This window comes from Filibacter tadaridae (genome assembly GCF_900609045.1).
In the GTDB taxonomy this organism is placed as follows: Bacteria; Bacillota; Bacilli; order Bacillales_A; family Planococcaceae; genus Sporosarcina; species Sporosarcina tadaridae.
In genome coordinates, this window is sequence record NZ_UXAV01000037.1 from 1 (window position 1) to 57,671 (window position 57,671).

The 57,671-nt window shown below is 41.7% G+C and carries 52 protein-coding genes; 8 read left to right on the forward strand and 44 right to left on the reverse strand.

Going from position 1 to position 57,671, the window contains the following annotated elements; translation table 11 throughout:
• On the forward strand, positions 1 to 1,177 hold a 1,177-nt coding region (locus tag FILTAD_RS07315; RefSeq protein ID WP_124069829.1), incomplete at its 5' end, for a transposase.
• 177 nt (positions 1,178 to 1,354) lie between these two features.
• On the opposite strand, the gene FILTAD_RS07320 is transcribed toward FILTAD_RS07315, so the two are convergent.
• From FILTAD_RS07320 to trhO, 7 genes are all read right to left on the reverse strand, one after another.
• The gene (locus FILTAD_RS07320) at positions 1,355 to 1,771 is read right to left on the reverse strand and encodes a hemerythrin domain-containing protein (RefSeq protein ID WP_124069935.1); all 417 of its coding nucleotides are present in this window, start codon (positions 1,769 to 1,771) and stop codon (positions 1,355 to 1,357) included.
• A gap of 76 nt (positions 1,772 to 1,847) precedes the next feature.
• On the reverse strand, positions 1,848 to 2,873 hold the full coding sequence (locus FILTAD_RS07325; protein ID WP_345788889.1) for a S66 family peptidase: 1,026 nt from the start codon (positions 2,871 to 2,873) through the stop codon (positions 1,848 to 1,850).
• Between the two features lie 204 nt (positions 2,874 to 3,077).
• Complete coding sequence (locus FILTAD_RS07330; RefSeq protein WP_124069830.1) at positions 3,078 to 4,490, reverse strand: SpoVR family protein; 1,413 nt, start codon at positions 4,488 to 4,490, stop codon at positions 3,078 to 3,080.
• On the reverse strand, positions 4,487 to 5,653 hold the full coding sequence (gene yhbH / locus FILTAD_RS07335) for a sporulation protein YhbH (protein ID WP_124069831.1): 1,167 nt from the start codon (positions 5,651 to 5,653) through the stop codon (positions 4,487 to 4,489). Before yhbH ends, FILTAD_RS07330 begins: the two co-directional genes overlap by 4 nt.
• A gap of 124 nt (positions 5,654 to 5,777) precedes the next feature.
• Entirely contained in the window at positions 5,778 to 7,673 is a 1,896-nt protein-coding gene (locus FILTAD_RS07340) for a PrkA family serine protein kinase (protein ID WP_124069832.1), read from the reverse strand.
• A gap of 155 nt (positions 7,674 to 7,828) precedes the next feature.
• The gene (locus FILTAD_RS07345) at positions 7,829 to 8,650 is read right to left on the reverse strand and encodes a DUF368 domain-containing protein (RefSeq protein WP_124069833.1); all 822 of its coding nucleotides are present in this window, start codon (positions 8,648 to 8,650) and stop codon (positions 7,829 to 7,831) included.
• Positions 8,651 to 8,826: 176 nt separating this feature from the next.
• The gene (gene trhO / locus FILTAD_RS07350) at positions 8,827 to 9,801 is read right to left on the reverse strand and encodes an oxygen-dependent tRNA uridine(34) hydroxylase TrhO (protein WP_124069834.1); all 975 of its coding nucleotides are present in this window, start codon (positions 9,799 to 9,801) and stop codon (positions 8,827 to 8,829) included.
• Between the two features lie 466 nt (positions 9,802 to 10,267).
• Between trhO and FILTAD_RS07355 the strand changes: the two genes are divergently transcribed.
• The 3 genes from FILTAD_RS07355 (at position 10,268) to FILTAD_RS07365 (ending at position 13,382) form a co-directional block, all read left to right on the forward strand.
• Positions 10,268 to 11,779: a polysaccharide deacetylase family protein gene (locus FILTAD_RS07355; protein WP_124069835.1), complete on the forward strand. Its 1,512-nt coding sequence runs from the start codon at positions 10,268 to 10,270 to the stop codon at positions 11,777 to 11,779.
• Between the two features lie 109 nt (positions 11,780 to 11,888).
• Positions 11,889 to 12,272 carry a GntR family transcriptional regulator gene (locus tag FILTAD_RS07360; RefSeq protein WP_124069836.1) on the forward strand — a complete coding sequence of 128 codons (384 nt, stop codon included), beginning with the start codon at positions 11,889 to 11,891 and terminating at the stop codon, positions 12,270 to 12,272.
• Positions 12,273 to 12,275: 3 nt separating this feature from the next.
• The gene (locus FILTAD_RS07365) at positions 12,276 to 13,382 is read left to right on the forward strand and encodes a DUF1648 domain-containing protein (protein ID WP_124069837.1); all 1,107 of its coding nucleotides are present in this window, start codon (positions 12,276 to 12,278) and stop codon (positions 13,380 to 13,382) included.
• A 149-nt stretch (positions 13,383 to 13,531) separates the two neighbouring features.
• Here the strand turns inward: FILTAD_RS07365 and FILTAD_RS07370 are convergent, their stop codons facing one another.
• The 3 genes from FILTAD_RS07370 to FILTAD_RS07380 form a co-directional block, all read right to left on the reverse strand.
• Positions 13,532 to 14,971 (reverse strand): carbon starvation CstA family protein, encoded by a 1,440-nt coding sequence (locus tag FILTAD_RS07370; RefSeq protein ID WP_124069838.1) that lies wholly within the window; start codon positions 14,969 to 14,971, stop codon positions 13,532 to 13,534.
• Positions 14,972 to 15,264: 293 nt separating this feature from the next.
• Entirely contained in the window at positions 15,265 to 16,248 is a 984-nt protein-coding gene (locus FILTAD_RS07375; RefSeq protein ID WP_124069839.1) for an NAD(P)/FAD-dependent oxidoreductase, read from the reverse strand.
• Positions 16,249 to 16,521: 273 nt separating this feature from the next.
• Positions 16,522 to 16,809, reverse strand: a complete 288-nt coding sequence (locus FILTAD_RS07380; RefSeq protein ID WP_124069840.1) for a DUF6509 family protein — start codon at positions 16,807 to 16,809, stop codon at positions 16,522 to 16,524.
• Between the two features lie 247 nt (positions 16,810 to 17,056).
• Between FILTAD_RS07380 and FILTAD_RS07385 the strand changes: the two genes are divergently transcribed.
• A complete protein-coding gene (locus FILTAD_RS07385; protein WP_124069841.1) occupies positions 17,057 to 18,754 on the forward strand; it encodes a M3 family oligoendopeptidase in 1,698 nt (565 codons plus the stop codon).
• Between the two features lie 187 nt (positions 18,755 to 18,941).
• On the opposite strand, the gene FILTAD_RS07390 is transcribed toward FILTAD_RS07385, so the two are convergent.
• The 4 genes from FILTAD_RS07390 to FILTAD_RS07405 form a co-directional block, all read right to left on the reverse strand.
• The gene (locus FILTAD_RS07390) at positions 18,942 to 19,925 is read right to left on the reverse strand and encodes a zinc-binding dehydrogenase (protein ID WP_124069937.1); all 984 of its coding nucleotides are present in this window, start codon (positions 19,923 to 19,925) and stop codon (positions 18,942 to 18,944) included.
• Positions 19,926 to 20,059: 134 nt separating this feature from the next.
• Positions 20,060 to 20,896 carry a metallophosphoesterase gene (locus FILTAD_RS07395; protein WP_124069842.1) on the reverse strand — a complete coding sequence of 279 codons (837 nt, stop codon included), beginning with the start codon at positions 20,894 to 20,896 and terminating at the stop codon, positions 20,060 to 20,062.
• A gap of 57 nt (positions 20,897 to 20,953) precedes the next feature.
• Positions 20,954 to 21,439 (reverse strand): helix-turn-helix domain-containing protein, encoded by a 486-nt coding sequence (locus FILTAD_RS07400; protein ID WP_160117583.1) that lies wholly within the window; start codon positions 21,437 to 21,439, stop codon positions 20,954 to 20,956.
• Positions 21,440 to 21,534: 95 nt separating this feature from the next.
• A complete protein-coding gene (locus FILTAD_RS07405; protein WP_124069844.1) occupies positions 21,535 to 22,020 on the reverse strand; it encodes a dUTP diphosphatase in 486 nt (161 codons plus the stop codon).
• A 93-nt stretch (positions 22,021 to 22,113) separates the two neighbouring features.
• Between FILTAD_RS07405 and FILTAD_RS07410 the strand changes: the two genes are divergently transcribed.
• Positions 22,114 to 22,494 (forward strand): sigma-w pathway protein ysdB, encoded by a 381-nt coding sequence (locus FILTAD_RS07410; protein WP_124069845.1) that lies wholly within the window; start codon positions 22,114 to 22,116, stop codon positions 22,492 to 22,494.
• A 50-nt stretch (positions 22,495 to 22,544) separates the two neighbouring features.
• Here FILTAD_RS07410 and FILTAD_RS07415 read toward each other — a convergent pair whose 3' ends face one another.
• The 20 genes from FILTAD_RS07415 to citZ form a co-directional block, all read right to left on the reverse strand.
• Entirely contained in the window at positions 22,545 to 22,835 is a 291-nt protein-coding gene (locus FILTAD_RS07415; RefSeq protein ID WP_124069846.1) for a DUF1294 domain-containing protein, read from the reverse strand.
• 119 nt (positions 22,836 to 22,954) lie between these two features.
• A complete protein-coding gene (gene rplT / locus FILTAD_RS07420; RefSeq protein ID WP_124069847.1) occupies positions 22,955 to 23,314 on the reverse strand; it encodes a 50S ribosomal protein L20 in 360 nt (119 codons plus the stop codon).
• Between the two features lie 41 nt (positions 23,315 to 23,355).
• A complete protein-coding gene (gene rpmI, locus FILTAD_RS07425; RefSeq protein WP_124069848.1) occupies positions 23,356 to 23,556 on the reverse strand; it encodes a 50S ribosomal protein L35 in 201 nt (66 codons plus the stop codon).
• A gap of 27 nt (positions 23,557 to 23,583) precedes the next feature.
• Positions 23,584 to 24,102 (reverse strand): translation initiation factor IF-3, encoded by a 519-nt coding sequence (gene infC / locus FILTAD_RS07430; RefSeq protein WP_238988184.1) that lies wholly within the window; start codon positions 24,100 to 24,102, stop codon positions 23,584 to 23,586.
• 508 nt (positions 24,103 to 24,610) lie between these two features.
• The gene (gene thrS / locus FILTAD_RS07435) at positions 24,611 to 26,542 is read right to left on the reverse strand and encodes a threonine--tRNA ligase (protein WP_124069850.1); all 1,932 of its coding nucleotides are present in this window, start codon (positions 26,540 to 26,542) and stop codon (positions 24,611 to 24,613) included.
• Between the two features lie 390 nt (positions 26,543 to 26,932).
• Positions 26,933 to 27,883 (reverse strand): primosomal protein DnaI, encoded by a 951-nt coding sequence (gene dnaI / locus FILTAD_RS07440; protein WP_124069938.1) that lies wholly within the window; start codon positions 27,881 to 27,883, stop codon positions 26,933 to 26,935.
• A 1-nt stretch (position 27,884) separates the two neighbouring features.
• Entirely contained in the window at positions 27,885 to 29,243 is a 1,359-nt protein-coding gene (locus FILTAD_RS07445) for a replication initiation and membrane attachment family protein (RefSeq protein ID WP_124069851.1), read from the reverse strand.
• Between the two features lie 34 nt (positions 29,244 to 29,277).
• Positions 29,278 to 29,742 (reverse strand): transcriptional regulator NrdR, encoded by a 465-nt coding sequence (gene nrdR / locus FILTAD_RS07450; protein ID WP_124069852.1) that lies wholly within the window; start codon positions 29,740 to 29,742, stop codon positions 29,278 to 29,280.
• Between the two features lie 150 nt (positions 29,743 to 29,892).
• Complete coding sequence (locus FILTAD_RS07455; protein WP_124069853.1) at positions 29,893 to 30,915, reverse strand: glyceraldehyde-3-phosphate dehydrogenase; 1,023 nt, start codon at positions 30,913 to 30,915, stop codon at positions 29,893 to 29,895.
• Positions 30,916 to 31,039: 124 nt separating this feature from the next.
• Complete coding sequence (gene coaE, locus FILTAD_RS07460) at positions 31,040 to 31,636, reverse strand: dephospho-CoA kinase (RefSeq protein WP_124069854.1); 597 nt, start codon at positions 31,634 to 31,636, stop codon at positions 31,040 to 31,042.
• Positions 31,637 to 31,662: 26 nt separating this feature from the next.
• The gene (gene mutM, locus FILTAD_RS07465; RefSeq protein ID WP_124069855.1) at positions 31,663 to 32,535 is read right to left on the reverse strand and encodes a bifunctional DNA-formamidopyrimidine glycosylase/DNA-(apurinic or apyrimidinic site) lyase; all 873 of its coding nucleotides are present in this window, start codon (positions 32,533 to 32,535) and stop codon (positions 31,663 to 31,665) included.
• A 9-nt stretch (positions 32,536 to 32,544) separates the two neighbouring features.
• Positions 32,545 to 35,169 carry a DNA polymerase I gene (gene polA, locus FILTAD_RS07470; protein WP_124069856.1) on the reverse strand — a complete coding sequence of 875 codons (2,625 nt, stop codon included), beginning with the start codon at positions 35,167 to 35,169 and terminating at the stop codon, positions 32,545 to 32,547.
• Between the two features lie 105 nt (positions 35,170 to 35,274).
• Complete coding sequence (gene hflC / locus FILTAD_RS07475) at positions 35,275 to 36,285, reverse strand: protease modulator HflC (RefSeq protein WP_124069857.1); 1,011 nt, start codon at positions 36,283 to 36,285, stop codon at positions 35,275 to 35,277.
• Positions 36,285 to 37,253 carry an FtsH protease activity modulator HflK gene (gene hflK, locus FILTAD_RS07480; protein WP_124069858.1) on the reverse strand — a complete coding sequence of 323 codons (969 nt, stop codon included), beginning with the start codon at positions 37,251 to 37,253 and terminating at the stop codon, positions 36,285 to 36,287. The genes hflC and hflK overlap by 1 nt, the downstream gene beginning before the upstream one ends.
• Positions 37,254 to 37,408: 155 nt before the next feature.
• Complete coding sequence (gene pnpS / locus FILTAD_RS07485; RefSeq protein WP_124069859.1) at positions 37,409 to 38,827, reverse strand: two-component system histidine kinase PnpS; 1,419 nt, start codon at positions 38,825 to 38,827, stop codon at positions 37,409 to 37,411.
• Entirely contained in the window at positions 38,824 to 39,537 is a 714-nt protein-coding gene (locus tag FILTAD_RS07490) for a response regulator transcription factor (RefSeq protein ID WP_124069860.1), read from the reverse strand. The genes pnpS and FILTAD_RS07490 overlap by 4 nt, the downstream gene beginning before the upstream one ends.
• 16 nt (positions 39,538 to 39,553) lie before the next feature.
• Positions 39,554 to 40,030: a MaoC family dehydratase gene (locus FILTAD_RS07495; protein WP_124069861.1), complete on the reverse strand. Its 477-nt coding sequence runs from the start codon at positions 40,028 to 40,030 to the stop codon at positions 39,554 to 39,556.
• An 88-nt stretch (positions 40,031 to 40,118) separates the two neighbouring features.
• A complete protein-coding gene (gene mdh, locus FILTAD_RS07500) occupies positions 40,119 to 41,057 on the reverse strand; it encodes a malate dehydrogenase (protein ID WP_124069862.1) in 939 nt (312 codons plus the stop codon).
• A 116-nt stretch (positions 41,058 to 41,173) separates the two neighbouring features.
• Positions 41,174 to 42,433, reverse strand: coding sequence for an NADP-dependent isocitrate dehydrogenase (gene icd / locus FILTAD_RS07505; RefSeq protein WP_124069863.1), 1,260 nt, complete (start codon positions 42,431 to 42,433; stop codon positions 41,174 to 41,176).
• 70 nt (positions 42,434 to 42,503) lie between these two features.
• Positions 42,504 to 43,619, reverse strand: a complete 1,116-nt coding sequence (gene citZ, locus FILTAD_RS07510; protein ID WP_124069939.1) for a citrate synthase — start codon at positions 43,617 to 43,619, stop codon at positions 42,504 to 42,506.
• 369 nt (positions 43,620 to 43,988) lie between these two features.
• On the opposite strand from citZ, the gene FILTAD_RS07515 reads away from it, so the two are divergent.
• A complete protein-coding gene (locus FILTAD_RS07515; protein ID WP_124069864.1) occupies positions 43,989 to 44,963 on the forward strand; it encodes an AI-2E family transporter in 975 nt (324 codons plus the stop codon).
• Here the strand turns inward: FILTAD_RS07515 and FILTAD_RS07520 are convergent.
• The 8 genes from FILTAD_RS07520 to FILTAD_RS07555 form a co-directional block, all read right to left on the reverse strand.
• A complete protein-coding gene (locus FILTAD_RS07520; protein ID WP_124069865.1) occupies positions 44,953 to 45,336 on the reverse strand; it encodes an FxsA family protein in 384 nt (127 codons plus the stop codon). The two genes, FILTAD_RS07515 and FILTAD_RS07520, sit on opposite strands and share 11 nt — an antisense overlap.
• A 69-nt stretch (positions 45,337 to 45,405) precedes the next feature.
• Positions 45,406 to 47,166 carry a pyruvate kinase gene (gene pyk, locus FILTAD_RS07525; RefSeq protein WP_124069866.1) on the reverse strand — a complete coding sequence of 587 codons (1,761 nt, stop codon included), beginning with the start codon at positions 47,164 to 47,166 and terminating at the stop codon, positions 45,406 to 45,408.
• Between the two features lie 26 nt (positions 47,167 to 47,192).
• Entirely contained in the window at positions 47,193 to 48,149 is a 957-nt protein-coding gene (pfkA, locus tag FILTAD_RS07530) for a 6-phosphofructokinase (RefSeq protein WP_124069867.1), read from the reverse strand.
• Positions 48,150 to 48,213: 64 nt separating this feature from the next.
• Positions 48,214 to 49,167 carry an acetyl-CoA carboxylase carboxyltransferase subunit alpha gene (locus FILTAD_RS07535; protein WP_124069868.1) on the reverse strand — a complete coding sequence of 318 codons (954 nt, stop codon included), beginning with the start codon at positions 49,165 to 49,167 and terminating at the stop codon, positions 48,214 to 48,216.
• A 1-nt stretch (position 49,168) separates the two neighbouring features.
• Positions 49,169 to 50,029 (reverse strand): acetyl-CoA carboxylase, carboxyltransferase subunit beta, encoded by an 861-nt coding sequence (accD, locus tag FILTAD_RS07540; RefSeq protein WP_124069869.1) that lies wholly within the window; start codon positions 50,027 to 50,029, stop codon positions 49,169 to 49,171.
• Positions 50,026 to 50,685: a FadR/GntR family transcriptional regulator gene (locus FILTAD_RS07545; protein ID WP_124069870.1), complete on the reverse strand. Its 660-nt coding sequence runs from the start codon at positions 50,683 to 50,685 to the stop codon at positions 50,026 to 50,028. Before FILTAD_RS07545 ends, accD begins: the two co-directional genes overlap by 4 nt.
• A gap of 166 nt (positions 50,686 to 50,851) precedes the next feature.
• Positions 50,852 to 53,911, reverse strand: a complete 3,060-nt coding sequence (locus FILTAD_RS07550) for a DNA polymerase III subunit alpha (RefSeq protein WP_124069940.1) — start codon at positions 53,909 to 53,911, stop codon at positions 50,852 to 50,854.
• 25 nt (positions 53,912 to 53,936) lie between these two features.
• Complete coding sequence (locus tag FILTAD_RS07555; protein ID WP_124069871.1) at positions 53,937 to 54,878, reverse strand: DHH family phosphoesterase; 942 nt, start codon at positions 54,876 to 54,878, stop codon at positions 53,937 to 53,939.
• A gap of 93 nt (positions 54,879 to 54,971) precedes the next feature.
• Here FILTAD_RS07555 and FILTAD_RS07560 point away from each other — a divergent pair, with 93 nt between their 5' ends.
• Positions 54,972 to 55,292: a YtpI family protein gene (locus tag FILTAD_RS07560; protein WP_124069872.1), complete on the forward strand. Its 321-nt coding sequence runs from the start codon at positions 54,972 to 54,974 to the stop codon at positions 55,290 to 55,292.
• A 42-nt stretch (positions 55,293 to 55,334) separates the two neighbouring features.
• On the opposite strand, the gene FILTAD_RS07565 is transcribed toward FILTAD_RS07560, so the two are convergent.
• Positions 55,335 to 56,642 (reverse strand): DRTGG domain-containing protein, encoded by a 1,308-nt coding sequence (locus tag FILTAD_RS07565; RefSeq protein WP_124069873.1) that lies wholly within the window; start codon positions 56,640 to 56,642, stop codon positions 55,335 to 55,337.
• Between the two features lie 258 nt (positions 56,643 to 56,900).
• Positions 56,901 to 57,581, reverse strand: a complete 681-nt coding sequence (locus tag FILTAD_RS07570) for a metal-dependent hydrolase (RefSeq protein WP_124069874.1) — start codon at positions 57,579 to 57,581, stop codon at positions 56,901 to 56,903.
• Between the last annotated feature and the right edge of the window lie 90 nt (positions 57,582 to 57,671).

The window sequence follows — 57,671 nt, forward strand, 5'->3', positions numbered from 1 at the left end:
AGAAGATGAAGTAATCAATCCAAGTTCTTTGACGAAATTCCGAAAGCTTCGCCTACAGGATATTAATCTATTGGATCTGTTAATTGAAAAAACAATCGGAATCGCATTGGATCATGGCCTCATCGAAGGTGCATCCATCATTGTGGATGCTACACACACCAAGGCTAGGTATAATCAAAAATCACCGAAAATGTTCCTGATGGAAAAATCGAAACTGTTGCGTAAAGCTGTATACAAAGTGGATGAAAAGATGAAAGAAAAGTTCCCACAAAAACCTACAAATGATGAATTGGCCGACGAATTGGAATATACCCGAAAAGTCATTCAAGCCGTAGAAAATGAAGAGGCTCTCTGCCAATACCCAAAAGTAAAAGAGAAACTCAACTACCTAAAAGAAGTGGTCGAAGACCACGAGGAACGTCTTTCATACTCGGACGACCCCGATGCACGGGTGGGACATAAAACGGCAGATTCCTCTTTTTTCGGATACAAAACACATATGGCGATGAATGAGGAGCGGCTAATCACAGCGGCAGTCATGACCACAGGAGAAAAAACCGACGGAAAATATCTACAGTCCCTAATCAAAAAAAGTAGGAAAACGGGAATGACCATCGATACAGTCATCGGCGACAAAGCTTATTCAGAAAAAGAGAACATCCAATACGCCAATAAAAATGACCTTAAACTGGTCGCGAGTTTAAATGGAACAGTCACACAAGGATTCAGAAAAAAAGAAAACGAGTTCGAATTTAACAAGGATGCCGGCATGTATGTCTGTAAAGCTGGCCACATCGCCTTCAAAAAAATCATAATCGGCAAAAATAGACATGGAAAGAATCCTCGTGATACCTATTTCTTTGACGTGGAAAAATGTAAAGTGTGCCCACTTAGAGAGGGGTGTTACAAAGACGGTGCCAAAAGCAAATCCTATTCCACCACGATTAAGTCGACGGAACATACAGAGCAGGAGGCTTTCCAAGAAAGCGACTATTTCAAAATGAAAATGAAAGAGCGCTACAAAATCGAAGCCAAAAATAGTGAATTAAAGCACAGACACGGGTTTGAAACAGCATCTTCCCCGGGTCTATTCGGCCTGCAAATACAAGGGGCCACCGCCATATTCGCTGTAAATATGAAGCGAATCCAAACCCTACTCAAGGAAAAAGTGAGCTAAAAGGAAGTAGGAAAGGTGACTAATTTCCAAAATGGATGGAAATTAGTCGCTTTTTTTTGTCTAACAACCGAACTGTTCCCTGAAAGGTTAGTTTTTCAGTGGCCTCGAAGTTCACTGTCAGTCTTATTGCTTCGGCTACCCCTTTAAGGGGCTTTCGCTGGTTTGTAGAAATAGAATTCAGTCTTCAAAAAGCAATCGTTCTTCGTCACGACTATGTATTTCATTGACGACAATCAGTGCGTGGAACTTGTGAAGGACTGCTGGACTTAAATTCTTGGTTTTACGAAGTTCCTCAATGTCTTTTACAATAATGCGGAGCAAATCATGATCGCGTGTGAGTTGAACGATGGCATCATTCAATTCAGGCTTCAGTTCTTTGATTTCCTTATAAAAACCTTCTTCTTCTGAATCCGCATGACTGATGACACGTGATTTCCAGAATTCGATTAGATCATCCGCGGCTTTGTTGGCGACTTCTAATTCGCCTTGCTTTAAAAGATCCATCATACCTGCCGTTTTTTGTATCGCACCTGAAAGTCCGCCCTCATGTATCGCGTGATGAGAAAATAATTGCTTCAATGCTGGTCCTGACATTTCAATCATCCTTTCAACGAGCTTTTCTTTAGGATACCAGAATTCCGACGGTTTTGGAATGAAACTCATTCACATTTCAAATGAATTTTGTAGTAACTACTGCTTTACCGCTTGCTACTTCGACTTCTACGAAGGCTCCGTTAACAAACGTCATCTGCGGTGGCATATGGCCGATATCTGCATCATAGACAATAGGCACGCCTGTAAGCTCAGCAAGCCTTTCCATCGCATCGATATCTGTAAAACCATCTACTGCGATACCTGCCGCCGTTCTGCCGAATATAATTCCTGAGGTATGCGTAAACCAACCCGCGTTATAAAGCTGAAGAATTGATCGATAGAAATCGGGTGCATTCATTTCACAGTTTTCAATTACCCATACGATTTTTTCGTTTGGAATAAAGTTGTCCCTGAATGCTTGGACATTTCCAAATGGCGTGCCGATAAGATGACGAATTGTGTCAATACAGCCTGACAAGATGCGGCCTTCGAAACGGACAGGCATATCGTCGACCGTCTTCCATGATGTATCTGTATCCAAGTTGAAAACGTACGGCTCAGAGGATACGGTATGTTGCCATTCAGACTGGAACTTTTCGGACGACTGTTGGATTACCGTATCTCCGACAGATGCAGTTAGCATTTCCATAAACTTGGACGTCACTTCATCCCACTTATCGCTTCTTAAGTCGACGAAGTTTGTACCATGGGCTGTGGCAATCCCTGTCAATAAGGTGAGAGGCAAAAGAAGTGTACTCGTGTCTGAGTAGCCAATTAGCCATTTTGGATCCAACTTGCCAAAATCGATGGCCGGTAAAATTTCAAGTAAAAGCTCCCCGCCCCACGGTGGAATGATAACTTGGATGTCTTCGTCGCCCATCATCGCCATAAATTCTGAAATGCGAAGTTCTCCTGGGGCAGATGTCAATTTTTCAGAAGTCCATGCCGTTTCCCCAAGTTTCACTGCGTATCCTCTTTGTTCAAATTGATGGGCAGCTTTGCGCAATAGATGATGCAGTTCACTCTTTACGCCTGACGATAGTGCAGTGACACCAACTGTACCGCCTTGTTGCAACGGCTTAGGATAACGGATCATTGTCATTGTCGATCTCCCTCTTTCTTCTTTAATTCTGATAATCGGATAATGTAATCATCCATGTTTTTTTCTAATCGGTCAACCTGCCAAGACCAGAAGGCACTTCCACAAATTGACTCTTACCTACATGCTTTGGATTCCTACATTCCCTGGCAATTAAAATAACCTCCGATTGAAAAAAATCAATCGGGGGTTATTGCAGTCTTCGATTTACGCGTAGCGACGATATACCTTGTTCCTATCGTACGAATAGACAATTTGTTTACCATCAACGGTTGTTTCTAGATGCACAATCCGTCCCCATAATTGATAAATATAAGGGAGTACGTTTTCTAAATAGTGCACATCCAGTTCTGATTCTTCAAATCTATGCACTAGATATAATTCTCCGTTTCGCAAGTAATCTCCATTTTCAACTACAATATATGGAAAACCACCATTCACACGCATAGCGACTAGCTGATCTCTTACGTTTTCATAGTCTTTCGTGGTGACAAGGTAATTATCACCTTTCTTTTCAAATAAATATAAATCTTCTTGTTGAATCAGCTCTTTTGTTAAATAGTTTCGAATGAAGGAGGCGTCTGATTCTATTTCCCTTACCTCAAAAATCTTTTCTCTGCCTTTATTCGGTTCAATCCCGAGTTTTTTCATTTGCTCGGTTGGGTGATTGTACCTTTTTTCAATATCCTCATACATTTTTACGCCAAGATAATAAGGATTAATAGTTGTTTTTGAAGGCTGAACGACATTCGCGTTCAACTTGGCGAATTCTATCGTTTCAGCCGTCGTTAAGTTCATTTCTCGTAGGATTCGTTGATGCCAAAAGGAAGCCCAGCCTTCATTCATAATTTTCGTTTCAAGCTGTGGCCAAAAATAAAGCATTTCCTCTCTCATCATCGTTAAAATATCACGTTGCCATTCTTCCAGTTCACTGCTGTTCTCCAAAATGAAATATAATAAGTCTTTTTCAGGTTTAGGGGGTGTTTTACGCGGCTTTTGTATTGTTGGTTTCTCGTCTCCGGATTCTTTGCGATCTAAGTTCCATAAATCGTCATAAGGTGTACCTTTTACGGACCTATTTTCATTTGTAGTTTGCCGATATTTAGCATCCCGTCTTTCATCCCTGAAGAGTGAAGGATCAATATGTTCTTGTATAGCCAATACAGCGTTTAAAAAGTTTTCAACTTCCACTTTCCCATATATCGTTTCATAATTTGCAATACGTTCAGCTGTTGCTGTCATACTTTCCACCATGTCCCGTCTTGTATTGGAAAAACGGACATTTTTCTTGAAAAAGTCACTATGGGCAAGAACGTGGGCAATAATAAGCTTATTCTGGATTAAACTGTTCGAATCGAGCAAAAATGCATAGCAGGGATTCGAATTGATGACAAGTTCGTATATTTGACTTAGCCCAAGGTCATATTGCAGCTTCATTTTATGAAATTGCTTTCCGAAGCTCCAATGCGTAAACCGTGTTGGCATGCCGTAAGCACCGATTGTATAGATAACGTCAGCGGGACATACTTCATAACGCATCGGAAAAAAGTCAAGGCCGAAACCAGTCGCAATTTCCGTAATCTCGTCAATCGCACGATGAAGATTCTTTAACTCTGTCAATCGAACCCCTCCGTATTTTTTTGGAAAAAGCTGTTCAATGCATAAAAGACATCTCGCTTCCCTTTCAATATATAATGACGGAACTTCGGATCATCAATTTTTTTAAAGGCGGACATCATTGTGGAGAATCGATTATAAGCATTCACTTCTCCGTAACCGAACATACTGGAAACCTCCATAAGCTCATGAACGAGTTGTATACATTTAGCGTTGTCAGATGACATATTTTCACCATCTGAAAAGTGAAAAGGATATATATTATAACGCGCCGGATTGTATTTTTCTCCAATAAGCTCCAATGCTTTCTCATAGGCGGATGAACAGATTGTGCCGCCACTTTCCCCTTTTGAAAAGAAATCTTTTTCCGTAACGACTTTCGCTTCAGTATGATGAGCGATGAATTCAATTTCTACAGATGCGTATTTTGAATGTAAAAACTTCGTCATCCAGAAAAAGAAACTTCTGGCGATGTACTTTTCCGTCGCACCCATTGATGCACTTGTATCCATCATGGCAAGGACAACCGCTTTTGACTCAGGTTTATGAACTTCATTCCACGTTTTAAATCGCAAATCATCGTTATGGATCGGCATGATTTCCGCTTTTCCTTTTATTGCATTTCGTTTTATAGCTGACAAAATCGTTTGTTTTTTATCGATATTGCCAGTCAGACCTATTTTTCTTACATCATTGAATTCGATTTTATCAGCTGTTATTTCTGCTTGCTCTTTTTGCTGCAAATTCGGTAACTCCAGGTTTTCAAATAGGACATCTTCCAACTCGGCGATGGAGACCTCTGCTTCATAGAAATCTTGCCCAGGCTGATCTCCAGCTTCTTTTCCCCCACCTGCACCGCTTTTCTCCTGCCCTTTGCCACTTGCGACTACATCGCCTACTTTACTATCCCCATCCCCTTGTCCTACATGTTTGGATTTGTCGTGATTGTAGCGGATTTTGTACTCATCCAGGGATCGTATGGGTATTTTAATCACTTCGCGGCCATTTGACATGACAATACTTTCCTCGCTAATCAGATCCGGCAAATTATTATGAATGGCTTCTTTCACTTTATCCATATGACGTTTTTGATCTTGGTGACCTTTACGATGGAGTGACCAGTTTTCCTGTGAGACGATAAAATGACCCTTTTGTTTTTCGTTCATTTTCATCCACACCCATCTTTATCTGTATATTTTATTCATCACCTTCAACTAACTTTTACCTGCATAATTTTAGAAAAAAACAAGACCAATGCATCATCAGTCTTGTTTTTTCTGCTACCCATGGTTATCGATTCAACAGGCTACCGACATAACGCAGCAAGTCATTGGCTGAATTGGCATTATAGCCATGCTCGTCTATAAGCCTTGCAACTACTTCGTTCACCTTTTTAAGATGCGCCTCATCCGGTGTTGTAGATGAAGTGGTTATTTTAACAACATCTTTTAAATCCGTGAACAACTTCTTTTGAATAGCTTCCCGTAAACGATCATGGGAATTATAGTCAAAATTCTTACCGTTTCTCGCAAATGCTGAAATCCGAATGAGAATTTCTTCACGAAACGCTTTTTTCGCATTTTCTGAGATTCCAATCTGTTCTTCGATGGAGCGCATGAGTTTTTCGTCCGGTTTCATTTCCTCACCCGTCAGCACATCTCTCAGTCGATTTCTGTTGCAAAAAGCTTCTACATTATCAAGATAATTGTTCATCAAGTTTTTCGCAGATTCTTCATAGGAATAAACGAATGCTTTCTGAACTTCTTTTTTGGCGATTTCATCATACTCTTTTCTCGCAATCGAAATATAGTTCATATACGCTTCCCGGTCTTCTTCTGAAATGGAGGCATGTTGGTCTAGCCCCTCTTTCAATGAACGCAGCACATCAAGTGCATTAATCGAAGGAATTTCCTTCCGAATGATAGCTGAAGAAATCCGATTGATGACATAACGTGGATCAATACCTTTCATGCCTTCATTCGGGAACTCATTCTTCAATTCCTCTACATCCACTTGGTTAAGGCCTTCCACACTTTCTCCATCATATAGCCGCATTTTCTTAACTATGTCGACCCCTTGCTTTTTAGCGTCTTCCAGTCTTGTCAATATCGAGAAAATCGAGGCAACTTTTAAGGCGTGCGGTGCAATATGAACATGTGCGATATCACTTTCATTGATCATCTTTTCATATATACGTTCTTCCTGACTTACCTTAAGATTATAAGGAATTGGCATCACGATAATTCTTGAGTGCAGGGCTTCATTCTTTTTATTGGCAATAAAAGAGCGATACTCCGTTTCGTTCGTGTGCGCAACAATCAGCTCATCGGCACTTATTAACGCAAACCTGCCCGCTTTGAAATTCCCTTCCTGTGTCAGCGATAACAAATGCCATAGGAACTTCTCATCTAGCTTCAATATTTCTTGGAATTCCATTAGGCCCCTGTTCGCTTTGTTCAACTCACCGTCAAACCGATAGGCACGCGGATCCGATTCCGATCCAAATTCGGCAATCGTTGAAAAGTCAATACTTCCTGTCAAATCGGCAATATCCTGGGATTTCGGGTCAGAAGGGGTAAATGTTCCGATTCCGACTCGCTTATCCTCTGAGAAAAAAATACGTTCTACGCGTACGTCTTCAATGCGGTTATCATATTCTTTTTCAAGGTACATCGTGTTCAGTGGCGATAAACTGCCTTCAATACGAATGCCATATTCTTCGAAAAAGTCTTTACGTAAATGATTGGGAATCAAGTGAAGCGGGTCTTCATACATCGGGCAGCCTTTAATAGCGTATACGGCTCCCTCGTCTGTTTTGGAGTAGCTTTCAAGACCGCGTTTCAGCAATGTTACGATTGTGGATTTCCCGCCACTCACAGGTCCCATTAATAATAGAATACGTTTACGAACATCGAGTCTTTTGGCTGCGGGGTGGAAATATTCTTCAACGAGTCTTTCGACGGCATCTTCAAGCCCAAAAATCTCTTCTCCGAAAAAGTGATACATATTTTTCCCATTTCTCTCGGTTAAACCCGAACTTTTAATCATATTGTAAACACGCGCATGTGCAGTTTGTGCTACTTCTTTTCTTTCTTTTACGATATCCAAGTATTCCGCGAATGTGCCTTCCCATTTCAGCTTGTTTTCTTCTTCTCTGAAGCTTTTCACTCTGTTTAAAATATCCATCCTTTTCCCTCCATTCAGGGCATGGTTTTCTCCATAGTATGCATCCTGAAAGATAATGATGACGGATAACCAGAAATGGAAAAGACAAAAGACACGGACCTAAAAGGTCGCGTGTCTTTTGTTAACTGTCTATTTTCACATACCCGGTGCCGGTTTCAACCAATCGAAGTCTTGTTTGGGGAGCTGAACAGTTTTGCGACGATGAATCCGGCTACGAAGGTTACGATGCTGATTATGATGGATGCTCCACCTGTCGGTATCCCTGGAAAGATAACGACGATTGAACCGATGATCAGACCGATGATTGCGGCAAATGTAACATATGTGAAGTTGCTCAACAAAAAGCTGATCACTTTACTGCTTACGATAAAACCAACAATCACGCCCGCCCCGATAACGGCGATGATGGGCAAGTTCAAATTCGATAATGCGCCGATGGCTGTTGAATAGACACCCAACAGAAGTAGAACGAATGAACCGCTGATTCCCGGTAGAAGCATAGCCATACTTCCTGCCCAACCTGCAAAGAAAAGACCAATTGCATTTGAGCTCGTCAATTCCGTGATGGGTGTTGAATCCAGCGGTTTGATGAAGGCTGTTGATGCGAGCAGTACGCCTATGACAACAATAAGTAAAATATGCCCTGCTTTAAAGTTTTTCTTCGCATCTGCTTGCTTCGCAATAAACGGAATCACACCAATAATGAGTCCAAGGAAAAAGAATTGTGTGGGTACATGATGGTTTTCAAGCAAATACTCAATCACCCTACTTAGCGAGAGCAGTGCCACTACAATTCCTATGCCTAGGGGCAAAAGAAAACCGATTTGTTTTTTCCAATTGCGGCTGAAAAAACCGCTGATCGATGCTAAAAGTTCATCGTAAATCCCTAATATAAATGCGATGGTTCCCCCACTTACTCCAGGAATCAGGTCACTAATCCCCATAAAAAATCCACGATATAAATTTCTCCACTGCATACCTGTTGTTCCTCCATTTTCGGTTGAATACTACTAGTATATCATCATTAACCTATTACTAGAATCAGGAATTTAATTGGCATTTAAATGTAAACCTTTTTATCGTTCATATCGAAACCAATATTAAAACTAAAAGGACCCGGGCAGATCTGAAGTCTGCTCGGGTCTTTCCGCTTTTAACCAATATGTGTTTTATTACGATGTTGTTCAATAGCTTCCATGCGAGCGTCGTACTCTTCCACTGTCATGTCATGTTCGATGAAGTAACGGTTGCGTGGATGTGTCCGGCATTCATCGGAACAACTGCGCATATATAAATGCTCATTTTCTTCTGAAGAAATGATTTTTGCGTTACATACTGGATTTGCACAGTTTACATAGCGCTCACATGCAGTGCCGTCAAAGTGATCACGTCCAACGACTACATGCTCCACTTGATTGACAGGAACTGTAATACGTTCGTCAAATACATAACACTGTCCATCCCAAAGCTGGCCTTTAGCGACTTCATCTTTGCCGTATGTGACAATCCCGCCGTGCAACTGACCGACATCTTCGAAACCTTCACGGACAAGCCATCCTGAAAATTTCTCACAACGAATTCCGCCCGTACAATACGTTAGGATTTTCTTGCCCTCGAATTGCTCTTTGTTGTCACGGATCCATTCGGGCAGATCCCGGAAGTTTTCAATATCGGGACGAACTGCACCACGGAAATGTCCGATATCAAATTCATAATCGTTACGTGCGTCAATTACAACCGTATCTTCTTCTTGCATCTTTTTGAAAAACTCTTCAGGACTCAAATAGTTACCTGTAAGTTCATTCGGGTTGATGTCGTCTTCAAGACTTAAGTTGACGATTTCTTTTTTTGCCCGTACATGCATTTTTTTAAACGCATGTCCTTCCGCTTCGTCGATTTTAAAAACAACATCGGCAAAACGTTCATCGCTTCTTAATAACTCCACATACGCATCGGTCTGTTCGACAGTTCCCGAACATGTACCATTGATGCCTTCAGTACTGATTAAAATACGACCTTTCAGACCGATTTCTTTACAACCCGCCAAATGTTCAGCCGCAAACGTTTCAGGATCTTCCACTGGTACGTATTTGTAATAGAGAAGAACTCTATACGTGTTTTTTTCCATACTTTCCAACCACCTTGTCTTTTATAATTGCATGTTATAGTCAACAACCGGATCGGATCATTCACAATTAAATGTAAACATACAAAAGCAAACCCCGCATTTGCAAGATCCGGGACGCAAATAGTATATCACATTCATCAATTTTGAAAAAGGGCTTTTCGTTCAAATTAGGACTTCCCCTTACGCCGGCAGGATGCAGGTGTGCAGCCTTCCGTTTATGAAATTGTAGCAGTACCCGGCATCGGATTCTGCTATACAGTTTGTTCTACAGGTAGTCTCCCCTATTACAAATTAGTAATTGAAAAGAATATTTTCCGAAACTTGTAATAGGCTGTTGGTTATGAAATTCATTTCTTGTATACTTGTACTATTATGATTGGTTTTTCGACATTTTATACTCATTCTTCGAAACTATTTGTAGAATGAGCCCGTCTAATCTTTTATAACAAGTAAAGGAGACCTCCCTATGAAAAGATCGTCTTGGAAACACCGCTCAACCTGGATAGATATCACTTTTTCAATTGCACTTGTCGCACTTACCATTGCTGCCATCTATCTTGTCACTTTATCCACAAAGGAAGATTCAGCTTCTGCAACTGAAAACAAAAAAAGTGCTGCAGAACCAACACCTATTATCGTTAAAACAATAAACTCCAATTACCCAGGCATCAAAATCATCACAGAGACATCAAATGATCCATTCTCTCCTTTTGCCATTCAATATCCACAAAGTTTACATAGCTCATTTAACAAAGAAGTTTCCGCTTACATAACGAAAGCGAAGCGGGAGTACATAGCTGCAATGAAAAAAACTAAAGAACAAGGTAGAAAGCTTACCGGTGAATTGAATATTTCGTTTGAAACGCTTTTACATCCTTCAGGAAATTATTCTTTTGTCGTTGTCACAAACACTTTAACAGGGAGGGCGAATGGCAAGACTGCAATTCTGTCTTTCCATCTCAATCCTGAAACTGGAAAAAGCATTACACTTGCAGATGTTTTAGGACATGATCTGCTACACCTTGAAAAACTATCCGAATTAGTACGCAATGCAATCGTTGATGATCCAGGTTTAAAAGAGAAATTAGTACCCAAGAACGTCCAAAACCATACAAAGCCACTATGGAAAAACTTCAGTAACTTTACGATTACCGATGAATCACTCATCTTTTATTTCAAAGAGAATGGAATTGCGGCAAAATCAGCGGGACCGCCAATCATCGCGATTCCGATTGACAAAGTAAGTGATTTGCTTGCGGATGAATTTAAAGTAAAAGTAGAATCGGTTCCAGAAAAAACGGTGACTGAAAAAACGGTGACTGAAAAACAAGATGTTAAGGAAGAAATCACTACGCCTCCTGCAAAAACTGAACCACCTGTCGAAAAAACGGACGATAGTACTGATACAGTAGTTCCTCCAGAAACGCATGTAAAAAAAATTGCGCTCACATTCGACGACGGACCCGACCCAAAAGTGACGATGCAAATTCTAGCAACACTGAATAAGTATAATGCCAAAGCAACATTTTTCATGCTTGGAAGTCGGGTGGAATACTACCCTGAAATAGCGAAAAAAGTTCAAGAAGCCGGTCATGAATTGGGGAATCACACATGGAACCATCCCGATTTAACAAAAGTCGGGTTGGAAAAAGTGCGTAGTGAAATTACGAGCACTTCTACCATTATCGAAAAAGTGACTGGTCAAAAAGTATCTGTGTTTAGACCACCCTACGGTGCCGTGAATAAGTCCGTGCGTGCTCAAACGGACTTGCCCGTCACGTTATGGGATGTCGATACGTTGGATTGGAAACACCGTGATTCTGTTAAACTACTAGCTAATATAAAAAGCGCAAAAAAAGACGGCAGTATCGTCTTAATGCATGATATTCATCAGTCAACTGCTGACGGACTCGATTCAGTGCTTGCTTATTTACAAAGCGAGGGATATGAATTCGTAACTGTTACAGAATTGAAATAAGCAAAATCCCTGAGACCATATCGTACTGTTCTCGGGGATTTTTGTTATACACATTATAGAACAGGTCTGTTATACTTTAAATATAACAAGTGAAGGAGGTTGCCCTGCATTGTTTATCAAAATTGAGCCGGGTCTGGATTTACCGATTTACAGCCAACTTGTTAATCAGCTAGTGGATGCAGTTGCACGAAAAAAGTTGACTGGAGGCGATACCCTACCTTCTGTCCGATCACTTGCGGCAGACCTCGGTATGAATATGCATACAGTCAATAAGGCTTACCACGAGCTCGAGAAGAAAGGTATCATCCGTATTGTCCCTAAGTCGGGAGCCATTATTAACGATCTTACGCAACTGGAAATAAGTGAAATCCAACTCGAAAGAATCTCGCTCGAAATTCGTCCACTACTAACTGAGGCCATCGTTCTCGGTATGGAGCCTGCGGATATCATCAATTTAACATCAGCCATTATTTCTGATATCAAAGGAGGTTAAAAAATGCCACTTACTATTTTTCTCATTATCATCGGTTTCATTACCGTTTTGCAATCTGCTACTCCGTTTCTATTGAAGCGGACAATTGCGTTCGGCGTCACTATTCCAGAGGGTCATACAGACAATCGGACAATCGCCTCCTATAAAAAAACGTATACAATGACCGTCCTAGTAACCGGGATCTTTTCTCTTGCAGGCTATTATGTATGGGCAACAACTGATTCCCTCGCAGAAGAACAAGTCGTTTTGACCGGGCTTGTAATCCAGTTCGGCATTCTTTTTCTCAGCATGGGTCTGTATCTTTTATTCCACGCCAAAACGACTCGATTAAAGCAATCACAAAACTGGGGCTCAGACTTAAAACAAGTCCGAATTGCTGATTTGGCAATACGATCAAAAGATGAAATGCTTCCTTCGTCTATATATGCGCTACCGATGATTATCACGGTCGGCCTTATCGCATATACAGCAACACAATATTCATCTATACCGGACCTTATCCCTACACATTGGGGTCCCTCTGGTAAACCCGATGCATTTAGTCAAAAGACGCCTTTTTCAGTCATCGCACTCTTGCTTATCCTGCTTGTTATGCAAGGGATGATGCTTGTTATTAATGTGTTCACGAAGCGGTCAGGTATTAAGCTGAATGCAGCAAAAAGCAAAACCTCTAAAGTACAACAGCTGTCTTTCAGAAAATACACGAGTTGGTTTTTATTTATCACAAGTGTTCTTGTCACTGTTCTTTTCGGATTTCTTCAACTGACAACAATCCATGAAGGACTCGGAAATACAGCACTTATGCTTGCCATGCCCCTCGGTTTCCTATTGCTTATCTTACTTGGAACCGCAGTTTATGCCTTCAAAGTTGGTCAAAGTGGTTCACGGATTGATGTTTCCTTTGATGATACCTCTACTGCCGGAATTACGGACGTAGATGACGATAAATACTGGAAAGCAGGTGTCTTCTATGTGAACAAAAATGACCCTTCCATCTTTGTTGAAAAAAGATTCGGTGTGGGTTGGACAATCAATTTCGCAAAACCTGCCGGCTATTTCATCCTATTCGTTCCTGTGGTAATCATTTTGCTTATCGCGTTCTTACTATGAACCCTTTAGAAACGCCCATATTTAAATGGGCGTTTCTATCTGTTTTTGATTGTCTGTCCCAGTTTTTGATATCACCACAAAAATAGCTTGTAGAGAGATGGATATCGTCTCTCTACAAGCTATTTTAGTACAAACCTACGTTCTTTCGTTTACGGCATTTCATCGACCACAATATCCGGTTCAATCTTATTCACTTTATTATTTTTCGCTTTCACAAAGAACATCACTGATAAAATGACAGTCAAAATAATTCCAAGTATAAATGAAAGTTTCAAATCCAAGTTAAATCCGATTTTCTGATTTAAGATATAAACAAATACCATATAGGTTATAAATAGCGCGGGTATTAAGGACACAAAGTAGTTTTTCCCTTTAATGAATAGATACATGGTTGCAATCCATAATGCGATCGCCGCGGTCGCTTGGTTGGCCCAAGAGAAGTATCTCCATAATATGTTAAAATCAATTTGCGTTAGCAAAGCAGATACTGCAAATAACGGCAGTGCAATCATCAAACGTTTCACTACTTTTTTCTGATCAATTTTCAAATAGTCTGCAATGATTGAACGTGCAGCACGGAACGCCGTATCTCCTGAAGTAATCGGTAATACGATAGCTCCCAATACCGCAATCGTTCCACCAATCGCACCAAGTAATGTCATCGATACTTCATTGACAACTGATGAAGGTGTACCTGTTTTGATGAATTCACTTAATGTTTGGCCATCCAGCAGACTCATTGCCGCTGCAGCCCAGATCATCGCAATTACAGCTTCTGTAATCATCATGCCATAAAATACATAACGCCCTTGTGATTCTTTCTCGACTGTTCGGGAGATAATTGGTGATTGTGTCGCATGAAAACCAGATAGAGCGCCACAAGTAATTGTAAAGAACAGGATTGGGAAAATCGGAACATTATCTGGATGCAAGTTCGCAAATGTCAATTCCGGAATCTTGTAATCCGAAAATAGTAGAGCTCCCCCAACGCCGATTGTACCAATTAATAGTACCGCACCGAAATAGGGATACAGTCTACCGATAACCTTGTCTATTGGCAGAATGGTAGATAGGAAGTAATAAGCAAAAATAACAGTAATCAATATCCATATTGCTACCTTGCCATTCATTAATATCGCTAATAAAGATGCCGGCGTCGTAACAAATACTGTTCCGACTAACAAAAGAAGCAGAAGTGCGAAAATATTTACAATATGCTTCGAAACGCTCCCTAGGAATTTCCCTGCCAGTTCTGGAATATGAGCGCCTTTATTGCGAATGGAAATCATGCCTGTTAAATAGTCATGCACACCTCCGGCGAAAATCGCACCAAAAACAATCCATAAAAAAGCGACAGGACCAAATAACGCCCCCATAATCGGACCAAAAATCGGACCTGTACCAGCTATGTTCAATAGTTGGATTAGCGCGTTTTTCTGTTTGTTCATCGGCACATAGTCTATACCATCTGCATTGACATAGGCGGGCGTTTTCCTCGCATCATTGGGATTAAAAATCTTTTCAATGAATTTTCCATACACAAAATAGCCAATCACTAAAAGTACAATTGCGCTTATAAATGTAACCATCCGAACTCCCCTTTCAAAATTGTATACCACATGAATAGTATACATAAAATTTTCTGAAAAGGTAGTCATCAAATGAAATATGGTAGCTTAAAAGAATAGCGTACCAATACCTTTCCCTCTGATTTGGTGACATCGCCGGAATTCGCCTTTATAATTTTCCGCATTAGGAACGAGTCCTAACTTTATTGTCCTAGCGTTCAATATACTTGACGGGGCGATTTTTATTTGTATTAATCTTCCCAAAAAAAGAAAAAAGCTGCACATGGCAACTTTTCTACTTTCAAAACTTTTATTCAGCTAAAAACGCTTGTACTATGAAGTGGTTGTACTCTTGCTTTAGGATCAATATGTGATTTAGCATGGTTCACTGCAATAGGTGCTTCACCTAATCCAACTGCTATCAATTTCACTTTTCCATCATAATTGGTGATATCCCCTGCTGCATAAATGCCTTCGATGTTCGTTTCCATACGCGTATTCACTTTTATGGAGTTACGATCCATTTCAAAGCCCCATTCTTTCAAAGAACCAAGGGAAGAGATGTTACCGTAGTTGACGATTAGATGCTCAACAGGTAACCGTTCTTCCGTTCCCTCTTTGTCAGCAAGAATGACACCGCGGACAATACCGTCATTGCCTTCAATGACTTTAATAGCACGGGAAGTCAGTACATTCACCTTCGACTCCATTAACTGATTAACACTCGTTTCATGGGCTGTGAATCGCTCACGGCGATGAACAAGCGTCACAGATGCCGCGATATCTTCAAGCATAAGTGCCCAATCCACTGCAGAGTCTCCACCACCACATACGAGTACATTTTTATCTTTAAAACTTTCCAAGTCTTTTATGCTGTAATGAAGTGTTTTCCCTTCAAAGCTTATTTCTTCCGGTAAACCGATTTTACGTGGTTGAAATGCGCCAATACCGGCAGTGATCAAAATCGTACGTGTTAAGTGAACACCTTTGTCCGTTTTCAACACAAAATGATCGCCATCACGCGTTGCCGTAAGAGCTGTTTCGCCCAGAAGAATCTCGGGTTTTGAGTAATGCGCCTGTGTCACTAGGTTTGCGACAAACTCTTTTGCTAGAATTTTAGGGAATCCCCCAACATCATATATATACTTTTCCGGGTACAGTTCAATGAGCTGTCCTCCAAGTTGCGGCAAGCTATCAATGATTTTAACCGACATTTCACGCATCCCGGCATAGAAAGAAGCGAAAAGACCAGTCGGCCCTCCCCCGATTATTGTTATATCTACGATTTCGTTAGTCATGAGCAAACACTCCATTTACGTTAGTCTGTTTTGTATGAATGGACATCATACACGTCCTTATATACTCTACACATTATCTTACAGAATGTAAAAAAATACACGTATTCTGATTGATTTCTAAAGGCGCTTGGTCTGAGTTGACTTTAGATTCCTGTGCCCTACATACCTTTTTCCCTCAAACTAACAAAGAGGAAATTAACCGATTCGATTTTTGATAGGAAAGTGAAAGAAAGCCCACTGACATCGGACTGTCAGTGGGCATTTCTACATTGATTAATCTTCTAGATGTGTTTTACAAAATTCGAGAACAACCGCTTCTTCCTCGTTTTCAAGTTCGAAATCAAGTGCTTTTTCAGTTGCACGTTCGAAAAAGTGGTAGGATGCAATTCGTTCCACATTATCATCTACCTTGAAAAGTACACGAAGTCCAGTTCCTCCATCGGCATATAGTTCATCATCTTCGTCTAAATTAATATACAGACGGAATTCATAGCGTTCTCCCGTTAAGATGCCCGTCGGATCAGTCATTTTATTCACAGTATACTCGTTTATTTCCATCATCAAATCAACCTCTCAATACCAAATTCTTTTCTCTGAGCGATACTCGCTATAGTCCATAGTACAACATCTTACCAAGAAAGGGGAATCATTCAACCTATTTTCATTTTTCAGTATGAAAAACAGCTAGAAAGGGTGATTGTGTCAGTCTTTTTTAAAAGGGACGGATATTTCTTTTGCAATTTTTCGGAACATCGTGAACAATAGAAAAGAACAATCGTTTACTACACCATATTTAGGGGGAACCACGATGATTACATTTGACGAATATCAGTATGCAAGACCCAGTATGCAGGAGATAAAAGAGCGTTTTGATACTCTACTGGAAAAATTCCGTTCGGCAAGTTCATACAAGGAACAAAACGATGTAATGGAAGAGATCAATGCAATCGGTAACGACTATTCAACTCAATCAAATCTTGCTTATATCCGTTCTTCTATCGATACAAATGATGAATTTTATCAGAAAGAACGAGATTACTTTGATGACATTGGTCCTGAATACCAAGAACTTGAAACCGCTTATTACAAAGAGTTAGTCTCTACGCCATTTAGAGCTGATCTGGAAGCAAAGTGGGGAACGCAATTGTTTGCCCTCGCGGATAACTCTATAAAATCATTTTCAACAGAAGTCTTACCGTTATTACAGCAAGAAAACAAACTTTCGTCTGAATACTCTAAACTGGTCGCTTCCGCACAAATTGAATTTGATGGAAAAACGTTGACTCTAGCCCAAATGGGACCCTATGCAGAGTCAAAGGACCGCTCAGTACGAAAGGCTGCAATGGAAGCTTCATACTCGTTTTATGAAAAAAATGGCGAAAAGTTCGATACGATCTACGATAAACTGGTGAAGCTACGACACGAAATCGCAACAAAACTCGGTTACAAAAACTTTGTGGAACTTGGCTATGTCCGTATGAACCGTATTGATTATAATGCGGATATGGTGAAAAAGTTCCGGGATCAAGTACGCGATCATATCGTTCCTCTGGCGAGTCGTCTATATAAGCGGCAAGCTGAGCGGATCGGCGTCGATACGTTGAAGTTTTACGATCAATCGCTCGACTTCCTTACAGGGAATGCAACTCCTAAAGGCCCTGCGGAATGGATTATTGAAAATGGAAAACAGATGTATGCGGAACTGTCACCTGAAACCGATACATTTTTCAAATTCATGACTGACAAGAAACTATTGGACGTAGAAGCGAAAAAAGGCAAAGAAGCAGGAGGCTATTGTACGTACATTGATAATTACGAGTCTCCTTTCATCTTTTCCAATTTCAACGGGACTTCGGGAGATATCGACGTACTTACGCATGAAGCAGGACATGCTTTCCAAGTATACTCCAGCCGCAATATCGGCATCCCGGAATATATGTGGCCTACTCACGAAGGGGCAGAAATCCACTCTATGAGTATGGAATTTTTCACATGGCCTTGGATGGAGTTATTCTTTAAAGACGAGACAGAGAAGTACAAGTTTGCACACTTAAGCAGTGGTCTACTCTTTTTACCATACGGTGTTGCTGTTGATGAATTCCAACATATCGTTTACGAAAACCCTGAAATGACACCTGCAGAACGGAAAGCAGCATGGAAAAAGATTGAGTCAATCTATTTGCCGAACCGTGATTATGATGGTATCCACTATTTGGAGTCCGGTGCTGTGTGGCAAAGGCAAGGGCATATTTACGAATCTCCATTCTATTATATCGATTACACGCTTGCGCAAATATGTGCATTCCAATTTTGGAAACGTTCCCTGGAAGACCGCGAAGAAGCATGGAAAGATTATTTACATCTTTGTACGCTTGGCGGCTCAAAATCGTTTACAAAGCTTGTCGCAGAAGCGAACCTCATTTCACCGTTTGAAGAAGGTTGTGTTGAATCCGTCATCGGTACAATCGAGTCATGGCTCGATTCAGTTGACGATAAAGCATTATAAGACTGAATACAAAAAAGACCGCTTAAATCAGCAGCGGTCTTTTTGCTTTTAAATAGGAGCGATAGCGTTACCTTCAGCATCGATTTGCTACAATATAGGTTGAACTAATGATTCCATTCAACACCGCTTCAGCACTGGGAATGCCTCCCGTGATAAGTTTATATTGATAGTCATTTGTCCAAACTACTTAGTTACTTATCCGCAGTGCAACTTTTCCAAACTGCTTACTATCCTCGACGTATTTAAACGCCTCAATTGCTTCATCCAACTCAAAGACTTTATCGACAACAGGACGTGTCTTGTATTTTTCAATATGCGCAAGCATGTTGCGAAGTTCTTCACGGCTGCCCATTGTTGAACCGAACAATTGATATTGCCCATAAAAGAATGCCCGTAAATCCAAATCAACTGTATCATCTGTCGTAGCACCAAACACAACGATCCTACCGCCCTTTTTCAAGATGGCCAATGAACGATTGAACGTCGCTCGTCCAACACTCTCAATAACGAGGTCAATCTCTTCATCCGCCAGTTCCTTTTTCCAATCCCCATTTGTATCAATTGCTTTATCTACACCTAATTCAATTGCTTTTTTTCTTTTTTCTTCACTTCGCGACGTTACAAGTACACGAGCCCCGCAATTTTTGGCAAATGAAATAAGATACGTCGCCACACCACTACCAGCACCGGGAATGAAAACGGTTTGCGATTCTTTCAACTCACCTTTTGTAAATAATGCACGATAACCCGTTAATGCAGAAAGTGATAGAACAGCCGCTTCCTCCCATGTTAAGAAATCCGGCTTCTTCTCGACTTGTTCTGCAGAAATGACAATTTTACTAGCAAACGTGCCATTATCGGGCATTCCTAGAATATCGAATTCTTCCGGTGGAGCGTCACTGTTGGCATACCAACGAAGGGCGGGATTAATGATCACTTCATCTCCGACTGAAAACATTGTCACGCCTTCTCCTACTGCCTCGATTACACCCGCGCCGTCAGACCCCAGCGTCAACGCATCAGCGGCGTCTCCTCTTCTATCTGGTATGTAGAGGTCCCGACGATTCACCCCCGCTGCACGAAGGGCTACAACGACTTCCCCACTCCCGGCGACCGGCTCTTTCATTTCAGCGATTTTCAGATTTCCCGATTGATGGACAACTGCTTTCATATCCCTCATCCCTTTCTCTTAATGTGCGTAAATCTATTTCTTTCATCATACCTAAGTTACGCTCATTCTCATAGTATTCGGATTAATGGATTCAAAAAAACAGGGAGCAATCCGCCCCCTGTGACATACTTCATTTATTCTTCTGACAGTAGTGTGACAACTACGATTTCGGGTTGATTGAACAAACGGATAGGCATAATACTATTTCCTATCCCACGACTGATGACCATCCGGCTATTGTTCAATTCATGGATGCCAGCTGTATATTTCGGGAACCAGCCTTGCCCAGGCGATAAAAGACCACCCAATCCAGGAATACGGAATTGTCCACCATGCGCATGCCCACTAAATGTCACATCAATTTCATTTTGAGAATAGACCGCAAATAGCTCAGGTCTATGCGACAGCAGTAGTTTGAACATATGTGGTGGCACCTCTTGAAAAGCCTGCGAAATTGAAGCCTTGACTGCCTCATCATCTTCTAGCTCACTTGCTAAAGGGTCTTCTATTCCACCGATTGCTAATTCGTCTCCTGAGGCAGTACGAATTATTTTCGCCTCATCCGTCAATACATGAACGCCTAGTTCTTTAAGTGCAGTTTTAATCGTATCTACATCTTTGACTGCAATCTCATGATTTCCTGTTACATAATAAATAGGTGCAACTGATTGTAGCTCTTCAATTAAAATTAGACTTTGTTTCAAATCATACCGATTGCTGTCGATGAAATCACCAGTTACGAATATCACGTCGGGTTCTACATCTTTTACTTTCCCGACAACTCCTGCATGACGTTCCCCAAACTTGGCATCATGTAAATCAGACAGTTGTACAATCCGATAGTTATTGAAGGATTCTGGGACTTTTTCTGACATAATTTCATAATGTGTCACACCGATTGTCGTATTCCCTTTATAAATGAAAAAACCGATGAAACAAACTACCAGTAAAATCAATAGCCATTTCCGCATGTAATACTCACATCCTCGCCCAATGACGCGGCTTCATCTGCAAAGTTCTTTTGTTTGTTACAACCAACGTTTTTTCAACTTGGCAAGTTCTAATAATTCCAGAACTTCTTTCTTCGGCAGTTCAGTTGCAATTGCAAGTAGCTCGCGTTCTGCAAGTCTTCTACCTCTTCCACTTCTATAACGATCTTTGTTATTGGAATCCAACTCTGCATATAACTCCGTTGTTCGCTCATTTTCTACATGTTCACTCGATATATTTTCACGTAGCTTGTCATACAACATTTCAATGTTTGAAGAACCACTATCTTTAAATGTCTTTGTTGTTTTTGTATTACCGAGAATCATTTCGTCAGTTGATACATTAAATCGATCTGAGATTCTAGCAATCCATGCAGCGGAAGGCGCATTTTTACCTTTTTCCCAATCCTTGATGCGACTTGCTGAGGTTCCGATTGCAGTCCCGAAAGCCATCATCGATAAACCTCGTTGTTCTCTCAATGTTTTTAGACGTATACCAAAATCCTCTTTACTCCAGTCGTTCATACTATTTCCTCCTCGTATTAAATAGTTCATTAACTCTATTATTTTTTAAAGAGGAGGTTCTGTCAATCTATTTTTTTATTTTTCTATCAAACTTTTTAATAGCCTGTCTCCTGCCTGTTGTAATTTTCCTCGTTTTTCGACAAGTATGCAGTTATGATATCCTCGTTCGTAAAACCAAGCTGACTAGCAATCGCTCCATAATGAATCCAAATCTCTTTGTATGCCTCCATTGTCAATTCGTGGAGGAAACGGTTAATCACTTCAATCGTCTTCAAGAAAAGTTGTGTCAAGTCCCCTTCCACTTCTCCAGCAGGCCAATAGTCAAGATTGTCAAAGTTTTTTTCGATTCCCAATGATAAAAGAAAATGAATCGAATCTACATACTCTTCCAGTATTACTTTATCTTCAGAAGGACCTTTGACGCTCCAAAATTTGAAGCAACGTGTTTCATTTGCAAGTTCTGCCAGTTCGATTAGCAAAGCGAGCCCTTTTTCTTTAAACACATCCGCTTCCCCAACCCGATTTTGTTGTATAAAAGTGTCCAGTTCACGCTGCATGGAAAACAACTTTGTCAATTTCATAAAAAAACCTCCATTATTTCTACTTATCTTGAAACCAAAGTACATCCTCATCCGTAGTAAAGAGTACTACATGAATTGCGAGGGTGATTTAGTATGGCATTAGTAATCCGTTTTATCATTATCGCCTTTATCATCTACTTGTTTTACCGCGGGATTCGTTATTTAACAGATCCAAAACGTAAACTCGATGACGCATATGAGGCAGGGCGTTATTATTTCTATGATGATATGAAAAATGCACGAAAGAATTTCTTCATTACGTATAAAGGCGCACTTTTTGAAGGAGAAAAGTATTTAGGAACCACTGATGTCTCAATTGATGTAATTTCTATTTTTGTTTGGGGAAAGGACGAGACAAAACTCCAAGGTTTCACGAAAGATGATTTTCATTTTTTATCTTCTGAAATCCTTTCAAATTATCCCGAAGCAGAAATTAGTTGGAAAAATCCGATTGAAAAATTAATGAAGAGCTAGAAAATCGGAATAGCAATGAATTTAAGCCCTATGATATCTAGGGCTTTTTCTTATGCTTGTATACTTCCTGGTATTCTTGCACCGAGAAGGTAGAGAATACCGAAAACGTAAAGAAGCGCCAAAATGAGAAAGCCCACTCGGAACGATGTATGTCTTGTCTTATGGCGGAATGTCTGCATGCCGAAATACGCGCCAATGCCGCCGCCAATCAGTGCTAATAGCCAAAGATTCTTTTCAGGAATACGCTGGCCTTTCCGTTTCGCCTGTCTTTTATCGATTCCCATTGCGGCAAATGCCCAAATGGACATGAGTAAAACCCAATAAAGAATTACAGTTTGCATAGTACCCCCCCTCTTTCATCCTCTTCTATTTTACATGATATTACCTTATCAAACGAATTAAAAAAGCCGCCACGCAACCCGAATTGCTCCGGTGTGTGTGGCGGCTTATAGTTCAGTTTTTATTTTGCAACTGATTTTTTTGCTACATCTGCAAGCTGTGTAAACGCTTGTGCGTCTGTCACTGCAAGATCTGCAAGCATTTTACGGTTTACGTCAATGCCAGCCACTTTCAATCCGTGCATAAGTGTGCTGTATGATAGGCCATTGATACGTGCAGCCGCATTGATACGAGTGATCCAAAGTCTGCGGAAATCCCGTTTTCTTTGGCGACGGTCACGATATGCATAGTTAAATGATTTCATAACCTGTTGGTTTGCTACTTTATAAAGTCTATGTTTTGAACCGTAATAACCTTTTGCTAATTTCAATACCCGATTACGACGCTTGCGCGACACTGTTCCACCTTTTACGCGTGGCATAGTTCATTACCTCCTGCTTTTCTGTTCGATTAGTTGTTTACTTATTTCATGTACGTGATCATTTGGCGAATGCGTTTGAAATCGCCTGACGAAACGAGTGAAGCTTTACGCAGGTGGCGTTTTGCTTTTGTCGATTTGTTTGCAAAAAGGTGACTTGTGTAAGCACGTCCACGTTTCAGTTTACCGCTACCGGTTTTTTTGAAACGCTTCGCGGAGCCGCGGTGAGTTTTCATTTTTGGCATGATCTGTTCCTCCTAAATCTTTCGTTGTTACTGTTTCTCTGCAGTCGGAGCAAGCACTAGGAACATGCTGCGACCTTCCATCTTCGGCCGTTGTTCAACCGTCGATACGTCTTTGCACGCTTCTGCGAAACGATCAAGAACACGCTGTCCGATTTCTTTGTGCGTAATTGCACGCCCGCGGAAACGGATTGAGCATTTTACTTTATCGCCTTTTTCAAGGAACTTGATGGCGTTCCGTAATTTCGTCTGAAAATCGTGATCATCGATAGTCGGGCTTAACCGAACTTCTTTGAGTAGGATAATTTTCTGATTCTTACGTACTTCACGGTCCTTTTTCTGTTGCTCAAATTTGAACTTCCCATAGTCCATGATACGAGCTACTGGGGGTTTCGCTTGCGGAGCGACAAGGACGAGATCCAAATTCACACGAGTAGCAATTTCAAGTGCCTCGTTGCGGGATTTGATTCCGAGCTGTTCGCCGTTATGGTCGATAATGCGCAGCTCGCGGGCACGGATGCCCTCATTTACGTACATGTCTTTGCTAATAGTAATCCACCTCCGAATATTGTCTCGCGAATACATGGTTTGGGTATACCGTCCGATTGGGCGGGCTCCCGTAGGTCCATCCATTAAAAAAAGGTAGACAAATTAGATTGTCTACCCGCGTATGTGTACGTGCATTTGAAATGCACGGCACGTTCACTTATGTGCTGACCTGTTAACAACGTTATGCGTCAATCAGGTGAGAAGCGGGTAGCCTCTTCTTATACCACAAACTGTATTCAGTCATTACTAACCTTATTTACTTTATCATGGGGCATAGTTTTTGTCAACCTTTGAATTTAGAAAGTAAATGAAGATGTCCATTGAACACGCTTCGACGCTTGGGGATGCCTCCCGCAATAAGCCGGACAGAAGTTCACTGTCAGTCTTATTGCTTCGGCTACCCCTTTAAGGCGCCTTCGCTGGTTTGCATCACATACTCGGTGCCGGTTTCTGACACCATTTGCGCACTTCAAATTGCGGCAGAAGCTAGCATCGGATTAAAATCATTTTAGAAAGTTACTTCTTCTTTCAGTATAGCAAGGAATTCGTCAAATGGCATGCTTTGCGAGTTCTGTTCGCCGTATTTGCGTACATTTACTTCGCCTGATTCCATTTCTTTATCGCCTAGAACGAGCATGTACGGTACTTTTTGCATTTGTGCTTCTCGGATTTTGTAACCAATTTTCTCGTCCCGTTCATCCAGATCCACGCGGAAGCCATTTGCGATTAATTTCTCGCGTACGCCGCTTGCGTAGTCAAAATGGGCATCTGGGGAAACTGGAATCACTTCTACTTGGACCGGAGCAAGCCATGTCGGGAATGCGCCTTTGTATTCCTCGATAAGGAATGCGACGAAACGTTCCATTGTCGAAACAACACCACGGTGAATAACGACTGGACGGTGTTGTTTTCCGTCTTCGCCAACATACGTTAAGTCAAAACGTTCCGGCTGTAAAAAGTCAAGTTGTGCAGTAGAAAGTGTTTCTTCCATACCAATAGCCGTTTTCACCTGAACGTCCAACTTCGGTCCATAAAATGCTGCTTCTCCAATCGCCTCGACATAATCTATGCCCATTTCATCCATCGTTTCTTTTAATAAGCGCTGTGCATGTTCCCACATTTTATCGTCATCAAAATACTTCTCCGTATCCGCTGGGTCGCGGTAAGACAAACGGAATGAGTAATCGGTAATATTAAAATCTCTATAAACATCAATAATCAGCTCAACTACGCGACGAAATTCATCTTTAATTTGGTCTGGCCGCACAAAAATATGCGCATCATTCAATGTCATACCACGAACACGTTGCAACCCTGATAATGCACCCGACATTTCATAGCGGTGCATCATTCCAAGTTCAGCAATCCGAACAGGCAAGTTCCGGTATGAATGAATACCATTTTTGTAAATCATCATATGGTGCGGGCAGTTCATCGGGCGCAATACTAAATCTTCATTGTCCATGCTCATAACTGGGAACATACCATCTTGATAATGGCCCCAGTGTCCCGACGTTTCATACAAGGCTTTGCTACCAAGTATCGGTGTATAGACGTGGTCATAGCCAAGCCTTTGTTCTTTATCTACAATATACCGTTCGATAATGCGTCGGATTGTCGCACCTTTTGGTAACCATAGCGGTAGGCCCTGACCTACTTTTTGTGAGTTCATGAACAAATCAAGTTCTTTACCTATTTTACGGTGATCACGCTCTTTCGCTTCTTCAAGAAGGCGTAGATGTTCTTTCAAATCTTCTTTTTTGAAAAATGCAGTTCCATAAATGCGTTGAAGCATTTTGTTATCTGAATTCCCACGCCAGTATGCTCCAGCAATACTTAGCAATTTAAACTCTTTTAATTTACCTGTTGATGGAACGTGAACGCCGCGGCAAAGATCGAAGAAATCACCTTGTTCGTAGATTGTCACTTGCTCGCCTTCAGGTATTACTTCTAGAAGTTCAATTTTGTATTCATCATCGATTTCTTTGAAGCGCTTTTCTGCTTCTTCACGGGAAACTTCATAACGAACGACTGGAATATTTTCATTGATAATTTTTTTCATTTCTTTTTCAAGTTCAGGCAAGTCTTCTGCAGTGATTGGTTCCGGAGAATCGATATCGTAATAAAATCCGTTATCAATCGCAGGACCGATACCTAGTTTCGCATTAGGAAATTTACGTTTTACTGCTTGTGCAAGAAGATGGGCAGTACTATGGCGTAGAATTTCAAGTGCCTCCGGAGATTGCGGTGTAATGATTGCAATGTCACCGTCTTCTGTAATGGGTGTCTTCAAATCGATTAGTTTGTCCCCCAATTTACCTGCAACTGCACTTTTGCGTAGTCCCGGGCTGATGGAAGCTGCTACATCTTCAGTCGATGTGCCTTGTGGGAATTCCTTTACTGCACCGTCTGGAAATTTTAATTTGATCATGTCTGACATTTTTATACACTCCTCTTTTTTCTTTTTTGGACAACAAAAAAGCCCCATCCCTGGAAAGGGACGAAGCTTTCGCTCGCGGTTCCACCCTTGTTTCTTCAAACCAATCGTTAACAAGCGTCCGACTGCTAGATCTGGACGAAAGTCATTGGAATGATGAAGCTTTGCATCGGCTAACGGGCCGGAACCGTCGACAGTTACTTCTATTTTTCACAGTCGCTGCTTCGAGGTGGTAAATCGGTCGTCTTTATCCTGCAGGGCTTCCAGCCAATGGCCCCGTTCTCTTTAGGTCGACAAATCGAATATTGTCCTCTTCTACGCATTTAACATTTTCTTATTGAAACAATTGTACTGAAGTTAGATAGGAAATGCAAGGCTTGAATGGACAAGATATTAGTCATCCGGATTCCGGCGATTTTCCCCTTCAAGTTGAACAGGGCTGCTGACCGTGCGGATTCTTTCCATGATACGTGCAGCTTTTAGTACTTCCTTCTCCCCTTTTTGCGTATACGTTAAATGATCTTCCAATTCGCTATAATTTTTATTTGATGTAAAAAACGTCGGTAACTTTTCGGCCATCCTGTATTGCAATATCGTTCCGAGCACTTCGTCACGAGTCCAGGCTGACATAGATTCCGCCCCGATATCATCGAGCATGAGAACTTTTGCATTTTTAACAAATTCAATTTTTTCATTCAATGTTTGATCTTGAATGGACTGCTTCATATCCCGCAAAAACTCCGGAACGTACACGGCAACCGTGCGAATCCGCCTGTTGGCTAGTTCATTTGCCAATGCCCCAAGGATGAAGGATTTCCCGATTCCGAATTTACCATAAATGTATAAACCACGCTCTGGTAGTTTTCCAGTTTCATCAAAAACATTCAAGAAGTTCTTTGCAGCACGGACAGCCGCAACTCTGCTGTCATCATAAAACATATCTATATTTTGTAGTTTTGCTTCCATAACGTCTTTTTGCATGTACATGCTATCAACCATCCTTGAAACCGCGCGACTATCTTCATCTAACAGTTTGGTTGGACATTTCGTGTATTGTAGATCTATAAGCCCGCCGGAAAATACCAGTTTCGGTTCTGATCCCTTTAAGACATTTATGCAGCTGGAAAGATTAGTACATTTTCCGCACGCGTGCGAAGCCGTCGCGTATTCGTACAATTTGCCGAGGCCCCGGTCGACCATCTCTTTATCGATTCCATCTGCATGCTCTTCTAGGAATTGTTGGACTCCTGGACTTTCCATCACTTCTTTTCGCAACGCTTCATAACGTGCTGCAAAAGCCGGAGCTTTAACAACGCGTTTTAATGTTTCCTTTATCGGTTCCAACTCAATCCACCCCATTTCCTGTAACGCCAAGTTCTTCTAAAAGTTTACGACGTTCTTCCGCAATATCCGCCGCCTCTTTTGAAGACACTTTCTTTTTCTTGTCTTCTTTTTTATAAAACCATTCAGGCACTTTCTCTTCACGTACAGGCTTCCTTCTCGCTGGTTGTTTCTGGCCTTCTTTAAGCCATTTCATATATTGGTCATGCTCTTTCCGTGAAATGTCCAATGCAGCCTTTGCCGTCTCAATTTCTTTGGCCATCCAGTGAGAAGCGATTCGTTCAACAAACTTGTTAACGATTTTCATATCATTACGCAGTAACACATATTGCAAAAGGACGTTGACGACTCCTGCTGGTAATCCATGTGTATGAATCAGTCGTTCCGCAAGTTGAGTATCGACCGGTAGTGGCTCTTTTCCGGTGATGTCCCGTAGCATCTCAATGGGCGTTGTATTTTCAAGATAGTAAACCAATTCCTCGTCCCGCGTCAACTGTTTTCCAGTTTGTTTGGGTGGTTCTTGGACATATACTTTGTTCAATACAGGCGCTTCTTTTGAGACGTTCATCTTGTAAAATTCCGCAGCGGATTTCCTTAAACGATCCACAGGTAATCCAAGATCTTCATCAAGCGCCATCATGACCACTTTCTGCATATCAAGTGGTGTAAGTGAATAAAGAAAAGCCAGCTTTTCAATAATTTCTCTAGATACTGCATTTAAAGCAGATAGGGGAATCATTTGTTCCGTTAGTCCTGAACGTAGAAGGTCAAAGTCAAAATCCCTGTTCACGAACGGAATCCCTTCATGTTCAACTCTTCCTTCAAGTTTCCATGCATCATCAAGATCTCCGTTATGCCCCATTTGAAATGGCGTGTAAACATCAAGAAAAGATCGTGAAACCTCTTCATGGCCTTTAATATCCAACGATTCCAATGTAAATCTGGCACGTAAATTCCGATAGGATTGTTCCCCGATCTTACTGAATAGAAACGTCGATAGTAGCGGGTCTGTAAAAAATGCTTTCGCATCTAAGGGTGGAAGTAATTCATAGATGAACGTCCGGATATCCCCGTCTTTTTTTCTATATGTACGCAATAACCCGATTGCTTCGAGCGATATGCGCGCTTCAAAAACTCTGCCGAGAGGCATCGTTAATATATTCATCAGGTGATAATGATTATAAGTCTGTCCATTTTCACGCTCTGCATCTGCCCAAAACGTCATGAATAAACCCATGGCGTCAGGTCCGATGAGCGGTTGGTAGAACAATGTAAGAAGCTGCCGGTCATAGTCCGAGAATGTTTGCGGCAATCGTATGTTGTATGCATCAACAGGTTGTAATTCTTTATAGAGGGCCGCCACTACTACTCACCTTCTCCTTATTCATTCTAGATTTTCACTCATTTTCAGTGCGCTTTTGTAGATTCTTTAACTCTTCGATAAAAACAGATACATCTTTATATTGGCGATAAACTGAGGCGAATCTGACATAGGCAACTTCATCTACATCCGCTAATCGCTTCATAACCATTTCGCCTACATCATCCGAATTGACATCCACTATACCAGCGCTACGCAATTCTTTCTCAATTGAAAAGACGATGTTTTTAAGGTCTTCCAAGGGAACGGAACGTTTTTCACACGCCCGAATAAGTCCTCTCAGTACTTTCTCCCCGCTAAACTCTTCACGTGAACCGTCTTTCTTCACAATCGTTAAGGGCATTTCCTCCACCTTTTCAAATGTCGTGAAGCGGAATGCACATCGTTCGCACTCCCGCCGGCGACGGATGGATTTATTCTCTTCGGCTGACCTGGAATCGACGACCCGGGTACCATTATACTGGCAAGCTGGACATATCATATGAGGATCCTCCGCTTTTCATTTATAGTAACTTGATTGTAACAGAAATCGTATCTGAAATCGAAAGTCGGGGATGCGTTCCCTTTTCGGACGGCAAAAAGCTGCCACGTAGGTCATATGACTCGACCTGCGCAGCAGCTTAAAACGGTATCACGCGTTCACTTTTGTTTTTAGCGCTTTTGCTACCTTTTTCGTTAAATCTACAACACGTGCAGAGTAGCCCCATTCATTATCATACCATGCGAGTACTTTTACTTTACGGTCACCCATGACAATTGTCGAAAGGCCGTCAATCGTCGCAGATTCAGTCGTTGTATTGAAATCAATCGATACTAGCGGCTCCATAGTGAAGCGAATAATACCCGCCATCGACCCTTCAGCCACTTCTTTAAATGCATCATTGATTGTTTCAACCGTAACATCCTGCTTTAGGTCGACAACTAGGTCCACTAACGATACATTCGGTGTCGGCACACGTAATGCCATACCGTGAATCTTACCTTCAAGTTCAGGAAGAACAAGCGATAATGCTTTCGCGGCTCCTGTAGAAGTCGGAATGATTGATTGTGCACATGCACGTGCACGGCGAAGATCCTTATGGGGATTATCCAAGTTCTTCTGATCATTCGTGTAGGCATGTACTGTCGTCATAAGACCATTTACAATCCCGAATTTATCATTAAGTACTTTCACTACTGGTGCCAGACAATTTGTCGTGCAACTAGCGTTTGAAATGACATCATGTTTTTCGATGTCCAGCTTGTCTTCGTTTACGCCCATTACAATTGTGATATCTTCATTTTTACCTGGCGCAGATAGAATGACCTTTTTTGCTCCCGCATCAAGATGAAGTGCAGCCTTGTCACGTGCGTTGAATTTCCCTGTTGCTTCGATAACAATATCGATGCCAAGCTCTTTCCAAGGAAGTTTTGATGGGTCTCTATCAGCTACAATCTGTACACGTTTTCCGTTAACAATGATTGCATTTTCTTCTACAAGTACTTCACCATCGAATAGACCGTGATTCGTATCGTACTTTATAAGATGGGCCAGTGTTTCGGCTGGATACGACGCATTTATTGCGACGATTGTTACGTCTTTCTCCATGATCATCTGGCGAAAAACCATCCGACCGATTCTTCCAAATCCGTTTATTGCAATTGAAGTTGACATGGGTTGATCCTCCTGCATGTATGTTATACTTTATATCGTTTATCCGCTGATTAGTATAACACATTTTAATACTTAGTGTAGCTTTCATAATGAGAATATGAATGTTCCACTTTTCAGACTTAGTCTATGGTCGCGCTTCCCAATTGGTGAGGATTCGTTCGAGTTGCAACTCTGTTTCTTCAATTGATCCATTATTGGCAAGAACAGCATCTGCACCCTCTTCTTTTACTACTATTGAAAGTTGAGATTGTATCCGCATATTTGCTTCGTCTTCCGTTAGATTATTTCTAGTCATAAGCCGTTCTCTTTGTATTTCCGGCGTTACGGATACGACAATTATTTTATCGACAAACGATTGCAATTTACTTTCGAATAGAAGCGGGATATCCATAATGACTGTTTGTGCGCCATTTGAAAGCCACGATTCCTTTTGCCTAAGCATCTCTTTACGTATGGCTGGGTGAATGATGCTATTTAATTTGTTTCGATCCGCTTCATTTCCGAAAATACGTTCACCTAGCCTCGCGCGATTAAGCGATCCATCCTCATTGATGACTGCGGCTCCGAACTGCTTCTCTATTTCCAGTAGGACAGCACTGCCTGGTCCCACAACCAACCGCGCTATTTCATCTGCATCGACGATAGGAAAGCCTCTTTTTTTCAACATGGTGGAGACTGTACTCTTACCGCTCGCGATACTTCCCGTCAATCCGATTATCATCTAGAAGCCCCCCTTGTTACTGTCAGTCACTTTTGGCATTTCGGACAATAGACAGATGTCCTCCCTGCAATTTTCACACTTTTAGTCGGCATCCCGCAGTTATAGCAGACTTTTCTTCCATACATTTTAAGCCGATCTTGCATCGTTCCTGCTTCACCGTTTATATTCCGGTAGTCTGAAATGGTACTTCCACCTGCATCGATACTTTCTTGCAAGATGGCTACTATGACTTGAAACAATTCAATTTTTCGTTTCAGACTAATCCGCTCAGTCGTTCTTGCTGGATGGATTTTCATCTTAAAAAGTGCTTCGGTTGCATAGATATTCCCGCATCCAGACAAGACTTGACCATCCATAATCACTTCTTTAATTGGTTTTCGCGCGTACTTCGGTGTAGCTGCCAACTCAAGGAAATGACCAACGGCTTCTTCATCGAACGGTTCAGGAGCCATTTTCAATAAAGGTGGATATTCGGCTTCGCACCCAATCAGCCGGAGCTCCCCGAACCTGCGGATATCCGAATAGACAAGGAGTCCGCCATCTTCCATCGTGAATAGTACATGAATATGATTACGGAATTTCGTTTCTGTCACGTCTTCAATCGAGTTAACGTTGAACCAAGCCCCCGACATCCCTAAATGACTAACGAGAAGACAGCTGTTACCGTCTTTTATTAAGTTGAAGTAAATGTATTTACTTCGTCTCGTAATCGCTTTAATCGTCATTCCAATCAAGTCATTTGTGAAATTTGCAGTGGTCATACCTTTTACAATGGCTTCTTTACCAAGTTCTTTTGACTTCATCACTATTTCGGACACATTCACTTCCTGGATCGTCCGTCCAACCGCCACAGGTGCAAGTGCACGAACGACCCCTTCCACTTCCGGTAGTTCAGGCATGTCCATCCCTCACTTCGTGTCGTACCAAGATAATCCGAAGGCCCAATCGACTTTTAGCGGCACATCAAGCGCTAGTGCCGATTCCATCACTTCAGGTACGATTAATTTAAGTTTCTCGATTTCATCTTCAGGCGCTTCGAAGATCAATTCATCATGTACTTGCAGAAGCATACGTGTTTGTAAACCCTCTGCTTCAATTCTTGCCGCCATATCAATCATTGCTTTTTTTATGATGTCTGCAGCACTTCCCTGGATTGGCGTATTCATCGCTGTCCGTTCTGCAAAACTTCTCAAGTTAAAATTCGAGCTTGTGATTTCCGGCAAGTAACGTCTACGATTCATAAGTGTCGTCACATAGCCTTTCATTTTCGCATCTACGACAATATCATCCATATACTGTTTCACGCCCGGGAAGCTGGCAAGATACGTATCGATGAACTTGGCTGCATCTTTTCGAGTAATGTCAAGACTTTGTGAAAGTCCGTAATCGCTAATCCCGTAGACAATTCCGAAGTTAACCGCTTTTGCAGCCCTTCGCATATCGGATGTCACTTCTTCAGTTGACACGCCGAATACATCCATTGCCGTTTGTGTATGGATATCAGCATCGGCACGGAACGCTTCAATCAGCTTTTCATCTTGCGACATATGTGCTAACACACGTAGTTCGATTTGTGAGTAGTCCGCTGCAAATAAATACCACCCCGGTTCAGACGGAACGAATGCTGCACGAATTTTACGGCCTTCTTCAAGTCGCACAGGGATGTTTTGCAAGTTCGGATTAATAGAACTGAGCCGCCCTGTTTGCGTAAGCGCCTGTTGGAAGCGTGTATGAATCTTGCCATCTTCATGGATTTCTTTCAAAAGCCCCTCGATATAAGTCGAATTCAGTTTGCCAAGTTGGCGGTAATTTAATATATGACCGATGATTTCATGCTGGCTTTCAAGTTTTTCCAGGACATCAGCTGCAGTTGAATAACCGGTTTTTGTCTTTTTGATCGGTGTAAGACCTATCTTGTCAAATAGTATGACACCCAGTTGTTTCGGTGAATTAATATTGAATTTCTCACCAGCGATGTCATAGATATCAGCTTCTAATTTGGCCAATTTCACTGAAAGTTCTTCACCAATCGCACGAAGTGTATCTCTGTCCACTTTGACACCTGTCGATTCCATTTTTCCAAGGATTTTTGCAAGTGGCAATTCAAGCTCCTCGTATAGTTCAAATTGATCATTCGCCTTCAATTTCTCTTCGATGATTGGACGCAGTTTCCAGATTGCTTGTACTTTTCTTCCTGCATGTTCCGCCACCGCTTCTTGCGCCGGGATTGACTTCTTAGCGCCTTTTCCGTAAACAAATTCATCTTGCTGAACATCAGTATATTCAAATTCGCGTGCAACAGACGCGACGTCTGTATAGGAAGTTGACGGGTTTACAATATAAGTCGCAAGCAGAAGATCAAATTCAATACCTTCAATAGCCATTCCTTGGTTTGCAAGGGAAGCAAGTGCCGATTTCGAATCGGATGTGTACTTCTTGTTGTCCGGATTTTGCAACCATTTTTTAAAAGCATCCGATTCTTTTGCAACTGCAAACGACATATAAAGAACCTGATTGTCGTCGGCAAGGCCGATTCCGATAATGTCAGCGGTTAAGTAGTTTTCATCCATCATTTCAATATGAATGGCCATTTCATCGGTAAAGTCTTCATCGGTCGGGTTAGTCAAGACGCCCACATCGATGGCTTGTTGTGGTTCGATTGCTTTCTGTGGTGCAATTTTTTCAAGGAGCGTTTTAAATTTAAGCTCTTGGTAAATATCCGCCACTTGCTCCATATCCGGCCCATCATACGATAGGTTTTCTACTGAAATCGTAATAGGTGCATTTACTTCGATTGTCGCAAGCTCCTTGCTCATGTACGCTTGTTGTTCATTTTCAACTAAGTTTTCTTTTAACTTTTTGGCTGTAATTTTATCAATGGCTTTGTAGACATTTTCGACAGAGCCATATTCTTTTAGCAATTTCAGTGCCGTTTTTTCGCCAACGCCCGGAACGCCTGGAATATTATCGGACGCATCACCCATAAGGCCTTTCATATCGATGATTTGGGGCGGTTCGATACCATACTTCTCCATGACATGAAGAGGCGTATACTTTTCGATATCCGTCATCCCTTTGCGGGTGATGAATACCGTTGTATGCTCACTTGCAAGTTGCGTCAAGTCTTTATCTCCTGAAATGACCACCACTTCTGATTTATCTACTTCGCTCAGTTGACTAAGCGTTCCGATAATGTCGTCCGCTTCATAATTATCCAATTCGTATTGAGGAATATTATAGGCAGTCAATAGTTTACGCAGGTAAGGAAATTGTTCGGATAGTTCCGGCGGCGTTTTCTGGCGACCCCCTTTATACTCTCCGAATGTCTTATGTCTAAATGTAGTTTTCCCAGCATCCCAAGCAACCAGGATATGTGTCGGTTTCTCATCTGCTAGAATATTTTGTAGCATCATTGTAAAGCCATACACTGCATTTGTATGGATCCCACTGTCATTTGTCAATAAAGGCAATGCGAAAAATGCCCGGTACGCAAGACTATTCCCATCAAGTAATACAATCTTCTTTTTCGTCATGTAAATTCCACTCCCATCAAAAAAACGTCATTTACATTTATCTTACCACGTTGGCAAGTTTAAATGAAAATGACGTCCCTTGTTCATATGCCTATATTATGTCCTTTACTCCAAGTAGCCTGTTAGTGTCTTCGCGTATGGCGAATCAGCTGGGATAATAATCATTGTGTCTTCACCAATCGTCTTCGTATATGACTGGAGTGTGCGATACAAATTATAAAACTCAGGATCCTTCGAAAATGCGTTGTTGTATATTTTTGCTGCTTCAGATTCACCTTCAGCATGGATGATAGCTGCTTCTCTTTTCGCTTTTGCAAGCATTTCCTGCACTTCTCGATCTGTTTCCGCTTCAATCCGTCGCTTATCAGCGTCCCCTTCGGAAAGATACGTTTGTGCAGTTGATTCACGTTCTGAAATCATTCTTGTATAGATGGACTGCTCGTTTTCTTCAGGTAGGTCGATGCGTTTCATACGTACATCGACGACTTCAATTCCAAAGTTCCCTTCGTTCAGAAAACTATTTACACGATCTGTCACACGGTCATTCAAACTACCGCGGGAAGAGTTCTCATCATTAACTACATCAACGTAATTAAGCTGACCGAGTTCCGTACGAACGACGGAGTAGATGAATTCTTCCATCCGAGCCTCAGCATTCACAATGTTTCTTGCATTCGTTATCATTTTTTCGGGATTTGTGATTCTCCAAACAGCATAATTATCGATAATAATTCGCTTCTTATCCTTTGTATTGATTTCCTCTTCCGATACGTTATGCGTCATATGACTCTTTGGTAATGTGATTACAGTTTGAACAAACGGTATTTTCATATTGATGCCCGGTTCTTTGACAATGCGTTTAATTTCCCCGAACTGCCGTACGACTCGGTATTCGTCTTCTTTCACGATGTAAACATTCGCTAGTAAAATGATTAAAACCGCAAAAATGGCTGTTAGTATAACTGTCAGCTTTGCATATTTTTTAAATCCAAAAGGGGCTTTAGGCGTCTTATGTGCGTCAGTTGATTTCGGTGTTTTTTTCTGCCCTTGCTTTGCTTGTTGCCGTTCAGCGAACTTTTCCTCAATACTTTTGAATGGATTATTATCATTCGCCATTAGTTATCGCCCCCTTCAGTAGTAGATGATTCTGGTGGCGGTGTTTGGTTTTCCAATTGCTGCAACGGTAAATATTTCACCGTTTCACCGTTATCATTCATAATATAAATCTTAGCTTTCGGCAATACTTGCTCAAGCGTCTCAATGATAAGTCTTTGGCGTGTGATTGCTTTGTTTTTCGCATACTCGGCATGTAAATTGGTGAAAAGCGCCACGTCCCCGCGTGCCTGTTCAATTCGTGCGGTTTTTTGACCAAGCGCCCGTGATTTGATGGCATCACGTTCACCAATTGCCTCGTTTTTCTTCTTATTCACGTACTTCTTCGCTTCGTTTATTTTCGTGGCTTTCGTTTCGCGGGCGTCCGTCACTGCTGTAAATGCTGCACGGACTTCTGCATTCGGCAATTCTACATCTTGCAACTTCACGCCTTGAATTGCAATACCGATATCATACTTTCCAATCAGTGACGCAAGGAGTTCCCGCGTCTGCGCCTCAATCTCCGCTTTACCATCCGTTAGGGCGGCATCTATCGTTGAACTGCCAATGACAGAACGGATGGATGCGGATGTTGCATCAGCCAAGATTTCTTTTGGATTTTGTGAGTTAAATAAATACTTTTGCGGCTCGGCGATTTTCCATTGGACGATTAAGTCAGTCAAAACAATGTATTCATCCCCTGTAATCATTTTCGTTTCCTTGTCGTATGATACAAGTTCTCCGCTTTTGTCTTGCTTATAGCCAAATTGTAGACTGAATGTTTCCTTCGAAAGTATTTCCGTCTGTTGGATAGGCCAAGGTAATTTGAAATGTAATCCAGAGTCTGTAACCGTCGTGTCCGCTTTACCAAAAGTGATGACAACTGCCTGTTCAGACTCGTCAACTGTGTACCATGTCGTGAACGCGACAAGAATAAGCAATAAACCCGCAATCGCCATGCCAATAGTTATTAAAATTCGGCGTGTACTCATAGATAGATAAGCCCCTTTCTTTTATGTATTAATCTCTTATACGGTATGGACTACTAGAAAGTTTCATTGAATCCACGAAGCGCCGAAGCGTGTTCAACGGAATTTTTTATTCCAACTTAAATCCGCAAAAAAACAACCCAATTAAGATGGATTGTTCAATAGTCCTGCTTTTTTGGTAAATGGATTTGGAAGGTTGTCCCGACTCCAATTTCACTTTCCACATCAACAGTGCCATTATGAGATTCGATAAGATGTTTCACGATGGCAAGACCGAGTCCTGTTCCGCCTGAATCACGGCTTCTTGCACGGTCTACACGATAGAAACGTTCGAATAATCTTGGTAATTCCAAGTGTTCAATTCCAATACCCTCATCGCTGATTTCGATTCGTATGCGTTCATTAGCATCCGTAACTGATATCGTAATCGTCTTATTCTCCGAAGAGTAATTAATGGCGTTCGTTAAAAGATTTACCATTACTTGAACCAAACGGACAATATCCCCTTCAATAGTGATATGCCCAGGTATATTCGTGATTGTTTTCATCTTTTTTTGTTCCAGATTTCTTGAAACTGCGCTTAATGCATCATCAATTACATCCTTCATATCGACTGTAGCATATTGAAGTGTAAATCCTTCACTTTCCATTCCCGACAAGGCTAGTAAATCATCGATTAATAAATGTAAACGGTCACTTTCTTTTTGGATAATCCCAAGAAACATCTTCATAACAGCGGGGTCATCCATCGCACCTTCCAACAGTGTTTCAGTAAATCCTTTAATGGATGTAACGGGCGTGCGAAGTTCGTGTGATACATTTGCAACAAAGTCTTTCCTTACTTTTTCTAACCTTATCAGCTTCGTTATATCATGCATGACTACGACAATGCCGAGCCAATTCCCATGCCTACCAATGACAGGTGCACCATAAACACTTACGTAAGCCGTAGAATTTTCGCCATCCAACTGAACTTGACTTTCATGCACTTGCTCAGTCATGAAGACATCATCTATTAGCGTTTCAACAACAGGTGGCAAACCGATTTCCTTGTATGTCATTCCCATTATACTTTTTTTCGATAATCCAAATGTTTTTTCAAGTACACCATTTACTAGATTGACTGTTCCACCGCGTCCAAACATAAGCAGCCCACTTCCCATACTTTCAACAAGCGTCTTTAACCGCTCGTTTTCCATCGTGCGAAGTAACGACATTTCCTGTAAATTGCTCGCAATCTTGTTAATGGCAATCGAAAGTTCATTATCATATTCAGGCCCATTCATCCGGGTCCTAGCAAGATAGTCCCCTTCTGCAATTCGAACAGCTATTCTCGTGATTTCATCAATAGGCTTTGCATATTGTAACATCATTCGGGCAGCAACAAATAAAGAGATTAGGAACGCGACAACTAGTACGGTTATAAGATATAACCAGTAATGATGCTGAATCGTAAGATCGGTATTTCCCGCGAATAATGGGAAAAACTGTCCCAATACAATTCCTAGACCAGTCAATAGAACAGAAAGTAGAATAGCACAGGCAAGCACTAGACGAGCGTAAAGACCACTCTTCACCCTTTTTGCTCCTCAAACTTATAGCCAATTCCTCTGATTGTTTTAATGAAAAGCGGTTTCTTCGTATTCTCTTCTATTTTTTCACGTAAATGACTGACGTGAACATCCACAATACGTGTGTCTCCCACAAAATCGTATTTCCACACTGCCGCCATCAGTTGATCACGTGACAAAACACGATTTTTATTTTGCATAAAGTAGACAAGTAATTCAAACTCTTTCGGAGTGAATTCCAATTCTGTTGTATCTAGAAAGGCTTCATATTGTTCAGGATGAATAGTCAGAGAACGTGAACGTAGAATTCCACTTGTATCATTCCGATTCGACCAATCCACACTTCTTCTCAATACGGCTTTAACACGCGCTACCACTTCGCGTGGGCTGAATGGTTTTGTCATATAATCGTCGGCACCGATTTCAAGCCCTAGAACTTTGTCAAATTCATCTCCTTTCGCTGTCAACATGATGATTGGAATAGCCAGTCCTTTTTTCCTTATCGTTTTACAAACATCAATGCCATCCATCTTCGGAAGCATGAGATCCAGTAGAATAAGGTCTGGATTTTCGGTCTCAACCTTACTAACTGCATCTTCCCCATCCACGGCGGCCACTGTATCAAACCCGGCTTGTTCCAGATTATACTCAAGCAATGTGCGAATAGATTCTTCATCATCTACAATTAATATCTTTTTGGTTTCCAAATCGTTCATCTGTTTCTCACCCCTATTAGAAATTGTCCATTGTCTGTGAAGTGAGACGTTCTTCCACTTTTGGTGGTACGACTACTAATGTTCCTAAGATCACAAGTTCTTCTTGCTCGTTATGTGCTTCAATTGAAACCTTCACCTCATTGGCTTCTTTATCCACATGAATTATTTCCAATAGGAAGTTTATGGTCGCATAATGATAGACCGGTTTTGGAAAGGAAATTTGCTGTTCCACAATATGTGAACCAGGACCTGGAAAATACTTTGAAATCGCAGAAGTCATAATTCCTGTCAACATGATAGTTGGAACAATCGGTTTCTTGTAAATTGTTCGTGTGGCGTAATCATGTTGAATATAAAGTGGGTTACCATCATTCGTTAGCCCAAGGTATAACAATAGATCCCTGTCTTCTATTTTTTCGGTTAACTTTAACTTTTCACCAACATTTATCTCTTCAATTTTTCGACCTAGCCGTCTTTTTTTTCCTAAAATCAACAGTATTCCCCCTTTGAATGTATTACATAGAGTCTACCAATAATCAAAAAAAAAATCGAGTGGCTTTCGCCACCCGATTACTTTTTGATTATACTAGAACTTTCATAACCTCTTTAACAGCTTCAGCAGATTTTGCAAGTTCTGCTTTTTCGTCAGTAGTCAATTCAAGTTCAATAATTTTTTCAATACCGTTTGCGCCAAGTACTGTTGGCACGCCAATGTAGATTCCATCGAGACCATATTCACCTTCAAGGAAGGCGATGGATGGAAGAACACGTTTTTGGTCTTTTAAGATTGCTTCTGCCATTTCAACAAGTGATGCTGCAGGTGCATAGTAAGCCGAACCGTTGCCCAATAGGTTAACGATTTCCGCTCCACCTTTACGTGTACGATCTACAATTTCTTCAAGACGTTCCGCTGAAATCAAAGTTTCCAACGGGATACCCCCTGCATATGAATAGCGTACTAAAGGAACCATGCTATCACCGTGACCACCAAGTACGAAACCAGTTACATCTTTAACAGACATGTTCAGTTCTTGCGCAACAAACGTACGGAAACGTGCGGTATCAAGTACGCCCGATTGGCCAATAACACGCTCTTTGGGAAGCCCTGATTCTTTGTATACCGTATATGTCATTGCATCAACAGGATTCGTTAGCACGATAATTGTTGTGTTTGGCGAATATTTTACAATTTCGCCTGTGATTGCCTTCATCACTTTTTGGTTCGTTTGAACAAGGTCATCACGGCTCATACCCGGTTTACGTGCAATACCAGCTGTAATGATGACGATGTCGGATTCTTTTGTATCCGAGTAGTCTGAAGTTCCAATGATATTTACATCGAAACCCTGTACTGGAGCCGCCTCAAGCATGTCAAGCGCTTTTCCTTTTGTTGGGTTTTCCATTTGTGGAATATCAACTAGCACTACATCACAAAGTTCTTTTTGCGCCAAAAGAAATGCTGTAGTTGCACCCGTGAAACCAGAACCGATAACTGAGATTTTTTTACGTTGCATTGTCATGAGTAAACTCTCCTTTTACTGTAGGTTCAAAAAAATGAGAGGGGAAAACAAGTTCCCCTCTCATTTATTAACTTGGCTTTCGTAGATGTTTACTTTAAAAAGGATTACGTTGTATCTTAGAGGTTTTTGATCAATTCATCTGCGAACTCAGAAGTTTTCACTTCTGTAGCACCGTCCATAAGACGTGCAAAGTCATATGTTACAACTTTTGAAACAATCGTTTTTTCGATTGAAGTCGTAATCATACGCGCCGCTTCATTCCATCCAAGGTGTTCAAGCATTAAAACACCCGAAAGAATAAGTGATGAAGGATTTACTTTATCAAGACCTGCATATTTTGGAGCAGTGCCATGCGTTGCTTCGAAGATAGCATGTCCTGATACATAGTTGATATTCGCTCCAGGTGCAATACCAATACCGCCAACTTGTGCAGCAAGTGCATCGGAAATATAGTCACCATTCAAGTTCATTGTTGCAACTACATCAAATTCTTTTGGACGAGTCAAAATTTGTTGCAAGAAGATGTCAGCGATCGCATCTTTTACAATGATTTTGCCAGCTGCTTCAGCCTCTGCTTGTGCTTTGTTCGCAGCATCAGTGCCGTCAGCGTCTTTAATTGCATCGTATTGGTTCCAAGTGAATACTTTATCGCCGAACTCTTGCTCAGCAACTTCATAGCCCCAGTTTTTGAACGCGCCTTCAGTGAACTTCATGATGTTCCCTTTATGAACAAGCGTCAATGATTTACGGCCTTCTTTGATGATGTATTCAAGAGCTGAACGCACTAAACGTTTTGTACCCTCTTCAGAAATAGGTTTGATACCAAGTCCTGATGTTTCAGGGAAACGGATTTTATCGACACCCATTTCGTTTTGTAAGAAGTTCAATAATTTCTTAGCATCATCAGAACCTTGTTGGTATTCGATTCCTGCATAGATATCTTCTGTATTTTCACGGAAAATAACCATGTCACAGTCTTCAGGACGCTTGACAGGTGATGGTACACCTTCAAAGTAGCGAACTGGGCGCAAGCATGTATAAAGATCCAATTCTTGACGAAGTGCAACGTTCAATGAACGGAAGCCTCCACCGATTGGAGTTGTAAGTGGACCTTTAATAGCGATCAAATATTCATCAATCGTATCAAGTGTTTCTTGTGGAAGCCATTCGCCAGTTTCGTTGAATGCTTTCTCCCCAGCAAGAACTTCTTTCCATTCAAGCTTCTTCTTGCCATCATACGCTTTGTCGACTGCCGCTTCAAGAACGCGTGAAGCTGCATGCCAAATGTCAGGACCTGTACCGTCACCGATAATATAAGGGATTGTTGCTTGATCTGGAACGTTTAAAACACCGTTATCTACTGTAATTTTAGCCATTAAATAATTCCTCCTAAATTCAAAATCATAGGGCCGACATAAGAATATGTCGCCCCATTTCATTTATTTCTTAGCGGTTTTCAATTGAAACGTATTTTTGCATTCCGGGTCCAGTGTATTCTGCACGTGGACGGATTAGTCTATTATTCGCATATTGCTCAAGAATATGTGCAATCCAGCCAGAAACACGGGAAACTGCAAAAATAGGTGTAAATAGATCATGATCGATATCTAGTGAATGATAAACAGATGCTGAATAGAAATCGACGTTCGGCGGTAAATTCTTTTCGCCAGTAACGATTTCTTCGATTTTAGTAGACATGTTGTACCATTTTTCTTCGCCACGAAGTTCAGTCAAACGTTTTGACATTTCACGAAGATGCTTCGCGCGTGGATCACCTTTGCGGTATACACGATGTCCAAAGCCCATGATTTTTACTTTATTGTCAAGTTTTTCACGAATATACGATTCAACATTTTCTTCAGAACCGATTTCCATCAACATTTTCATGACTTGCTCATTTGCTCCACCATGAAGAGGTCCTTTAAGTGCGCCGATTGCAGCTGTTACACCAGAATACATATCGGAAAGTGTAGCTACACAAACACGTGCAGTGAAAGTGGATGCATTCAATTCATGATCTGCATGAAGAACAAGCGCCTTGTTGAATGCCTCAACAGCAATCTCTTTCGGTTCTTCGCCTGTTAGCATGTACATGAAGTTTGCAGCGTAACCGAGTTCCTCTTTAGGAGCAACTGGCTCAAGGCCTTTACGAATGCGACCGAATGCAGTTACAAGTGTAGCCATTTTCGCTTGAAGCTTAATCGCTTTACCGTAGTTTGCTTCTTCGGACATATCTTCTGCATTTTCATCGTATAATCCGAGAAGAGAGACTGCTGTACGTAATGCCGCCATCGGATGTACGTCATTAATTGGGTATGTTTTAAATGATTCGAGAACTTCTTTCGGAACTGCCATGTTAGCTGCAAGTTGTTTTTTCAGCTCAGCAAGCTCGTCCTCTTTCGGCAAACGTTGGTGCCATAGTAAATATACTACTTCTTCGAAGCTCGCATTTACTGCAAGATCGTCAATGTCATAGCCGACGTATGTAAGTGTGTCATCAATGATGGAACTGATGGCGGACTGTGTCGCTACGACTCCTTCCAACCCTTTGGTTGTTGTCATATAAATCGCTCCTTCTTCCAGTATAGCCACTTTAATCCCCACGAACGGAAATGTGGCCAGTCTGCTAGTCATTATAAACTGAATCAATCGCGCCTTGGCGTGATTGCGTCCAGATTTTGAATTGAGCTTGCTCAATTGATTCCCTTCAAAATCTGTGACATCCGCCGGAAGCTTAACCTGATTCAGCAGGGGTTTGAACCCCCACCGAATTGAATGCATATCTAGCATTCATCCCGCCACTTATGGAAGTGGGGGAATTCTGCTGGATTAAGTTAAAATACTTACATCACTCATTATAATCAATTTTGTCTGCTTTGTGAATGGAAACGCTTGTTTTTCTTATAAGTATAATGAAAAAGGGGACTATACATGTCAAAAAAGCATAACTGGCAACAGACTTTTTGGACCTTCATTGTAAAATGGTCGCCAGTCATTTTAACCATCATTCTCCTAATTCTAGTCCCACCGGCAGCAATCGCAGTAATCGCTGCCTACTTCACCGCACCTTTGCTATCAGCAGTTCGTTCTGTAACGAAGCTACCACTTACAATTGCTACGCTTGCTGTTATGTCACTTATATTGCTTATATCTGTTTCATTCATATTCTTCGCAGTTAGTGGGCTTATTGACACAATTCCGGCAGTCGAACGACATGTTGCACCCTTTACGAAAACTACGGATATCCCCGGAAAGTTATTTACTTTTTTAGAAGATAAAGTTGTTGAATATGGACATGCGCTACTGGAATACGCAGTCACAATGTTTCGAACTATATTTCAACAGCTGTTTAGTTCGTTCATTTTTCTTGTCGCTTATTTCTTTTCATTACGTGAATCTGGAAAAAACCGTTTCTGGTTCCTTGTTTATTTTCCACGCAAGATTCGCAAGTCTGCAAAGCGGATTTTTACTGAATCCGGAAAACTTATTGGAACTTTTGTAGCCGTGGAAGCACGTTTGTTTTTCCTTACTTTCTTAATCATTTCAATTGGATTTGCATTCTTGCAGTTTAAATCTCCGGTCGGTAACGCATTTATCATCTCGCTTGTAGATAGCCTTCCGTTTCTTGGTATCGGCTTATTTCTAATACCGATGATCGCTTTCTTTATCTATACTGGAAATTTGTTTGTCGGCATTTCACTAATTTTGCTTTACTTGCTTACGATGATTACCCGTCAAATGGCCGAATCGTATATGTGGGCATCTGCATTTCAGGTCAAGCCAATCCATGCGTTTTTCATTACAGCCTGTTCGTTTTATCTATTCGGGTTAGCTGGAATCCTATTGTCGCCATTTCTATTATTCGCAGCTATGAAAGTCAAACGGCATTCCCTATTCACCTCATGACGATTTGTCCGTTTTTCATTTTTCGATAAATCCATTTTTGAATGAAAGGTCGAATCAGATTTCGTGGCCCTTTGAAAAGAAGCAGAAAACCAACAATATCGGTAATGAATCCGGGCATCAGCAATAGTATTCCTCCGAAAAAGATACAAACGCTGTCAATTAATGCATTTCCGGGCGTTTCCATTGTCGTCATTCGATTTTTCAAATCATTCCATGCTTTCATTCCCTGACGCTTTGCAAAATAAGCGCCCCCGATTCCCGTAAGTAGGATGATTGCAATCGTCGGGAAAAGGCCAAGCGTCTGTCCCGAATAAATCAGCAAAGCAAGTTCAGTTGTTGGAACAATGATGAACAGAAGTAGTATCCACCTCAATTAAATCCCTACCTTCGAAGAAGACCGCTTACCGATGCTTTCGGAAGCGGTCTATACGTTTTCAACTCTTTAAAGAACGCTTGCGTGTCCGTTGTATATTACCCCGGATTCAGCATCCATCGTTACATCAGTACCATGTCGAAAGAGTTTTGTAGCATCTTTGACACCGACAATAACTGGTATGCCAAGACTTAGTCCAACAACCGCGGCATGACTCGTCAAACCGCCTTCTTCTGCTATAAGACCACTACATTTCTCGATCGCCGGCATCATTTCTCTGTCAGAACCATTTGTAACCAAAATCGCACCTTCAGTGTCATAAGCCAATGCTTCTTTTGCATTTTTTGCGACAACAACTCGTCCATAAGCAACCTTTTTGCCGATTCCCTGGCCACGTGCAAGTAAATCGCCGATGACGTGTATTTTCATCAAATTCGTTGTACCTGCTTCGCCGACCGGAACTCCGGCTGTGATAATTACGACGTCGCCGTGGCCAACGTATTGATGCTTAACACTTTCTTCAACCGATTCCTGAAGAATCCCGTCGATAGATGACATTTTTTCACCAACGATTGGATAGACACCCCATACAAGTGATAGCTTTTTCGAACAATTGACAGAAGATGTAACCGCTATAACCGGACATCCCGGACGGTATTTAGCAATCATTTTGGCAGTATGACCGCTTTCCGTAGGGGCAAGAATCGCCTTCACTTTTAAGTTAATAGCTGTATAAGCTGCCGCTTGTCCAATAGATTCAGTCATATTACCATGTTTTTCGCGACGCCGAGTTGAAACAACTGAACGATAATCGATGGCCGCTTCCGTAGTCTGCGCAATACGATCCATCGTCTGAACAGATTCAACCGGGTAAAGCCCAGCAGCCGTTTCTCCTGAAAGCATGATAGCGTCTGTTCCGTCAAAAATGGCATTCGCTACATCACTCGCTTCTGCACGGGTGGGGCGCGGATTGCGTTGCATAGAATCGAGCATTTGCGTAGCTGTGATTACCGGTTTTCCTGCCTGATTACATTTTTCAATCAGTTTCTTTTGAACAAGCGGTACTTCTTCAGGTGGAATCTCTACACCTAAATCACCGCGTGCAACCATCAGTCCATCAGAAACCATAACGATTTCGTCGATATTATCGACACCTTCACGATTTTCGATTTTCGGGATGATTTGTAGATGTGAGCCGCCATTTTTTTCAAGTAAACTGCGGATTTCCATTACATCTGAAGCTCTTCTCACAAAAGAGGCAGCTATGAAGTCAACGCCTTCTCTTACTCCAAAAAGGATGTCTTTGGCATCTTTTTCCGTCATTCCCGGCAACTGAACAGAAACGCCTGGTACGTTTACGCCTTTTTTATTTTTTAAAGCACCCGAGTTAACGACAACTGTATGAATAAGACCGTTCGCCTCGTCTTTTCCGACAACTTCCAATTCTATCAAGCCGTCGTCCAGCAAAATTAGTGAGCCTTTGTCAACGTCTTCGATAAGTTTTTCGTAACTTACGGAAAAGACATCCTCATTCCCAATCACTTCAGTCATTGAAATATCGATATGTTGACCGGTCACAAGGTTTATCTGACCGTCTTTCATGGAGTGTGTACGGATTTCCGGTCCTTTTGTATCAAGTAGGATTCCAATAACTTTCCCTTTTGAACGTGCGGCTTCCTTGATCCTATCGATACGGACTTTATGCTCCTCATGATCTCCATGGGAAAAATTCAATCGAGCCACGTTCATACCTGCATCGATAAGCCCCTCAAGTTGTTCTACAGATTCGCTTGCAGGACCAATCGTACATACTATTTTCGTTTTCCTCATACACGTTCGCCTCTTTTTTCTAAAATTTAGATGGATAGTTCTTTGGAAAGTTTATACATAGCTATATCCATTACGTCCGATTTTTCGAATACGTCGATTAAATTATAGTCTATCACCTGATGATTTCGGATGCCAATCGCAACGCCTCCGCGTCCTTCTTTCAGCATCTCGACTGCCCTTGCACCATACTGACTTGCAATAACCCGATCCCGTGCAGAAGGTGAGCCACCGCGTTGAATATGCCCAAGTACGGATACACGCGTTTCAATCCCTTGTTGTAGCAATAGCTCCGCCAATTCGTTCGCAGACATGACTCCTTCAGCCACGATGATGATACTATGTTTCTTTCCGCGGTCAGTCCCGCTTTTAAGCCTATCAACAATTGCTGGTATTTCATATTTTTCTTCAGGAATAAGAACTGTTTCCGCACCACCCGCAAGTCCTGCCCACAGCGCAAGATGTCCTGCATTCCTACCCATCACTTCAATGATGAATGTACGTTCATGGGAGGTAGCTGTATCCCGGATTTTATCGATTGCGTCAATAACTGTATTCAACGCAGTGTCAAAACCAATCGTGAATTGTGTACCATTTATATCATTATCAATAGTCGCCGGCACACATACACAAGGAAATCCAAGGGCTGTTAATTCAAGTGCCCCTCTGAATGAGCCATCCCCACCGATAATAACAAGTCCTTCGATTCCATTCGACTCCAACTGATCTAACGCCTTTTTGCGACCTTCTACTGTCTTGAATTCTGGACAACGCGCTGAACGAAGCATCGTACCACCCCGTTGAATAATGTCCCCTACTGAACCAAGCTGGAGAAGCTCCATTCTCCCTTCGATTAAACCCTGATAACCATTGTAAACACCCGCAACTTCTAGCTTCTCAAAGATTGCTTTCCTGACAACCGCCCGCACAGCTGCGTTCATGCCGGGAGCGTCTCCGCCACTCGTTAAAACAGCGATTTTTTTCATGTTATCCACCCTTTACTTGGACTTTTATGAAACACGAAAGGATGCGGTCATCCGCACCCTTTTTTCATTCCGAAAATACGCCGATACCGCGGAATTTCATGTATCTATCCTCGACAAGTTCTCTGCCATCCAATAACCTCAATTTTTCCAACGAATGACGGATAGCCTTTCCGATATGTACGGATTGAACTTTCGGATCACGGTGGGCACCGCCCGTAACTTCTGGAATAATCTCATCTATAATTCCCATTTCCTTTAAATCAGGTGCTGTAATTTTCATCGCTTCGGCCGCTTGTTTGGCAAGACTGGAATCCTTCCAAAGTATGGTAGCAGCGCCTTCAGGTGAGATTACTGAATACGTTGAGTGCTCAAGCATATGAATATGATTTGCGACACCTAGCGCAAGAGCACCTCCGCTTCCTCCCTCTCCGATAACGATTGAGACAACAGGCACTTGAAGTCCAGCCATTTCAACGAGGTTGCGTGCGATAGCTTCGCTCTGCCCCCGCTCTTCAGCAGCTTTTCCAGGAAAAGCCCCTTTTGTATCGATGAAACAAATAATAGGACGACCAAATTTTTCCGCCTGTTTCATCAGACGCAATGCCTTGCGGTAACCCTCAGGATGAGGCATGCCGAAATTCCGTTTCACATTTTCTTTCGTATCTTTCCCTCTTTGATGCCCAATAATCGTGACGGGTCTACCATCAAAAGCAGCAATTCCGCCCACTATCGCAGCATCGTCACCATAGAATCGATCACCGTGTAATTGCATAAAGTCCTCAAACAGCTCTTTTATATAATCGAGCGTTGTCGGTCGGGCCGGATGCCTTGCAACTTGGACACGGTCCCACGGTTCCATATTCCCATAAATTTCTTCTTCCAAGTTTTTCAGTCGATTATTAAGTGTCTTAATTTCGCCTGACAAATCAACGGAATTAGCCGCGGTAAACTCTTCAAGTTCGTTTATTTTTTCTCGCAACTTTACAATAGGTTCCTCAAATGCCATCGTTTTACTCATATTAAATGACCTCCTTTTGATGAAGTCGCACGATTTTAGCTAGCGCCTCTTTCATATCAGCCCGATGGATGACTGCATCCAACTGCCCATGATCAAGAAGAAATTCTGCGGTTTGAAAATCTTCAGGAAGTTTTTCTCTAACGGTTTGTTCGATTACACGTCGACCCGCAAACCCAATAAGTGCTTTCGGTTCAGCAATATTAATGTCACCGACTGAAGCAAAGCTTGCCGATACGCCGCCCGTTGTCGGATATGTCATAACGGATATATATAAGTTTTCTTTTTCTGCATGACGATTGAGTGCAACACTTGTTTTTGCCATTTGCATAAGCGATAAGACGCCTTCTTGCATACGAGCACCGCCGCTTGCTGAAAAAATGATCATTGGAATGCCTAGATCCGTCGCTTTTTCAATTGCACGCGTAATTTTTTCACCAACAACCGATCCCATTGAGCCCATACGGAAGTGTGAATCCATTATAGCCACAGCTACATCATTTCCATCAATTTTGCCAGTCCCGGTCAATACGGCCTCGTTCAGACCAGTTTTCAATGCATCCGATGATACTTTTTCTGTATATGCGGGAAAATGCAACGGATTTTCTGTTTTCAAGTGATTGTCAATCGATTCAAAAGTACCTTCATCAAATAAGCAATTCACCCGTTCGGAAGCCGTCATTTTATAATGATGATCGCATTTCGGACAGACTTTTAATGACTTCGCCAAATCTTTTGTTAGAACTACATGTTTGCATGCTGGGCATTTCGTCATAATTCCTTCCGGCACATCATTTTTTGCGTCAGCGGAAGGTATTGTCATAGTCCGCTTCTTTTTGTTTTTCGTAAAAATATCACGTATCATTCTATTCGTTCCCCTCTTTCTCCTTCAACAAGCTCAATCCATTCAAAATAGGCTTCCAGCGTTGTCACTTCATCACCTATTAGAAGGTTTGTAAGTAATTTTTTCACGACTTGATTTTCTTGAACACTTGTCATTTCATCGAATCGAACCCGGCTATATTGTTTTAATAAAAACCAGATTTTCAGCGATAATCGATTGTCCGACGCTACAACCATTTCTCTAATGATATCTTCACGAAGGATTGCTCCTTCTGTCTCTATTTTCATCAGAAGGCTTGCCCATACAGGCAACGCCCGCGATGCATCACTTGCACAAACGGCAGAAATCGCCGCTGTTTCATGCATTCGCCTCGTATTTTGTACATCAAGTACTGACTCAGGTTGTTGCATAATGAACGCCGCTAAAACCTCAACAAGTTGATGTTTCCTGAAATCTGCAAGGAAAGTGCCTTCCCCGCGTCTCGTTTCTATTAAACCAAGTAGCTCTAAACTGCGCAACGCCTCGCGTATAGTCGATCTTCCGGCTTGAAGGCGTTCAGACAATTCGCGTTCTGATGGTATTTTTCCACCCGTTTGAATACCTTCTTCTTTAATAAGCGATTTAAGCTCCTCGACGATGTCAAGAAACATTTTCGATGGCGGTTTTGGATTACCCATTCGTAAACCCCTCTAGGAATTCCCATTTTAAAGAGTGGTCTGACCACTCTTTACTACAAGCATACAGAAAACAGTACATCACGTAAAGCGAAAACTGATTGCCTTGAAAATGAATTCGAATTCCCAACTTAAGCTATGACAAAAGGCTTGCCTTATCGGCAAACCTTCACCTATTTTTCGTCTGTTGGACAAGTATCTGCACCTTGCCGCCACGCTTCTCTAGTGTCCCATCGATATGAATCATGGACATTTCAACAAGGTCACTACTTGATGTGGCATACTGTTTCGGAAAAAATGTGCAAGAAATTTCACCTGTCTCGTCTTGGACAGTAACAAATGCCATCGCTTCCCCTTTTTTCGTCCGAATTCGTTTGATTTCCATAACCAGTCCCACTATTTTCACAAATCCTTGTTCACCAGTTTCCGCAATATCCGTATACGTTTCATTAGCCGTTTTTTTCGCTTCTCCAGCTGGGTGCTCAGATAGATAAAAACCCAACACTTCCCTTTCATATTCAAGAAGCGCCATACGCGGCATTGTGCCCCCCGGGGAATACTTTGGTCGCGCTACAGCAGGCATCAAGTCACTTAAAAGATCCTCACCGTCATCAGGTCGGATGAATAACGCATGCGCAATGGCGGCATCGATAGAAGCAAGTAATACAGCACGCGATTCACCAAAAACATCAAGCGCACCAGCTTTTATAAGCGGTTGAATCGCTTTTTCTGTAAAAATATCACTCCCAAGCGACGCAGCCATATCGAATAGGTTTTTCCATTTTCCGGTTGAATGCCTTGCCTCTTTCAGCGCCTTGTAAAATGTGGGTGTTACGCCTTTAATAGCTCCTAGCCCGATACGGATTGAACTGTGGTCAACCGTATACATATATTGACTATGATTGACGGAAGGAGGAAGCACAGAAACACCATGCGCTTCAGCCTCGCGTAATAGTGCCATCGTTTTATCGTTATTTCCGGTCATTGAAGAAAGTAGCGCTGCATAGAAATAGGCCGTTTCGTTCGCCTTCAAAAAAGCAAGTCGATAGGAGATAAGCGAATAAGCGACAGCGTGGCTTTTTGGAAATCCGTAATCTGCAAACTTTACTATTAAATCATAAACTTCAGTAGCTGCCTTTTCGGTAAAACCATTTTGAATGGCACTTTGCGTGAAATGTATTCGTTCTTGTTGAAGAATTTCCCGTTTCTTCTTACTGACCGCCCTTCTCAACAAGTCCGCTTCTCCCATTGTAAAGCCTGCAAATTGAACTGCTATTTGCATGATTTGTTCTTGGTATACAATGACACCATATGTTTCTGACAAAATCGGTTCTAGTAGCGGATGGAGGTACGAAGCTTTTTCCTCACCATTTTTTCTCCGGCTATACAGCGGAATATTCTCCATTGGGCCTGGGCGATACAATGCTGTAATGGCAAATATATCTTCAAAACTATTCGGACGTATTAATCGCAAGGCATTACGCATGCCGTCCGATTCAAATTGGAAGATGCCTGTCATATCTCCAGTCCTAAATAACGTAAATGTCGATTCATCATCAAGGGGAATGGCTTCAAAATTAATCTGAACGCCTTTGTCATAGCTAATCATTGCCCTAATCCTATCCAACAATGTTAGGTTCCGGAGTCCAAGAAAATCCATTTTGAGAAGACCTCGCTCTTCCACATCACCCATCGGCCATTGTGTAAGATAGATATCATCCGCACCATTTTGCAGGGGTACCACTTCGACAAGCGGAACAGGGGACAGTATGACGCCTGCAGCATGTGTCGATGCATTACGGGGCAATCCCTCAAGTGTCTGTGCAGCCTTTAGCCATCGACTCCTTATCGGGTCAATGGCTATCCAATCGAGAACTGCCTTCGACTCACCAATAGCTTCCTCAAGTGTAATCCGTGATCTGCTCGGAATTTCTTTTGATAGGAACGCCATTTCTTCATTCGAAAAGTCAAATACCCGTGCAACATTTCGTGCAACCGAACGCGCAGAAAGCGTTCCAAATGTAATAATTTGAGCGACATATGCCTGTCCATACTTCCGAGCTACATACTCAATCACTTCCGAGCGTCGATTGTCTGCAAAATCGATATCGATATCCGGTAATGTCACTCGGCCCGGATTAAGAAAACGTTCAAAAATCAGGCCATATTTTATTGGATCCACGTCTGTTATACCAAGAGCGAACGCGACAAGTGAACCTGCTGAAGACCCACGACCGGGTCCTGTCAATATATTGTTGTCAGCAGAATAGCGCATAAAGTCTTCAACAATCAAAAAGTAATCAGCAAAGCCCATCTTCGTAATGACGTCAATTTCGTAACGAAGTCGTGCTTCATACTGTTTTTCTATCGTACCCAGTCGTTTTTTCAATCCAACCATACAATTTTTTGCTAATAACGATGGTGCTGTTTCACCTTCCGGAACCGGAAAAATTGGCATAAGCTGTTCATTCGGCGGTAAATCAGCATTGCATGTTAGAAGGATGTCGGCCATATTTTCCAGCCACTTGTGTTTACCTATAAACCATTCTTTGATTTCCTGTTCTTCAGGAACATATGCATCATTATGTATATTTTTCGGTCTTGACGGATCGTTCAGTTTGTAGCCTGTTCTGATTGCTTCCGCCACCTCGTATGCAAAGGCATCTTCTTTATCAAGATAACGGGATTCATAAACAGCAGCAATTGATAAACCCAAAGCGCTCGCACTGTTTTCAATCGTTTCTTCTTCAAAATGCACGACGCCACCTGGTCTACTGACTCCGACAACAAGTGAATCTTTTCCAACGCGATTAATAAGTAAGGAAAGTGTATCTACCCAATTTACGCCTTCCCATGATTTGTCTGTTATTGAGACAAGAAGAATGCAGCCTTTGCTGTATGCACCTAGCCATTGTAAGGGAAGTGTTTCAAATTCTTTTGTAGAAACCGCACTGCTTATTTTCAACAAATTCCGGAAACCCTCATCGTCTTTAGCATAGACGTAGGCGAAGACAGATTTGCCTTTTTCAATTTCAATGTAAATGGACAATCCGAAGACTGGACGAATCCCCTGTTTTTGCATTACCTTATAAAATGAGCGAGCGCCATATAATTTTGAATTGACAATGGCAACAGCAGTAGCCCCTCTTCTTTTTAGAAGTGGGGCTAGCGTATCAAGCTTTATGATTCCACGCAGAAGGTCTGCACCAGTAACAATTTGCGGATACATAAGTTCCAATGAAATCCCTCCGCTTCTAGTTCGTCGCACATAATTCTTCTAGTTTTCGAACGACTTCATCAGCTTCGTCCCATGAATACACAGATGCCCCGGCAGCTAATGGGTGACCCCCCCCACCATACTGGGCCGCCAATGAATTGATAATCGGACCTTTTGAACGTAAACGCACACGGATTTGGTCCTCTTCTTCAATGAAAATTGTCCATGCACAAATCCCTTTAACATCCCCTAACGAACCGATGAGTAAAGATGTTTCGGCGGCCGTTACATCGAACTTTTCAAGCGTCGACTTATCCAATTTAATAAAGGCTGCTCCATTGTCATCCATCAAGAAATTCTGGTAGATATAGCCTTGCAGATGAAGCAACTTGCGATCGACTTCATACATACCTGCAAATAGCTTTGTTCTATCGAAATTGTATTTAATTAAACGACTCGCTAGTTCAAATGTTTTATCAGTCGTGCTTGGGAACATGAATCGACCTGTATCCCCTACAATACCGGCAAACAAAAGGCGTGCCGCTTCATCTGTCATTTTCCAGCCATAAGACTTTTCCCCTTCATCGAATAACGAGGTAATTATTTCAGAAGTTGAGCTTGCAGAAGTATCGACCCATCTCATATCACCATAAGGATCCACGTCAGGATGATGGTCAATTTTAAGAAGCATGTCGCCTTCAGTGTAAAACTCTCCATCGATTCGTTCTGTATTCCCCGTATCGGTGATGATGACAAGCGCTCCCTGATAATTCGATTGGTTTACTGTATCTTGAAAGGCTAGGTAGTCAAGGGAAGCTTCTTGTGTACCTGCTGCATATACTTTTTTGTCAGGATAATTTGCTTTTATCAATTCCTTTAAGCCTACCTGGGAGCCATACGCATCCGGATCAGGTCTTACATGGCGGTGAATAATGATTGTTTCATACTTTTCAATTGTGTCTATGATTTGTCTTTTCAATTCGGATTCCTCCAAGCTTAGATATATTCCAGTCGCAATTCATTCCAAAAGCCGCTACAATGTAGGGAGTTCCGTATTCAATGGAGGGCTATCATGGACAAACTAAATCTAATTTTCGTATTTCTAATTATCGTTGCTGCAGTATTTTATTTCTATTTTAAAACAAGACAATTCCGCACGCGTCATATGTTCCCTATTCGCAAAAAAATGTATGCGAGTATGTCAGGAGCATCGCTTGGCGGATTACTTATCTCTTTCGGATTCAATCAGCTTGTTTTGTTTAATGGAGTTACAACGTATATCATTGCAGCTATTTTCATCCTGCTCGGTGCATATGTCCTTGTTTTCAACTTTCGGGCATATAAACATTATAAACATTTCGTCGATGAAGAGACGGACCTGAACGCAAACTGATGCCCATTAGAGGCATCAGTTTTTTCATTACCAGTTTTTCTATTATCGCTCAAATAACTGATACATAATCATAGCTTTAGCTACAAGTTCGCCTTCCGACAGAATGTCGAAATCCACTTTAACAAAGCGACGGCTCATATGAAGAATACGAGGTTCAATAAAAACTACACTTCCCAGCTGTATATGTTTGATGAAATAAATCGTCATATTCTCGGGAACACTTTCCCCTCGCTTACGCATTTTCACAGCACGGTTACCCGCTTCAGTTAAGAGAGTTGTTAATGCTCCATATGATAATGAACCTAGTTGGTTAGTCATTTGCGGGATAACCGTAAATTCAGCGGTCAAGGGCTCGTCAGGCACCGTCTTTATTTGGTTTTTCACAATATCATCTATCGTTTCCCCTTGTTGTGGTTGACGTTGCGCCATCTGCATAGCTTTCAAAACATCCTGCCTGCTGATGATGCCCGCAAGCATGCCCGTATCCGTTACAACTGGCATAAGATCGATACCTTCCCAAATCATGCTATGCCCGGCAGAAGCGACACTCATCTTCGCAGTGACTGTAATTGGGCGGCGCGTCATCACTTTCTCAATCAATTCCGTTTCAGGCTTTCCGATGGCATCTCTGGTGGTAATGATGCCTACAAGCTTACCAGAATGTTCGATAACTGGAAAACCGGTATGCGTTGTTTTATGGTTTACTTCATTAAAAACTTTCACTGTCTCTTTCGATAGAAAGGAGATTGTTTCCGCTAACGGTGTTAAAATATCTTCAACCAATAAAATCTCTTTTTCAATCAATTGGTCATAAATTGCACGATTTAACATCGTTGCAACGGTGAATGTATCGTAACTTGTTGAAATTATTGGGAGTTCTAGTTCATCCGCCAACTTCTTTATATCTTCAGATGCATCGAAGCCACCTGTTACGAGCACTGCTGCACCAGTTAAAAGAGCTGTTTTCTGTGCTTTAAAACGATTCCCGACAATCAAAAGGCTACCTGCATCGATGTAACGCATCATATCATCTAATTGCATCGCACCAATAACAAACTTCGTTAATGTTTTATGTAAGCCTCCACGTCCGCCTAACACTGTTCCGTCAACAATATTAAGTACTTCAGCAAATGTAAGTCGTTCGATATTCTCTTTCTTTTTCTTTTCAATACGAATTGTACCGACACGTTCAATCGTATTGACGATTTTTTGATTTTCCGCTTCCTTAATTGCGCGATAAGCGGTTCCATCACTTACAGAAAGCGCTTTTGCGACCTGTCGGACGGAAATTTTCTCTCCAACAGAGAGCCCCTCGATATATCGCAATATCAATTCATGTTTTGTCGCCATATCTTCACCTTTTCCCTATGATGCTCTTATGTTCATTCTACCACAAGACGCACCGGAAAAGCGTGAGGAGCCTACTTGGATACACTTACGGATGATTCACTTGATAAGAACCTTCCCGCCTTTCTGCATTGGCCAAGGAAATAATAAAGACAGAGGTGGCTGGGATAGCCACAAGGAGAATATATAAGAAGGTACCATTTCAACAAGTTGAGCCTATAGGATTTCGCATGTTAACAAAAAACCGATTGAATAAGGGGTTCAAATATCGAATAATTCCCCAGGCTCCATTATTTTCACTTCATGCTTTTCTGCAAGTCGTTTGAAATCGTTCGGGTCTTGTTCAATTGGCGGAAATGTATTGAAATGGATTGGTACGGCTAGCTTCGGATTCAGTAGTTCGACTGCATATGCAGCATCTTGCGGTCCCATCGTAAAATTATCACCAATTGGCAGGAATGCGACATCAATCGGATGACGTTTACCAATCATCTCCATATCCCCGAATATAGCCGTATCCCCAGCGTGATAAATTGTTTTCCCTTCTGCTGTAAACAAAATCCCAGCCGGCATGCCTGTGTAGATGATTTCATTTGTATCAGTTGTATAGGAAGAACTGTGAAATGCTTGCGTATACTTGACAGTGCCGAAGTCGAATTCACAAGCACCGCCGAGATTCATCCCATGTGTCTTCACACCCTGCCATCCTAAGTAGACCGCTAACTCGTTCGGGGCAACCACGAGTGCATCGCTTGCTTTGGCAATCGCAACTGTGTCACCTACATGATCGTTATGGCCATGTGTTAACAGAATAATATCAGGTTTTTCATTTTCTACAACGAGGTCCGTCAATTTATTGCCCGTGATGAATGGGTCGATAAGAATTGTTTTTGTTCCTACTTTTATTTTCACTATGGAATGTCCATGATATGAAATTTGCATGTTGATCATCCTCCTGGTATTCGTTTATTCAGTCTATAGTATATAAAGTTCGCTAAATAACCGCTAATCCCTCTTTTTTGTTATGCTAGT

What these genes read in the sequence shown, in the direction of transcription:
- FILTAD_RS07345 (WP_124069833.1), bottom strand. Translation starts at nt 8,650, where the DNA reads ATGCAGTGGAGAAATTTATATCGTGGATTTTTTATGGGGATTAGTGAC.
- hflC (WP_124069857.1), bottom strand. Translation starts at nt 36,285, where the DNA reads ATGGCGAATGATAATAATCCATTCAAAAGTATTGAGGAAAAGTTCGCT.
- FILTAD_RS07515 (WP_124069864.1), top strand. Translation starts at nt 43,989, where the DNA reads ATGTCAAAAAAGCATAACTGGCAACAGACTTTTTGGACCTTCATTGTA.
- FILTAD_RS07490 (WP_124069860.1), bottom strand. Translation starts at nt 39,537, where the DNA reads ATGAACGATTTGGAAACCAAAAAGATATTAATTGTAGATGATGAAGAA.
- FILTAD_RS07325 (WP_345788889.1), bottom strand. Translation starts at nt 2,873, where the DNA reads ATGACAATGATCCGTTATCCTAAGCCGTTGCAACAAGGCGGTACAGTT.
- FILTAD_RS07375 (WP_124069839.1), bottom strand. Translation starts at nt 16,248, where the DNA reads ATGACTAACGAAATCGTAGATATAACAATAATCGGGGGAGGGCCGACT.
- FILTAD_RS07320 (WP_124069935.1), bottom strand. Translation starts at nt 1,771, where the DNA reads ATGTCAGGACCAGCATTGAAGCAATTATTTTCTCATCACGCGATACAT.
- FILTAD_RS07570 (WP_124069874.1), bottom strand. Translation starts at nt 57,581, where the DNA reads ATGCAAATTTCATATCATGGACATTCCATAGTGAAAATAAAAGTAGGA.
- rplT (WP_124069847.1), bottom strand. Translation starts at nt 23,314, where the DNA reads ATGCCACGCGTAAAAGGTGGAACAGTGTCGCGCAAGCGTCGTAATCGG.
- FILTAD_RS07340 (WP_124069832.1), bottom strand. Translation starts at nt 7,673, where the DNA reads ATGGATATTTTAAACAGAGTGAAAAGCTTCAGAGAAGAAGAAAACAAG.
- pyk (WP_124069866.1), bottom strand. Translation starts at nt 47,166, where the DNA reads ATGAGGAAAACGAAAATAGTATGTACGATTGGTCCTGCAAGCGAATCT.
- accD (WP_124069869.1), bottom strand. Translation starts at nt 50,029, where the DNA reads ATGATACGTGATATTTTTACGAAAAACAAAAAGAAGCGGACTATGACA.
- FILTAD_RS07355 (WP_124069835.1), top strand. Translation starts at nt 10,268, where the DNA reads ATGAAAAGATCGTCTTGGAAACACCGCTCAACCTGGATAGATATCACT.
- thrS (WP_124069850.1), bottom strand. Translation starts at nt 26,542, where the DNA reads ATGTCAGACATGATCAAATTAAAATTTCCAGACGGTGCAGTAAAGGAA.
- yhbH (WP_124069831.1), bottom strand. Translation starts at nt 5,653, where the DNA reads ATGAACGAAAAACAAAAGGGTCATTTTATCGTCTCACAGGAAAACTGG.
- FILTAD_RS07390 (WP_124069937.1), bottom strand. Translation starts at nt 19,925, where the DNA reads ATGAAAGCAGTTGTCCATCAATCGGGAAATCTGAAAATCGCTGAAATG.
- FILTAD_RS07455 (WP_124069853.1), bottom strand. Translation starts at nt 30,915, where the DNA reads ATGTCAACTTCAATTGCAATAAACGGATTTGGAAGAATCGGTCGGATG.
- hflK (WP_124069858.1), bottom strand. Translation starts at nt 37,253, where the DNA reads ATGAGTACACGCCGAATTTTAATAACTATTGGCATGGCGATTGCGGGT.
- FILTAD_RS07410 (WP_124069845.1), top strand. Translation starts at nt 22,114, where the DNA reads ATGGCATTAGTAATCCGTTTTATCATTATCGCCTTTATCATCTACTTG.
- FILTAD_RS07545 (WP_124069870.1), bottom strand. Translation starts at nt 50,685, where the DNA reads ATGGGTAATCCAAAACCGCCATCGAAAATGTTTCTTGACATCGTCGAG.
- FILTAD_RS07395 (WP_124069842.1), bottom strand. Translation starts at nt 20,896, where the DNA reads ATGCGGAAATGGCTATTGATTTTACTGGTAGTTTGTTTCATCGGTTTT.
- mutM (WP_124069855.1), bottom strand. Translation starts at nt 32,535, where the DNA reads ATGCCTGAACTACCGGAAGTGGAAGGGGTCGTTCGTGCACTTGCACCT.
- FILTAD_RS07535 (WP_124069868.1), bottom strand. Translation starts at nt 49,167, where the DNA reads ATGAGTAAAACGATGGCATTTGAGGAACCTATTGTAAAGTTGCGAGAA.
- coaE (WP_124069854.1), bottom strand. Translation starts at nt 31,636, where the DNA reads ATGATAATCGGATTGACGGGAAGTATCGCGAGCGGTAAGAGTACAGTC.
- polA (WP_124069856.1), bottom strand. Translation starts at nt 35,169, where the DNA reads ATGACGAAAAAGAAGATTGTATTACTTGATGGGAATAGTCTTGCGTAC.
- nrdR (WP_124069852.1), bottom strand. Translation starts at nt 29,742, where the DNA reads ATGATATGTCCAGCTTGCCAGTATAATGGTACCCGGGTCGTCGATTCC.
- FILTAD_RS07365 (WP_124069837.1), top strand. Translation starts at nt 12,276, where the DNA reads ATGCCACTTACTATTTTTCTCATTATCATCGGTTTCATTACCGTTTTG.
- icd (WP_124069863.1), bottom strand. Translation starts at nt 42,433, where the DNA reads ATGGCTAAAATTACAGTAGATAACGGTGTTTTAAACGTTCCAGATCAA.
- rpmI (WP_124069848.1), bottom strand. Translation starts at nt 23,556, where the DNA reads ATGCCAAAAATGAAAACTCACCGCGGCTCCGCGAAGCGTTTCAAAAAA.
- FILTAD_RS07380 (WP_124069840.1), bottom strand. Translation starts at nt 16,809, where the DNA reads ATGATGGAAATAAACGAGTATACTGTGAATAAAATGACTGATCCGACG.
- FILTAD_RS07415 (WP_124069846.1), bottom strand. Translation starts at nt 22,835, where the DNA reads ATGCAAACTGTAATTCTTTATTGGGTTTTACTCATGTCCATTTGGGCA.
- FILTAD_RS07550 (WP_124069940.1), bottom strand. Translation starts at nt 53,911, where the DNA reads ATGTATCCGCAAATTGTTACTGGTGCAGACCTTCTGCGTGGAATCATA.
- FILTAD_RS07405 (WP_124069844.1), bottom strand. Translation starts at nt 22,020, where the DNA reads ATGAAATTGACAAAGTTGTTTTCCATGCAGCGTGAACTGGACACTTTT.
- FILTAD_RS07400 (WP_160117583.1), bottom strand. Translation starts at nt 21,439, where the DNA reads ATGAACGACTGGAGTAAAGAGGATTTTGGTATACGTCTAAAAACATTG.
- FILTAD_RS07565 (WP_124069873.1), bottom strand. Translation starts at nt 56,642, where the DNA reads ATGGCGACAAAACATGAATTGATATTGCGATATATCGAGGGGCTCTCT.
- FILTAD_RS07370 (WP_124069838.1), bottom strand. Translation starts at nt 14,971, where the DNA reads ATGGTTACATTTATAAGCGCAATTGTACTTTTAGTGATTGGCTATTTT.
- FILTAD_RS07385 (WP_124069841.1), top strand. Translation starts at nt 17,057, where the DNA reads ATGATTACATTTGACGAATATCAGTATGCAAGACCCAGTATGCAGGAG.
- pfkA (WP_124069867.1), bottom strand. Translation starts at nt 48,149, where the DNA reads ATGAAAAAAATCGCTGTTTTAACGAGTGGCGGAGACGCTCCCGGCATG.
- mdh (WP_124069862.1), bottom strand. Translation starts at nt 41,057, where the DNA reads ATGACAATGCAACGTAAAAAAATCTCAGTTATCGGTTCTGGTTTCACG.
- citZ (WP_124069939.1), bottom strand. Translation starts at nt 43,619, where the DNA reads ATGACAACAACCAAAGGGTTGGAAGGAGTCGTAGCGACACAGTCCGCC.
- FILTAD_RS07560 (WP_124069872.1), top strand. Translation starts at nt 54,972, where the DNA reads ATGGACAAACTAAATCTAATTTTCGTATTTCTAATTATCGTTGCTGCA.
- trhO (WP_124069834.1), bottom strand. Translation starts at nt 9,801, where the DNA reads ATGGAAAAAAACACGTATAGAGTTCTTCTCTATTACAAATACGTACCA.